Source organism: Saprospiraceae bacterium (assembly GCA_026129545.1).
Taxonomy (GTDB): Bacteria; Bacteroidota; Bacteroidia; order Chitinophagales; family Saprospiraceae; genus M3007.
This window is the reverse complement of record JAHCHX010000001.1, coordinates 1,515,768-1,573,438: the sequence shown is the minus strand read 5'-3', so window position 1 is coordinate 1,573,438 and position 57,671 is coordinate 1,515,768. Positions and strand designations below refer to the sequence as shown.

Below are 57,671 nucleotides of genomic sequence, written 5' to 3'. Positions count from 1 at the left end.
AAAAGCATCTGGTAAATGATCCGTTCCATGTTGTTGTATTTTTGTTATTGTGTAGAACGGTGGCACTCCCGCCCGTGCCGACGTTTAGGAGGCATGGACGTGAGTGCAAAGTTCAGCGCATTTTATTCCTTTACCATTTTGAATATACCCATATAAGCCCCATTTCGCTGTACTTTTAGCAGGTAAAACCCGGGATTCAAGTCGCCTACTTCAAATCTATTTGTTTGGCAGATTGAAGTCTTAGCCACCCTCCCTGAAATGTTAATCCATTGTACTACATCACCGCTTTCCAACCCCTCCAAAGTCACATACTGATTGGCTGGATTTGGGTATAGTTTCATCAATCCTTGAATAAAGAGGTTTGACTCTGTTGCACTTACCGTCACACAAGTATCACTTTCACTCCACTGCTTGTAATGCGGTATATTGGGCATTGTATTACTATTAGGGGCGACCAGTTCGATGGCATATTGTTGCAAGTCGCACTCCAGGCCGTAACAATTAGGGCGGTTGATGAGGTGTAGGTGCTTGTTCGATCCTCTCCCAGCAATGTAAATTTTCCCATCAGGAGCCAAACGTGACTGTATAAAATGTGTTTTATCCTGAATAGTTGAGGGCGTGTTTAATTCTCCAATTAAGACACTGCTTGCAGATATATCAGATGCCCAAGTGTCGAATTGCCATATTTTATCGTAACATGTAGTATAAATAAAGCGTGAACTTGGGGAAAAGGCAGCACCACTATAATAAAAGGTGTCTTGACCAAAACTAATATTTATGGGATTAGAAAACATACCCGTCGCTATGTCAAAATTAAAAATATTCAAACCATAAAAAAAATTAAAACGAATATATTTATTTGAATTAGGTGAAAAAACAGTTTGCCCTTGTGGGTCGCGGTCGCCCCATAATTGCCCGACACACTGCACGAATGTGGTATCAATACCGCTTTCAGTCAGCAAAAAAGTCCAATAGCAATTAGAATGGGATTTAGGCTGAATAATCCACCAATCTTTGCCATTAGCATGCCTTGTCGCCTGAATCATGCCTCTTGAAAACGTATCTTGCAAGACAATTACGTTTTTCTCAATAACCCTTCCCAATCCATTTTCCATTGCCATGTCAATGACGGAATAGTATAGCGTAACCGGAGCAAGAGGGAAAAACGGCTGCATAAAGTAGGGGTCGCCAATATCCGTATAGAACAAATAGTAAAGATGGTCGCTTCCCGGCTTGGACAAGGCTATCATACCCTGAATAAGAGGGTTCCCGCCCGTGTTGCAAAAACTGGTTTCCAACATGTCTTTCCCAATAGAATGGCCGTTTGCCATCATCTGGTGGGTGGCGTTGGCGATGTAGCAGCCGTTGGAGTAAAACAGCAACTTGCCCAAAGAATCGCACATTATGGCGCAGGAGCCTTCCAGTTCCATGGACTTGTCAACAGGCTCTATTTTCAGGGTATCATCATTGAAGTTCAGAATGGTACCCGACGGGCTGTAATTGGGGCTACTGAAACGCCCAAAAATCCATTGGTTGCCGTAGCCTTGTTGAGCATTTGCAAAAAATACTGACAAGAAAAAAAGCGAGAATAAAGGCAGTATAATACGCATGGCCTGAAACGATTTTGTAGTGAAAAATAAAGCGGGGCAAGCCATGTGCGGCTTGCCCCAAAGTGAACCTGCTTTATTTCGACACGACGAATTTCAGGCACTCGCGCTGCCCGTCGGAATAGAGGATTTCGAGGTAATAAATGCCCTGCGGCAACATAGCCACACCAACACTTGTCTGAGGAGACACAATCTGCTGCTCCGATACCAAACTGCCAAGGGCACTAAGGAGCCTAACACTCCCTTGCTTGCCGTTGGGAACGATCACAGTAGCCATCTCGAAGGCAGGGTTGGGGACTACCTGAGCGCGCTCAACATTTTTCAGGGAGGAGTACTCGGTCGAACGAGGCTCAACAGGCGTAAGCGGTTCGGGTGCAGGGTAGCAGTCTGCACGGTTGTCATCAACCAATCGAGCGCACTCGGGCAGGATGCTGCGTGCCCTGTACACGGCCATGCCTCCGATTTTGGGGCACAACTCCGCTATCGTTTCCAAGTTTCCCTGCTCTCCTTCTGCCAACGCACCGTTTTGGAGGTAGCCAATAAAAATCGAGTTCACGGTCTTTTCGTAACCCTCCCATTCGTTGGCGTTGCTGATGCTGTTGTTGGTTTGTTGTACGCCTGCAAGGGCACTTTGGAGATTTTGCTTGTAGGTGGCTTGGAAGTTAGCGACATTTTGCAAAAGCACCATCAACTCGGCCATTTTTTGTTGTTTGGCGGCTTTGGCGGCTTCTTGCTCGGCCGGCGTCGCAGCGTTCTGCCATGCCTGGTCGGCAGCCTCTATTTGAACCAGCATATCGTCAATTGATATGCGGTTGTTCGTTGCGTCATTCCGCAGCGTTGCGTCTCCGTTCCGCGCGGCATTCAAAGCAACGGCAACCTGATACAATTTGTCTATGTTGCCGCCCTCTTTTGCGGACTTGAAAGTTGAGTATGCCGGGTAGAGGCTTTCAAGCGAGGGATTTAGTTTTAGGGCGAAGTAAAGTGCGTGCTCAGCCTGCCAGTTCATGGACGGGTTGCTAAATTGCGCTGCCAGAGTCCCGTCGGCAACCGCTCTTTTTAGTTTGGTGTCGCCGTTGCCCGGCCCCACAATTTCGTCAATACAAGCGCCTGCCGGAGTACCGCTTTCTTGAAACCACCACTCGATATTGTTATCTGGGAACAAATCCCGAGGGTGGAATGGATTGAAACCGGGGCCAGTCAAGGCAGTAGATTGCGGTGTGTGGACACGGAATTCAGATATCTCAGCAAAATCCGGATTCATACACTCCGCCTGTGGCGTAATGACAAAAGGAAAGATGAACCCTTGGTATTCCGCCGTCCACTGGTTGCCCTTTTGGATTTGGTCTTCGATCCAGGACTGGTCAAAGAGGGTCAGGAGTTGTGACCCGTAAGCGATGTTTCCGGTCAAATCCGTTCCGTTGTTCTGGCCGCCAAAACAAAACATGCGGTTGGCGTTCAGCGATGTATTGGCGCAAAACTTGGTGTTTTTGAAATTCGATACCTGTATGCCGCAGAGGTAAGACTGCAAATACAGGCCTGGCTCAAAGTGGTTGTCGCTCACCTGATTTTCAGTGCCTTCTGACCCTTCCAGAATCATCCCAGTAGCCCAACCAAATTTTGGCAGGCCGTTGTAAAACCTGTTCCCGATGATGCCGAAGTCGTATTTGTTCCCAGAACTCCAAATGCAAGTGGGGCTGCCGGCATTGAGTTGGTCTTGAATGTCAAAATCATTGTTGTAGATGTCTATTTGGCTCTCGCTTGGAAAATCGCCGCCCAAGAGTATCCCTATCGCGGGGCCTCCATAAAAGTGGAGCGTGTTCTGCGCCATGCCAATGGCCGCCCCCCCACCGATATCGGAACCTTGGTGCCAGACTCCGATGACCCTTTTTTGTCCCGATGTCAGGTCGGCAGAAAAAAGGTTTCCAGAGATTTGGGTATTGCTTGCGACAGCGTATCCTTCTACATGAACCCCATAGTATAAATTCAGGCCTGAAATTAGCAATGGCAGGTTGTCGTCCCAACGAAAGTAGCAATTGCCGGAAATGGTGACGTTGTTTGCACTTTCGATGTGGATGCCTTTGTCGTACCCATTCAAAAATTGTGAGGCTCTCAGGTTGATGTTGCCCTTGTCCATAAAAATGCCATCGCGCCGGATACGCTGAAAGATAAGATTTTGGGTGCCGATATACGATGCGCTGCCTTCCGAGTATATGCCGTATTGGATGTCAGAAAAGGTATTTGCCCCAGGCTGAAAAGTGTAGAGGTAAGAATCTTTTAGTTTGACCCCGGCATAAGTGATCTCGTCTGTCGTGCCGTTCAGGGGCGCGTCGCAGGTGAACCGGTTGTTGGCAAACACCCAAACCAAGGGCCCCGGCACCCAGATGCTGGGGTATTGGGTGAAAAGTCCTATTCCTATCCGATTTCGGTTGAAGGTCGTCTGTTGTATGGACAGGGCACATAGCGCGAATGTCGAGATTGCTTTTTCGGCATCCTCTATCCTTGTGTTGTTGTAGGTCGAGATGCCGGACAGGAAGCCCAGCGTGATGCCTTTCCAAAGGCCGTTGCAGGCGAACAGCTTGGAATTGTCTATTCCGAGGGAGGCGCCGCCGTCATACAGATTGGGGCTGCCCGCGATGGCGATGGTCACTCCGGGATTGATTTTTACCACCGCGTTTTGGAAAACAAACGGCTCGTCCACCTCGAAGTCGCCGACGACGCACACGTTGCCGCTTAAAGACGCGCCGATAAGAGAAGATTTCGGGAACTGCGTGCCCGCGCCAATCTGGGTCTCGCAGTTGAAGTTGGGGTACTGCTCGCAGAGCGTCTGCTCGGGAGTCCCCGTAAACGTGTAGGTGCTTTCAGGGCATTTGAAGATTTCAGTGCCCTGTCCCCATGCAGCAATGCTCGAAAGCATCGGTAGCGTAACAAGTAGCAGAAATGTCCCAAGCGCGTTTGTCGGCATGTGGGGAAATCGGAAATGGAGAAAACCGTTCATAATGAAACTGTTTGGTGGGTGAAAAATTATGGTTTCAATTATGTTGAACGCATTGACAAGCAGGTGTTCGGTCCTGTTGTCTTTGCGCTGAACGGTTGGATGTGCGCAGTGCCGCCGTGCGTGGGCTTTTGCGGGTGGGCTTTCGGCGGCATTGGCGCACATCCGTTGTTATCCCATTTTTTATATTCCGCTGATGGTGATGCTTTATCAGTCCTTCGTTGCTCCCGGTGCGTTCTTGTTGCTGTACTTTTCCTTCTCCGTTTTGAGCGAGGTGAGCCACTCGACGTACATCTGTTCGGGCATCTGCCGATAGCCGAGTTTGTAGAGTTGCATGTAGAGGCTGTTCATTTCGTCCCATTTCGCCTTGCCTTCGGGCATTGCTGTTACTTCTTTCAGATAGGCATATTTCATTTCCTTCTGCATGGCTTGCAGTTGTTTCAGGCGGGTCTCTGCTTTCAGAAGGATTGCGTTCACATAATCGGGGAAGTGTTTCAGGGCGAGGTCGCAGCACTCAATGACGAATTTCCCGTCATTGTCTGGATATTTGTGGTTATATCCTTGTGCCAAATCGAGAACGCAGAGGGCGATGCTTTCCTTTTCGCTCAAAGTGTCAAGATAGATGCCGTTTTGTACTGCTTGGAGCGAAATGTAGCCTGATGCCATGAGCCAAGCATCAATTGGAAAGGATGCACTTGTGAGTTCGGTGTTGTACCAGCCGCCTTTTTCCGCTCTTTGCTTGATATAGGTATGATTCGGGGCGAGCGAAAGGTATGCCTTAACCCCAAGTTCATCCGCCAATATCTTGTACAGGTATGGCAAAGAATGACAATTCCCTTTCCTTGTTCGTAGGAGTTTGGTCACAAACATATTCGACCAATCTTTGCTGCCAAAAATATCATCAAAATCATACCTGTATGGCATGAAAACGTAGTATGCTGTATCGTAAAACAGGGCAATCGTCGTATCAGCCAACGTCCTGAACATTGCCGAATTGGTCTTAATTTTTGCCAAATCTTTGCCTTCGTAAATCAGACTATCGCTTTTTTCACGCATCATGACCAGTTGCACCAACAATTCCAGTTCGTCCTCAAATTCTTGTCTGTAAAGAAGGTTGTCGAAATAAGTATCTTCGGTCAAGAATACAGCATCTTTAAACGCAAGACCCCCATGTTCTAATCCACCTTTTAACGTCAATATTGCTTCCTGGTATTTTGATTGACTGGATAAGGGCATCCCCCATGCCATAAGAGCCATGAAAGCAAAAGTCCAAATATGACTGCCCAATATTTTTTTAATCAAAAGCATCTTTATCATAAATTTTTAATAATGGCTGTAAACTTGAATTGCACATCCCAATCACAATTTTGTTATCTGTGTTAATATAATTTGTATCAAATTTTGAAACAATAAAAATTCCATTATTGCACGCTTCAATACCTGATTTTGTTCTTATCGCTTTTTTAATGGTTGTTTCACTCTTAATTTGATAATACTTGTTTAGATTGTGAGAATATGTAAACCCCGTAATTTTGCCGCTTTTTGCTATAAAGATGATTGATGACAATGTTATGTTTACCTCCCCTTCAAAATAATGATGTATGAAATATATTTTGCTCCACTCTTTTACAGGGTTATTTGCTAATGAATAATCCAAAATTTCTTTTAACTTAACACTGTCAATATAAAAAATTTCTTTTCTAATCATTTCAATATTTGACAATCCTTTTTGGGCGATTTCTTGGTTTTTCTCAATTATATTGTCAAATTGGGTTAGTAAGTTTTTTTGCCAAACTTGATATTTAAAGTCAGACTTAGCCATGTAACTTTGACTTTTGCACGAGAGTACAAGCAAAATTAAGTATATGCAAGTAATGCTGTTTTTCATGTTTCAGTCAATTTTTCTTGGTTTAACTTTTTGTTCGTACCTAATGTCGTTTTCTTTTTTTCGAGTGTTTAGTTCTTCTCTTGAAAGTGTAGCACCTGTTTTGCTTTCTGGAGCAACAACCCCAGTGTCAGTTTTGTCATTTTTTCCGGCCATATTACTTTCCGCATGATACAACTCATGTGCTAAACCGATTTTTGCAGGTCGTCCTCTCGTACCGTCTTCATTTACCACATTATCACCTTTTTTGTTTGGATTAAATGAAACCACCGAACCAGTACCCGTACCATTTTGAGCGTCTGCTTTGGCAGCGTCTGTAATTTTTCCATTTGAATTTACGGGGTCGGTTGTATTGTTTTCACCTGCAACAATTGTAACTGTATAATTCTTCACACTTCCATCATCTGACTGAACACCTTCAATCAAGTTGCGTACTAACTCGGTTCCTGCACACAAAGACATATCTGATGTGTTGCCACTTGCCCGTTCACTGATGGTTACCTTGCCGCTCTTGTCCATTGTCAACTTATCATTCGTCAAACTTTGAAGATGAGAAAGATAAGTTCCACGTTGAGCATCTGCCGCATCGCCTCTCCCTTTGATTGAAATGATAATATCCATCCCATCCGGGTCAATGAAAAGTATCGGATTATCAATAGCGTAATTATACGGAGACCAATTCGGATACTTCGCCGCCAACGGGTCGGGCGAAAGCCACCTGCTCACCACTTCCGCCTTTAAGTTGTACTCCCCGTAAAGCGTATCGTTTTCGATGACGGTGACGACCTCGCCAGTCACCCGGTTGAACATCACCGAGCCAAAACGAAAGGTCGTGTCGTTCGGAAAACTCTCTTGGTACTTTCCGTTGCTCAAAGTCAAGACCTTGACCTTGATGCCCAGTTCCTCGAAAGGCTGTATCGGCTCGTGTTGAGCGAAAAGGCTGCCGCAAAAAGGATTGCAAAAACGAGTGTCAGATACTTTTGCATAGTTGATATGGATTTCAAAGTTATGGTCTGATGATTTCTTTCGGCTGTCTGCCCTTCTCCGTTTCAAAGGACTTCAACCAACGCTCGTAGGCATCCTGCGGCATTTCCTCGAACCCAATCCCGTCAATCTGCCCGTAAACCTCGTGCATTTTCAGAAACAGTTCGTAGGCTTTCGGAAATTCGGGGAGCCGCTCGACGGGCGGTCTGCCCAACTGGTCAATGACATAAAAGAACAGATAAGTCTGGTAGTCCGATTTCAGTTGAAGTGCATAGACGTTGTTCGGGCTGTATTCCAACGACTTTTCAAGGCAATTTAGCACGAAATTGTCAAATCCGTACTTGATGGCGTAGCCTTTCGCCATGTCAGCAAGGCAAGCGGCAATCACTTCACACTTTCCCATGGTATCCATGTAGATACCGCTCCGCAACGCCTCCGCCTTGATGTAGCCCGAACTCTGCACCCAAACGTCAGTCGTGTAATAACCGTTGGTCGCTTCGTAGTTCAAATATTGCCTTTCCCGTTGTCCACTTTGATGTAAGTATGCGAGGGCGAATAAGAAAGCCAAGCCTCCACGCCAATCTCCTCCGCCAAAATCAAGTATAAAGTGGCATGGAATGGCATTGACCTTTGCCACTGCCCATGAGTTTCGTCACAAACTGCTTTGACCAGTCCTGCTTGCCCCAAGGGTCTTCAAAATCGTAGCCGTAGGGCTTGTGCGTGAAAGTTACCTTCCCTGTTTCGTCCTTCAACTGCACCGTGTCCGCCAAAACTGCCGCAATCCCCATTTCTTGGCGGTCGGTTTATTGAAGTCGTAGCCGTTTTGCTCGATGTATGTTTTGATGATGTCGGCATTGCTTGAAATGTCCGACGAAAACCAGTCGTAGGTCATTCGGTTGTCGTAATAAGCGTTCTCTGTCAGGAAAACGGCTCGTTTCAGGTTACAAGGCTTTTCACCTTTCAGCATTTGGTTTATTTCATCGAAGGCTTGGCGATAAAACTCCGTTCCTGCGACTTGGCTTTGGTCGGGAAACTCGTATTTTACCTCTCTTGGGTTCATATCCCGCTCTATTTCCGCCAAAAGTTGCTGCTGTTGCATCCTTCTCTGCTCGTGCTGCTGCACCTCCTGCATTATCATCTTGTTTTGCCGCTGGATGTTGGCGTTCGGGGCAAACGGGTTTGCCGTTTGTGGCTGCGGGTTTGGGAAACTGATGACCACCTGCGGCGCAAGCGTGGCGGGTTGCGGCGGCTGCGGGATGGGTATTCCCGGGGCAGTCGGCATCTGCCCGATTGCCTTTATCGAGGCACAAATGAGTATCGCTGTGAGTGTTTTATATTTCATTTTTCATCTTTTTTATTTCATTGTCAAGTGCTTTTATATTATATTTTTATTGTTTTATTTTATTTTTTAGTTTGGGATAACTCTTCTTTCCCGTCACCCCTAATTGACGGTTAAATTCGCTTTGTCGCCCGCCGGGGTTGCGTGTATCCAACTCGAATCGGCTGGATACACGCAACCCCGGCCACAAAAAAACGCAGCGTGCCGGACTGGGCTTGTCTGCAATTGACATAAGTAGCATTTGTAAACAGCGACGTGTAGCTTGTATTCTGCTTGCGCGACGAATTCGCCCACAGAAGGGAAGCGGAAAGCAAAAAAGCGAGGCGGAGGGTGCGATGTTGCATGATGATTGCTTTGGACGAGGAGCTGGCTCCGAGCGGGCGAGAAGACCACGCTCGCCTTTGACGGACACAAAGTTGCGCCCCACCATTCTCACTCATTGAGAATGGCCAAAAAAAATTTTTGACTCATCGTGAATCAAGGTGGAGCGGTTTGTTGCCGTCGGCGGTTGTAGGCGAACCTCGCCTGCACAACTCGGCAGATGCCCTCAAAAAGAGAAATCGTTCGGATAGAACCCAAAGGCTGTCAATCCAATCAAGAAAAGCTATAAGCCCATGGAAAATATGAGCCAGGAAAGATGATAGTATAGTCAACGCAAATCAGCCCCGTCCGCTTCACTTGGCCGGGCAAGCCCCTGAGTGTAGGTTCTGACAAGATTGTTTTGAACGAACGGCGCTCGCAATCCTTTGAAAATCATACAAATCGATGAAGGAAATCCCTGTCTTGTCAACGGGCAGATTCAAATCCTCTTTAATCTGGGTATAACGTTCCCGCTTACCTGACTGAAAGAACACTCGCCAAACACATCACTCACAACCTGCTTTCAAATCGCGCAGTTCCGCTCGACTATTCACCGTCACCAAGGAGCCGTCCGCTGTCATTTTCACCGTGAGCGGGAACGTGATGTGTGGATGCCCCGCGCCGGGATTATCGTGGAGCCACACCCGAACGAGTTGGTGGAGTTGGAGCCGATTGTCAACCGATGCCGTAGTACCATCGGGAAACTGTACAGTGAGGGGAAAAGTGATTTCAAAACAAGACAACTGACGGCGTGTGTGCTGCCGTGGGTCTTGGTTGCCGAACTTGCCCCGACAATCCGCACGGAGCCTGCGAAACTCGTTATCATTGTTGAACGCGATAAGGTCGCCCTCTTCAGACAGCACTGAAATTGGGAACACCAAAGACGGCGCGAAACGAACCGGACCGTTGGCATGAAACCAAGCGCGAAGCGCCAGCTTCATGTCGTCGTAAGAGTTGGCTGCGGCAGTGCTACCGTCAGGAAGCGTGAATTCCACCGGGAACAGCAGCTCATAGCAGCCAAGCCTGCCCAAGCCGCCGCGCTCCTGAACGTTGTAGAGCGCCTCGGCAATAGCCTCTTCCTCCGTGAGTTGTTGTTCCTGCTTGTCGCAGGCGACAAACAATGCCAGTGCCCATACCGACAACATGAACATGGGATGCATCATTTTTTTCATCGAAAACAAAATTTTAGAGTGAAATGGTTGAGTTGTATTTTCCCATGTTAGGTCAACCGCAAATGCAAGGGTTGCATCGGTCTGAAAATTAGACTTGTTCCGGTGGAGGGCTTTGAGTGAAGGGGATTGTCATTTTTTCGGCTGGCGAAGCAAATTTTGCAGTCGAAATCGGGCATATTCGGCGAAAAATGTAACGAAGCCAGTCGGAAAAAGGGCTTTCCCTTCGCCAAAGGCATCCACCGCAACAAGTCTGTTGTCAGTCAAGGCAATCTCGCAAAATCATTTTCATCCGGGCATAACTGCGAACTCGCGTTCCGAACTTTCGTCACATGCTACTTTGCCTCGTAAATCAATTCGCCGCCAGCTTTCATTTCCACCTTCCATGCAGCAGAATGTGGCTCGTAGCCACCCAGTTTTGTGTTTTTCAGCGTGAAATGTGCCCCATTGTCGTCTGGCATCGGTAAAAGGAAAGGGTGGGTGTCTTTCAAAGCTTTTAAGTGGATTTTGGAGAGCCTTCCTTCTTTCAATGTGGCGCTGACGAGAATCGCCCCTTCCGCAAGCAAATTGTTGAATGAGACTTCTTGCCAGTCGTCCGGCAATGCGGGAAAAACCCGTATCGCGCCGTTTGGGCTTTGCAACAACATTTCCAGTACCCCGGCTGCAAAGGCAAAATTGCCTTCCAGCGTGAACGGGTCGCTGGCGTTGTTTGAGTAGCCTTTGCCTGTTTGGTCGCCATTCAGATGGAAAGAGTTTTGGGAGACGAAAGCTTCGGCAAAAATGCGCAGTGCATCGCGCGCGCCGTTGCCATCGCGTGCACAAGCCAGCAAATTGGCAAACCATGAGAACGAATAACCCGTCCAAGCGCCCGTCCCTGTGTCGTGGAGCTGCGTCAGCGATTGCTTGATGACACGGCGTTCGTCTTCTTTTCCCCAATCGAGCAATCGAAGCGGGTGAATGGAGAGCAGATGCGAAAAATGCCGATGGCTTTCGTGGTGCGTCAATTGTGGGGCGATTTTTAGGGCGCCATTCTGTTCCATGTAAAATGAGGGCAGTTGAGATAGGGCTTTGAGCCATTTTTCAGCCTCCTTGTCGTGACTCAAATCGCTGGCCACTTCGGCGGTTTTTTCAAAAAGAAAACGTGCGAGGGCGAGGTCGTGATTAGTCCATGAATTTGGAAACCAAGCGCTTGCATGGTTGTCGTTGACTTCAGGGCTGGAGCTGAGGGGCAATATCCGTTTGCCGTTTTCGTCGAAAAAAGAAAGTGCTTCGAGGTGAGTGGCCGCGTCGCGCAAAAACGGCCATGCGTGTTTTTTCAAAAAAGTACGGTCTTGCGAGTAGCGCCATTGCAGGTAAAAATGCTGAGCCAGCCAAGCCGAAGTTGTGGGAGAGCAGGCATATTGAATCCAGCCGCCGAGCGGTTCGCCGTTCAGCGATTCCACCCCCGGAACATTCAGCCCGGGCGTGCCGAAAAAACGGCGGGTGTAAGCGCGGTGTATTGAGCCGTTTTTTTCCAGATGATTGAGATAGCCTATAGCCAAGTCGAGGTGATTGGCGGTGTAGGCGGGCCAATAACTCAGTTGGGTGTTCAGGTCGTGGTGAAAATCGCTTTTCCACGGTGGCAGACGTCCGTTGTCTGCCGTCCACACGGATTGCAGGTTAATCATGGGCGCGCCTGCCCGGGCTGCGCAGCCAAATTTGTAAAGGTCGAGATAATACTGGCGCTCGATGACCGGGTCGGGCAGCGAGACGGAGGATTTTGCCCAGAAACCCGCCCACCATTTTTTTGATTCGGCAAAGGATTTTTCAAAGCCGCGTCGGAGTGCTTTTCGCACGGATTTTTTTGCGCCCGATTGCGCGGATACGCTCCAAACGCCTTCCACTGCGCCATCCGCTGAGGCACGCCACGCGATGGCAACTTCATAACTGGCCCCGCCGTAATAGGGTTGCGTGTAAGCCCGCAAGTGTTTGCCCTCGACAATGGCACCTTGCCGATAACCCAACCGAGACAGGTCTCCGGGGCCTGAGTAGGCCGGAGCAATGAGGCTAAAGAGAGGGTTCGACGCATCTTGAAAATGGGCGGGGGCACCTTCGATTCGGAACCAGCCTTCCTCGCGGCTTGCATGGACGAATGTCCTGATAACCAATTTTTTGGACAGATAAATAGAGGCCAGCCCCGTCGAAATATCCAATTCGGCGCGTTGCATTTCGACATCCGTTATCTGCCATTCCACAGCCGCTGCCGGCAATTTGGTTGGCCCTGCTTCCTGCTCGTAGGGCCTATCGAAGTATTCTTGCACGAGGTCGTAGTTGTCCTTTTTCACTTGCTCCGCGACCCACTGGTAAGAAAACTCGGGCCGAGCAAGTCCCTTCATGGGGCGAGTATCCCACAAGTCGGCACGGTCAAGCGCGAAGCGAAGGTTGTTTTCTTTTTGCCAGATGAGGCAGCCCAGCATTCCGTTGCCGAGGGGGAGGGCATTCTCCCAGCGAGTGGGCGTTTTGTCAAAAAGCAGGTTGTGTTCGGGTTTGGGTTGCGCCATCACGAATCGGGCAACACAGCAAGCAAACAATACAAAGAGTTTCTTTTTCATTGATGGTCAGATGCTTTCGTGAATAATGGAAACGCTCACCTCACTCCATTCCACTAAAAAAGGCTTGTTTTTCGTGTTGTAATTTTCGTCCAATACGGAAGCGTTCAGAAACAAAGTGCCGCCTACTTCGCGCCGTCCGTAGCCTTCGTGGATGTGGCCGAACACATGAATCTTCAATTGCCTCATCTCGCTGACTTTGTGCAGCAAATCGCGGCAGCCGACGGGACGTGGGTCGCGCGCCACCTCGTCGAGTATGCCGTAGGGTGGTCCGTGCGTGATGAGCAGTTCGGTATCTGCCGGAATCAAATCCCAGTGACGGCGAATGTCGGCCCCGCGCTGTCGGTTGAATGCCCAATCGAAAAACCACGGCTGAATGGGGCTGCCCCAGATTTTGATGCCTTCGACCTCGCGACCCGAATCGTTGAGATAAATCACGTTCTTGGGGAGCATGCTCTCGAACAAGGCGGGTTCGTTTTCAGCGATAAAATCATGATTGCCAGCCACAAGCACTTTGTGCCGATGCGGCTGTGCCGAAAACCAATCGAGAAATATCTGTGCCTCGTGCATCAGCCCGCGCCGCGAAAAATCGCCCGCATGGACAAGCATATCGCCTGGCGGCAATGGCAGGCTGTCATGTTTCAGGTGGGTGTCGGAGATGAATACGATACGCATTTTTCGCAAGGTCAAAAGGAAGAGGCATTTCAAATTGTGGCAAGTAAATCGGAACGCTGTCTCGGTATATGCCGGAGCAGCGTTTCGGCGTACAAAAGCGGCCTTTTGAAATGCGCCCGTTAAAAGATTTTTCGCAACGACTTAGGCAGGGCAGCGCCTCGAAACACATTTCCCGTCACGCTTGGTGCTCTCATCAGGCAGGGGAGAGATTTTAGGGCGCTGCGGTCCTGCCTAAGTCGTTGCGAAAGTTGGTAGTGAGACTTTTGTGCCTCGTGACTTTGTGGCAAAATTTATCACCTCAATTTCTCCTCCAGCAATCGCGTCGCGGTTTTTGGCTCGGCTTTTCCCTTGCTGGCTTTCATCATTTCGCCCATGAAAAAGCCGATAAGCCCTTTTTTGCCTTTTCGGTATTCGGCCACTTTTTCTGGGAAACGCGCCAGCACTTCGTCGGCTATTTTTTCCAAAAAATCGCCATCGGCATTTTGGAGCAGATTCATTTGGGTGGCCAAAAGGGTAGGGGAGTGTTCGGGTTTTTCCAATATTATCGGGAACAGCCGTTGATAAGCGGTGGAGGTGCTGACTTGCCCGCTTTCTATCAAATTCAGAAACTCGAGCCATGTCGCCGAGGGCACGGGGCACTCGTTCATGGGTGTTCCGGTCGAAGCAGACCACGGGAGCAATTTGTTGACAATCAGGTTGGCGATTTGTCGGGGTGGGATTGCTGGTTGTGGGTTGTTGCGGGTTGTGAGTTGCAGAAAATAGTCGGCGATTTCGCGTTCCTGCGTGAGTAGCGCCGCGTCGTGAGCGGGCAGGCCGTATTTTGTTTGAAATGATTGTTCCAACACCTGTGGCAAGGGCGGCATTTCGGATTCGATTTTTTCCAACATCACCGCTGAAACCACGACGGGCGGCAAGTCGGGTTCGGGAAAATAGCGGTAATCGTGTGCTTCCTCTTTTTCGCGGAGCGAGTAGGTGGTGCCGGATGCCGCATCAAAACCACGAGTTTCTTGCTCCACTTTTCCGCCCGATTCGAGGATGCCGATTTGTCTTTTCACCTCAAATTCGATGGCGCGGCGGGCAAATCGCATGGAGTTCACGTTTTTGATTTCGCATCGTTGGCCGAGCTTTTGCTCGCCCGACTTTCGCACCGACACGTTCACGTCGCAGCGCAAAGAGCCTTCTTCCATGTTCCCGTCGCTGATGCCGAGCCACCGCACGAGGCGGCGCATTTCGGACATGAAGGCCGCGACTTCCTCGGCGCTGCGCAGGTCTGGCTCGGTCACGATTTCGAGCAGGGGCACGCCCGCTCTATTGAGGTCAATGAGCGATTCGTGCGGCGCTTGTTCGTGCAGGCTTTTGCCCGCATCTTCTTCTAAGTGAATGTGATGCAAACGCACGGTGCGTCGTCCGCTGTCCACCGTGAGCTGCCCGCCAAGGCAAATGGGATTGTTCTGCTGGGTTGTTTGAAACCCCTTTGGCAGGTCGGCGTAGAAGTAGTTTTTTCGGTCGAACGTGCTGTGGCGGGCGATGTCGCAGCCGAGCGCGAGGCCAAGCCTGGCGGCGTATTCGATGGCCTTTTTGTTCAAGCGTGGCAGGGTGCCGGGGTGGGCGAGGCTGACGGCGCTGGTGTGCGTGTTAGGTGCGCCGCCGAACGAGGCGTCGTCGCCACAGAAAGCCTTGGAGCGGGTGGCGAGTTGGACGTGAATTTCGAGTCCGATGACGGTTTCGTACGACATTTTTTAAAAAATGAAAAACACAACGATGGAGCCTAAGATGAAAAGTACCACGAAGCCTGCCGTGTAGAGAACGCAGTATGTCAGCCACTTGGCGAGCGTCGTTAGCCAACCTTGACCGTAAAAACGCCACATGGCGAAATACATGGCCAACGCGGTGCCCACGACGAACACTCCAAGGGAGGCGTATGGGAGCAAGCCTTGCCAGATAGCTATGATGGCCAGCAACATGACCAACAGCGCGCCCGTGTGAAAATGCAGCAAGAAGATAAAATGCTCCACATAATAGCGTTTTTGCCTCAAGTAGAGCAGGCTCAACAGGCCCGCCATGACCGCCACTAGCGATAGTAGCGTCCATGTCAGACTGCCGATGATGGAGTGCGCCAACGTGTTGGGGTCGCGCAGACTTTTGATGCCCTGCCTGACGGCAACCTGGTCGAATCGTCCTGTTATTTGGTACCGCTGCATGATTTCATCGGGTGTGTAGCGCCCCACATCAAGGGCGGAGATGCGAATCTCACGGTTCACCAAGCCTATGGTGATTGTGTCAACGTCCAATGGCAGGGTATCGGAAAGGCCAACACCAAGTTTTGCCAGATACTTGCTTTGGTAAGATTTGAGCAGACTATCCATGCACTGTTCCGCTTCGGCGGTGCGCCAATCGGCGGGCAAGTGCCGATAGTCTTGTCTCAAATCCTCCAAGATGGCGCGGTATTCTATTCGCTGGAAAAAAGAACGGCTATCAAGTCTCACCGTGTCGCCTCGTGCGTTCACGGCAAGGGTACTGGTGTTGAAGAGATTGTTGGACTTTCGGGCTTGGGCATCTTTCAGCGCCCAATTGAGCATGAGCAGAAAGAAAAACATCGCCACGGCAAACAATCGGAAGGGATGCGGATAACGGGCTTGTTTGCCTTTGAAAAATTCCGACGTGACCATGCCCGGCACAAACAGTTGCCACGCGGTGCGCAAAAATTTGCCTTCCAAATGGAAAATCGTCCGCCCAAGCCGCGACAACAGCTCCCTCATGGTGTACTTGCCATCAGTGTCCTTTTGCCCGCAGTGGGCACAGAACTTGGCCTTGTATGGCAGCGGGTGGAAGCAATTGTGACAATACCTTTTCATGCAGGATTTATTTCAGCGCCAAATTACGCCCGATTTTTAACCCGCAAACAAACTCACCCTACCTTTGAGCGCCCAAAATGCCTGCCAACCAATCATACAACCGAACATAAGCCACTATCCATGCGTCAGCAAACCACTCCACACATTCTAATGGTGCGCCCGGCCAATTTCGCCTTCAACGAAGAAACCGCCGCCAACAATGCCTTTCAAAGCCGCGACGGCAAGCTCAGTGCCGAAGCCATGCGGCAAAACGCCATTCGAGAGTTTGATGAATTCGTGAGCAAATTGCGTGCGGCGGGCGTGGATGTCATTGTCGCCGACGATTCGGCCTCGCCTGCCAAGCCCGATGCGGTGTTTCCGAACAATTGGGTCACTTTCCATCAGGAAGGCTATGTCGTCACCTACCCCATGTTTGCGCCCACGCGACGGCGCGAGCGGCGCGAGGAAGTGATTGCGGAAATCCTGCAACGCGGTTTTTCCTCCAACCAGCGCATTCATCTCGAAAACGAGGAGGCCAATGACCGCTTCCTCGAAGGCACGGGCAGCATCATTTTCGACCACCCAAACCGACTCGCGTACGCCTGTCTCAGCCCGCGTACCGACGCGGACTTGCTCGAAAATCTTTGCCAGAAAATCGGGTATCGGAAAGTCGTGTTTCACGCACAGGACGCCAACGGGCAAGACATCTACCATACCAACGTGATGATGGCGCTGGGCGAAACTTTTGTGGTGATTTGCCTCGACTCGGTGCGCGACCCGCAGGAACGCCGTGCGCTGGAAGAAAAATTTGCCGCGACAAACAAAGAAATCGTGGACATCACGCTCGAACAAATGAACGCCTTCGCTGGGAATATGCTTCAAGTGCGCAACACCACTGGCGACACGATTCTCGTCATGTCCGAGCAGGCATATCGTTCGCTTTCGCCCTCGCAAATCAAAACCTTGGAGGCGCATACCAGACTGCTCCACAGCCCCATCGAGACCATTGAGACCTACGGCGGTGGCTCAGCGCGATGTATGATGGCAGAGGTGTTTTTGCCGCACACGGTTTGAAGGCTTTAGGGTTTGAGGTTTTTTTGCACTTCTGCCAATCCCAAACCCTTAAACCTTCAAACGGTGGCATTTCAAATTGTCGCAAGTAAATCAGAACGTTGTTTCGATATATGCCAGAACAGGGTTCCGGCGTACATAAGCGACAATTTGAAATGTCCCCCAAACCCAAAACCCTAAAACTTTCTCGTCCTCCCCTGTAACCTACCTTCCATCCATGCTGTCAGAGGCGGCATCAACAACGTTCAGAACCACCTTTCCTCACAACTAAAAAAATACAGAATATGGAAGAAGGTAAAATGGCCATCATGTTCCTCTTTGGCGTCGTGCCAGTCAGCACGTTTCTCATGATTTGGGGTATGCGCTATCTTGAAAACAAGGAAAACATGGCGATGATAGAGCGGGGGATGGACCCCAAAGCCAACAAAGAGCAGGAGCAGCGTCGTCTGAATCCCTCCAAGACCTTGAAAGACAGTCTTTTGTTTATCGGGGCAGGTCTTGGGTTGCTTCTGGCGATTGTGCTGTCCAAAGCACTCAGCATCAGTGGCCCCGGCCTCTACTTTGCGCTTATCGCCATTTTTGGCGGTCTTGGCATGTTGGGCGCTTATCTCTATGAGCGCAACAACCCGCCGACGGAACCGGGACAATGAATACACGGTGAACGGCACACGAAGAAGCGATTAAGGGGGTGCGCTCGGAAGTTTGAGGGGGTTCAATTGGTTGACAGGCCAATTGAACCCCTTGTTTTTGGGGCAATAAGCTTGCCTATTCGACAAAAAAGCAGGCACCCAGCTTGCGTCGGGTGCCTGCAAAACCTCCGTGTTATTGCTCTGCTATGGTTATGCTAAACTTGTTTTACAACTTGATTTGCCAAGATTTGTCAGATGAGCATGATTGTCGCTTTCGATTTTGAACGGATTGTGCCTTCAACCATGCGAAAAATTGACGGCGAGGCTCATAGTGTTTTATGAAGTCGTTGCGTGTCGCGTTGCGCGAGAAGTGAATTTGCTTCGTTTGGCGCTGATGATGACCTCGGGCAACTTTTGCTCGGTCGTGTCCGGCTCGGCGCTCGGTGCTTTTATCTCAACGGCTGGCAATGTTTGCTGCATGATAACTGACTGATTTTTATCGAGATAGTCAAGCACCAAAAAGAACGTGGCGACCGAAAAAATGATGGAGATGGCGATGCTTTTCATGGCTTCGAATGCTTTTTATCAAGTGATGCCACAAAACTATCCTCCATTGCCCGCGAAACGCCAACGCAATGACGTGAACACTGCCCTATATGCGACGAACTGGCAAAAACGCGCAGTGAGCCAGCATATTCTGACAGAACTCGCTATTGAAAAACACTAACGGAAAGATGATTTGGTAAGAATGCAAGGTGCTTTGGAGTTGTTTTCAAAAAGTTGCTCAATAGACTTGCAAGGCGGGGGCAAGGTTGCAGTTGGTGATTGTTTTTTTTCTGGAATATCAACGAACGCGACACCTCGGCCTGCGAACGACATTTTGGGCGGCTCCAATACTTGGGGCTGCGAATCCTTTGCCGCGTCACCCCCTTGCCCCCTGCGCCATTGATTTTTCCATTTTAAAATTAAAAAAATCCACGCCGCGTAGAGTCTTGCGTTGCTCGCCAGTCACATGAAAACCTTGTTTTTCAAAAAATCCCCTTGCGGTGATGCTCGCCTCGGCGCTAAGCACGGCGATGCCCTTTTTGCGAGCGACCCGCTCTACTTGTTTGAACAAAGCAGAGGCGATGCCTTTGTTCTGAAAATTTTTATGCACAAACAGGAAGTCAATCAGCCCTTCGGCAGTAAGACTGATGAACCCGACAATTTCTTTTTGACATTCCACCACAAAACAAAGCTGGCGGTCGAGCTGTGCCCAAGCCTCTCGGTCTGGCTCGACGGGAGCCCACGCCGTCAGCTGTTCAGGGGCATAGTCACGGGCATTGATGGTGTGCACCGTGTCGAAAAAGAGTTGCTGCAGATGTCTTTTGTCGTCGTGCCGATATGCTCTAAGGAACATGGGTTTACCGAAAATTAACTTCGGCACAAAGGAACGTTTACCTGTGTTACCGGATGTTTAAATTATCGTTACGTTTTGCCGCTCTTGCCCCAAAGCCGAAATCAAACGCACCCATTTCCCTTGATGTTGGTCGAAGCCCTTGTGAACAAAATCCTAAATTTTTACCCGCTGCGTCCAAAAAGATAATTTTGCCCTCGTTTTTTAAAGCCAATAGTTTTTTTGAAATACTTATGTCCTTGCTCGGAACGCTGATACGCAGAGGCGCGCAATTAGGCTCTTTGGCCGAACGCCCGCGCCTTTCTCCCCATGACCTTCAGTACAATCAACTGCTGACGCTGTTGCAAAAAGCCAAACGCACAGCCTTTGGGCGCTATCACGGGTTTCACGAAGCACTCCTCTCGCCCGACCCTCCCAAGGCGTTCGTCCGGCAGGTGCCCGCCACTGATTATCAAGGCATCTACGACCGCTGGTGGCACAAGGCGCATCTGGAAGACCAGCCCGATGTCTGCTGGCCGGGCGTGATTCCTTACTACGCCCTGTCGAGCGGAACAAGCCAGTCGTCCACCAAGTATATCCCCGTCACCGAGGATATGCTCCGCGACATGAAGCGTGGCTCGCGGCGGCTTTTTTTCGACATCACGAAATTTGGCCTTTCCTCCCGCCAGTTCACCAAACAGATGCTTATGGTCGGCTCTTGCACCATGCCCAAGCGGGAAGGCCTGCACTGGACGGGCGACTTGAGCGGCATCATCGGGCTGAACCGCCCGATATGGCTGGAGCGCTCGTATCGCCCGGGGCGCCACATCACGGATTTGCCCGAATGGAGCGAACGCATCGAGCGCATCGTGGCCGAAGCGCCCACATGGGATATCGGCTTTTCGGTGAGCAACCCCATGTGGTTGCAACTCATTTTGGAAAAAATAGTGGAGCGATACAAGCTTCGCAACATTCACGAACTGTGGCCCAATTACGAGGTGCTGGTACATGGTGGTGTCTTCTTCGAGCCATATCGCCCCACGCTGGAACAACTTTTTGGCCGTTCCATGCACTATGTGGATAGCTATATGGCTTCCGAAGGTTTTTTTGCATATCAAAATCGGCCCGACACCCGCGCCATGCGTATGCTGACGGATTGTGGGGTCTATTTTGAGTTTGTGCCTTTCAACGACGAGAATTTTGACGAGAACGGCGACCTGCGTTCCGCGTTCCCGCCCAGCCTCAGCCTTGAGGAGGTGAGCGAGGGAGCGCATTACGCGACGCTCATATCCACCAGCGCGGGCGCGTGGCGCTATTTGTTGGGCGACACGATTCAATTCACCAACCTTCGGCGTTGCGAGTTTCGGTTGACGGGCCGCACCAAGCAGTTCCTTTCGGTGTGCGGCGAGCATCTATCCATTGACAATTTGAACGCTGCCGTACACCGCGCCGATGAAATGCTGAACGCGGGTGTGCGCGAGTTTACGGTAGCGGGTGTACGGGAAGGCTCCTATTGGGCGCACCAGTGGTACGTCTCTGTGGAAAATCCGGCAGTCTCCCCCGAAGCATTTGCTCAGGTCGTTGATGCGGAGCTTCGCCGCCTCAACGACGACTACGCTGTCGAGCGTGATTATGTACTTAGAGACGTGCGCGTGCAATTGCTGCCCAATGAGATATTTTTGGAATGGCTCGGCAAGCGTGGTAAGTTCAATGGCCAAGCAAAAATCCCCCGTGTCATGAAGGGGGAGCAACTGGCGAATTTTATGACACACATAAATAATAAAGGTGTGGCCACTCGAATTGAAACGGCATGAAAAAACTCACCTTCCCCGATTTTGTCGCCAAATTTCCCCCCATCGCCATGCCCGTCACGCTTGGCGAGGATACCCACCATGCTTTTAGCACCGAAAACTCGCCCCTATCCGACGAGTTGATTGCCCAATTCATCCTCCCGACGGAGGCTACAACGCCCGACGATGAATTCACCGAGTATGTGCCCTGCTTCGCCATTGACGACACAAAAGATTTTGTCGCGCTGGTATGGTGGAAGGCTGAGCTGATGAATTACGAGTATGTGTTGGCCACCTTCAACATGAAGGGGCAGTTGATTGACCGCGAGGTAATCGCTTATACCCGGGTGGATGCTGGCAAAGTGTCTCGGGCTGTCGCCACCATTAGTGAAGGGTTGGAAATCAACATTGCCGCAGGTGCCTCATCGGAGGGCAGCGACGCTTACGACCCTGCTACTTCGCGGATGCTGGAGATGGAGATTTTGCCGACGGGAGAAATTGCGTGATGTTATGTATTGACTTACCCGATTGCATTGACATCTCTCAGGGACGTGCGGGCAACCACATTTTCACAATATTTTTTCCCTTTTGTGCGAGAAGTATTGGCCGAACAAGCCTATTTTTCTCTCTAAAAAATTCATTGTCAATGTTTTATGGCGAAAATAGAAAAGTTTTTCGTGTCGAAAAAAAAATCGCCTTTGGCATGATTTTTTCCGCTTCTACCAATACCTTTGCCATTGAATAATTCTTTTTAATCCTTTAATCCGTAAATCTCATGGAGAGAATATGGCGCGTAGGCGCATGAAAACCCGCCCTTTTTCATTCCCGGCTTTTCTCTTTCCTCTCCTCTTTTTTCCCATCCCGATTTTGCAGGTGCCCTTAGGGGGTATTCCTGTATTATTTATTTGTCACTGTGTTTAGCCGTGTGTTCCGACCGTATATCAAAAGCCGCCGTGAGTAGGCTTTGTGAATAAAACGTGTCGACTAGTTTAGTTCGGACTCAAGCAAATGACACTTAGTTGATAATTGGCACAGGTCGTCCCTGAATACCGGGATTGCTTATTGCATCTTATTTGGGCATAATCGTCTTTGTTTTTCAAAGCCTGAAATAAACTTTTAACATTAAAACAGTTTTTTTCTCATGACAAAGTTCTTTCCTAGTTTACGCAAATCGCTTGCGTGCGTGGTAGTCTTTGCATTGGCCGCTTTCTTTTTTGCTGAAAGCGCACATGCACAGGGAATCCCCAAACCCGCGGGCGAAAATTGGAAGCCTGAAAACGTGGCTGTTGCTGCACTCAATCAGCAGATTGTGGCGATGGACCAGCAGCTGCTCGGGCCGCCAAACGAACCACTGCTTTACAAGCGCAAATTCTATGGCATCATCGTCTTCAATCTGGAGCAAGGCCAATCAGTGTACAATGCTGTCAATGATTCTTACCTGAAGTTTGTTTCGCAAGGCAGCCATGGTGTCTCTGCATCGGGTCAGGTTGAAATCCCCAACCCACTTTCCGTCGCGGTGTGGCAAGGCTATTATCAGGAAGTGACTATTTTGCTACAGAATGACTAAGTCGCTCATTCTGAACGCTAATCAATCATCTTTCATCATTAAACAATAATTCTCATGATTAAGAAATTTACGCAAAGCATATCATCAAATGCTTCGCTATATGCCACCAAGTGGCTTTTGGTGCTTGGCCTGCCGTTTTTGGCTTGTCAAGTGGCCAATGCTCAATTGCCTTATGTGGCTACTGCTTGCGCCGACCCTTATGTGGTAGCGCAAGGGCAGGCAGGCACCACTCTTATTGGTACGGGCGACGACGTTCAGTTTACGGTCGCATTGCCATTCACATTTGCCTTTTATGGCATCAACTACACCCAAATCAGGGTCAGTACCAACGGCTTTATCGTATTCCAGCCGGGTACCGACCGCGGGTTGGGCAACGTCGCGCTTCCCACAGCAACTGCTGGTGCGGCACTGTATCCTTTCTGGGACGACCTCATCGCCAGCGCGGTGGCCGCGCCGCTTTCGGGTGTGTACCAACGTGTGGATGGCGTAGCCCCCAACCGTATTTTCACTATCGAATGGTTTGAAATTGGCCACTTTGCCGCTGTTGCGGGCCAACACATTACTTTCCAAACTCGCTTGTTTGAAAATGGCAACAGAATTCAATTCAAGTATCTGGACGTAGTGTTTGGTGGTTCTCAGTCAGGCTTCGACAATGGTCTGAGTGCCACTGTGGGTCTTGAGGGCGAATTGCCTGCTCCGCGCCCATTCACGCAAGTGGGCTTCAACTCAAACTTCTTGACCAACGGCCAGTGCATTGAATTTGTGCAGCCAGCGGCTTGTATCCCCATTGCTGGTCCGACTCAAAACGTAGGTACCACATTGGGCACTTGCGTAGGTTCGGCAACGGTTGCTATCCCGACTTTCAACCCTGCTGGCTGTGCCGACGGCACGTCGGTAGGCCTTCGTTATAGTGTGAATGGCGGTCCATTCATCGTCGTTCCGTTGCCAGCTGCTAACGTGACCATCACGGGCTTGCCAAAGGGCACCAATGTCATCACATGGCAGACGTTTGTCATCTCCAACAACGCGACCTCTGGCACGGCCACGCAAATTATCAACGTGGCTGACAACGAGCCACCAGTGATTGTGTGTCCCTCCAATGTCACAATCAATCTACCTCCCGGGGCTTGTACGGCACTGTTTAGCTACATTGTGCAAGCAACGGACAACTGCCCTGTGACTGCAGATGCCTCTGTTGCCAACCTAATCACCGCCGACCCCGGCTTTGGTCAGGCTGGTCACATGTTTACGGTGGAGAACCTTCAACCGTTCCCTATCACCATCAACAGCTTTGATTTCAATATCCGTCCAGGTTTGGCCTCCATCACGGTGGAGGTGTGGGCCACCACTACGGCTACCACCCACGTCGGTAACCAGACCAACCAAGCTGCATGGACGAAAATTGGTCCTAATCAGGTACTCAATGCTCCGTTCGTTCTGCTAAACCTCAGAAATGTTAGCGCAGCGCCAGGTATCGTGATTCCGGCCAACTCTTCGCGCGGTATTTATGTGACTTCCCAACAGTTCTTCGCGGGTGGCCCCTTGGTCGCTCAGATGGGACAGACTGGGTTCATTCAGGATGCCAATATTCGTATCAACAAGACAACGGGCAACTTGGTTAACTATCCATTTGGTACGCCCAACGTATTCCCGGACTTCATCTTTAGTGGCCGTGTCAACTACAGCTTCGCCGTTGACCCGCTTTCGCTGATTGCTGGCTTGCCTTCTGGCTCAGAGTTCCCGATTGGGACTACGACCAATATCTGGAAAGCAACTGACCTTGCTGGCAACATGAGCACATGCTCTTTCACGGTCACGGTGAACGAATTCCCGAACCCTATCACTTCGCTCGTTTGCAATGACTGGGTGAACGTGTCGCTGGATGCATCCTGCACCATGACACTCAATGCTGACCAAATCCTCGAAGGCGGTCCTTATGGCTGTTACAATGATTATATTGTTCAGTTGGACAAAGTACCGCCTTTCGGCAATGGCCCGTGGGTACCCGGCGTGTTGGGACCTCAAGACATCGGCAAAACCTACGCCGTGCGCGTGGTGGACCCCGAAACTGGCAACAGCTGCTGGGGCAACCTGCTCGTCGAAGACAAGTTGGCTCCAGTATTGGTTTGCACCAATAAAACGGTAGCATGCAACTCGGACTTGAATCCTGCCGCACCCTCCGTGCCCATTACTGCTTCGGGTAGCGCCAACTTTTCGATATTGGATGCCACCACCACCACCACTAACATCAATATCCCTGCAAGCGCAACTATCACGGATGTGAATGTGGTGTTCCGTACCAACCATACTTGGGTCGGTGACATCAGCGCCCGTTTGACTTCGCCTTCCGGAACGGTGGTTCAGTTATTCGACCGTCCGGGTGTGCCCGCGACGGCATTGGGCTGTGCCAATGATGGTATTGATGTCGTTTTTGATGACCAAGCTACACTTACTGCTGCTCAATTTGAAAACACTTGCAATGCTACACCTCCTGCTATCGGCCCGGGCACTTATCGCTCCATTGACCCGTTGGCAAACTTCAATGGTCAGAATGCAAGTGGTACTTGGGTGCTCACAGTAGTGGATGCTGTTGGTGGCGATGCTGGCCCAGTAAGCTTTGTTCAAATTAACATTGCTGGTGTTTCTCAAAGCCCCGGCTTCCCGAATAACTTGCAACTCAACGTGAACGTGTTCCCTGCTGGCGGCGGCAATTATGTTGTGCCTGCTGGGGCTGGTTCACCTGCTTTGGAGAACTGCTCCGATGTGACCTTGAGCTATCTCGACACAGAAGTGGCACAAGACTGCGCTTCTGGCTTGACGAAGAGAGTGAATCGCAAATGGACGGCTGTGGATGCTTCCGGCAACACAAAAACTTGCCTCCAAGTGATTAGCCTCCAGCGTCCTAATTTGAGCGACGTGGTGTTCCCGCCTGACTACGACGACGTTGATGCCCCGGCGCTTCCCTGTACTGCTGGCTACCCCACACCGCAGTACATCCAAGGCTTGGGCTTGCAAGGCTCCCCAACGGTGTTTGGTAGTTCTGATGGCTGCACCATCAACTGGACCTACATAGACACCCGCATAGACATCTGCGACGGCACTTACAAAGTCCTACGCGAATGGAAAGTGATTGACTGGTGCGTTGGTCAGTTCTTGCTGCACAACCAAATTATCAAGGTGCTCGACAAGACCGGCCCCGCCATCTCGTGCCCCGCCGACCTGACGGTCTCGACCGACCCGTTCTCGTGCTGCGCCATCGTGAACCTTCCCGACGTGATTATCCGCGACAACTGCTCGCGCATCAACAACATCGGCGGGATGATAATCGGCATAGACCCGTTCACGCTGGACACCATCGGGATGTTCCCCATCGGCGGCCAGCTGACCAACTTCCCGGGCAACAACCTGTGGGACCTCGACACGTTGGGCGCCTTTGGCCTGACGCCGTGCCTGCCCGCCGGCACGCACACGGTCATCTACCAGGCCGAGGACGACTGCGGCAACACCTCGACGTGCTCGTTCCGCCTGACGGTTCGCGACTACGTTCCGCCGGTGGCGGCCTGCACCGAGTTCACGGTGGTGAGCATCGGTGTTGACGACCCGTACGACTGCTACGGCCCCGGGGGCTTCCTGGGCGTGCCGCCCGCCCTGGGCGACTGCGAGTTTGGCGGCGTGACGTGGGTGAAGGCCTCGACGTTCGACCAAGGCTCGTACGACAACTGCAACAACATCAAGTTCACGATACAGCGGATGGCGCCGTACTCTGACTGCATCAACTCGCTGAACTCCATCAACGGCTTTTTGCCGTGCGACGACCAGTTCCCGGACTTCCCGAGCGAGTTCGAGCGCGCGGTGGCGGAACAGGACTCCATCAAGTTCTACTGCTGCGAGGTAGGCACGACGCAGACGGTGATACTGCGCGTGTACCAGTTGGACGCCTTCGGCAACTTCGCCATCGGCCCCGACGGCACTCCGATACACAACACCTGCATGATAGACGTGCTGGTTCAGGACAAAATCAAGCCCGTGTGCATCTCGCCGGCGAACGTGACGGTCTCGTGCGAGGCCTTCGACCCGAGCCTGTGGGCGTACGGCAAGCCGACGGTGCAGGACAACTGCTGCCTCGACGAGAACCGGGTGTACCAGGGCCAGTGCGGCCTTGAGCACTCGGCGAGCTACGCGCTGTTCGACACGCTGTGCAACCGGGGCACCATCACGCGGACGTTCCGCGTGTACGACTGCCACGGCCAGTCCACGCAGTGCACGCAGCGCATCGTGGTGACGTACGAGCAGGACTACTGGATACGGTTCCCCAACGACGTCATCGTGACGGTGTGCGACGGCACGGGCAACTACGGCGCGCCGACGTTCAACGGCGCCCAGGACTGCGAGCTGCTGGGCGTGTCGTTCGAGGATCAGGTGTTCACGGTGGTTCCGGACGCCTGCTTCAAGATAGAGCGGACGTGGACCATCATCAACTGGTGCACCTACAACCCGAACGCCAACTGCGTGACGGTTCCGAACCCGGAGCCGAACGCGACGGCGAACTCACCGCAGAACCTGACGGGCCCGACGGTGTCGCCGTGCGGCACGCCCGCCCCGTGGGCTCCGACGAACGTGGCCATCGCCCCCGGCCAGGCGCCGACGAACTTCTGCACGTTCTGGTCCGCGACGGCGAACTGCTACCGGTACAAGCAAATCATCAAGATAATAGACAACCAGAAGCCGACGGTTGACTGCCCGGCCTCCCCGGTGGAGTACTGCGACCTGTCGGCGAACGACCCGCTGCTGTGGAACCAGTCGTACTGGTGGGACGGCGTGTCGCACGACCTTTGCGAGGGCGACGCCCCGCTGAGCATCACGGCGACGGACGCCTGCTCCGGCGCGAACGTGAACATCACCTACCTGCTGTTCCTCGACTTGGACGGCGACGGCTCGATGGAGACGGTGGTGTCGAGCAACAACCCGCCGGCTCCCGGCACGGTGAACTACAACAACCTCGGCACGCCGAACTACTCTGGCGGCACGCCGCGGGTGTTCGACGGTCGCCCGGTTCCGGCCGCGCAGGTGTACCGCTGGGCGGTGCACTACACGACGAGCGGCACGTCCCGCACGGCTGCGGTGCAGTGGAAGACACAGGCGCAGCTGCCGACGCCGGCCAACCCGAACGGCACGTCCGGCGTGGTTCCGCAACTGCCCTACGGGACGCACAAAATCAAGTGGACCATCTCCGACGGCTGCGGCAACGAGGAGACTTGCGAGTACCACTTCGTGGTGAAGGACTGCAAGGCCCCGACGGTGGTGTGCCTGCACGGCCTGTCGGTGAACATCATGCCGACGAAGATGATAACGCTGTGGGCATCCGACTTTTTGCAGTACGGCGAGGACAACTGCACGCCGTCGAACCTGTTGAAGTACGGCATCCGCAAGGCTGGCCAGGGCACGGGCTTCCCGGTCGACGCGCAGGGCAACCCCATCACGTCGGTGACGTTCACCTGCGCGGAGCTGGGCCAGCAGCCGGTGGAACTGTGGGTGCAGGATTTGGCGGGCAACGCCGACTTCTGCCTGACGTACCTTGACGTGCAGGACAACGCGGGCAACTGCGGCAACAACAACATCAACGTGGCCGGCGCGCTGAAGACCGAGGACGCGCAAGGCCTCGAGGACGCGAACGTGAACCTGCAGAGCGGCGCGATGAGCCACTTCGCGATGACGGACGCCGACGGCAAGTACCAGTTCAACGGCCTGGTGGCGCAGAACGCGCCGTACACGGTGACGCCGACGAAGGACGACAACCCGCTCAACGGGGTCTCGACGTTCGACCTGGTGCTCATCTCGAAGCACATCCTGGGCCTCGAGCCGTTGAACAGCCCGTACAAGATGATAGCGGCGGACGCGAACAAGTCGAACTCCATCACGACGTTCGACATCGTGGAGCTGCGCAAGCTCATCCTCGGCATCTACACCGAGCTTCCGAACAACACCTCTTGGCGCTTCGTGGACAAGTCGTTCGCGTTCCCCAACCAGGCCAACCCGTTCCAGACGCAGTTCCCCGAAATCAAGACGGTGAGCGGCTCCGCGGTTGACCAGTTGAACGAGGACTTCGTGGCGGTGAAGGTTGGCGACGTGAACGGCACGGCGATACCGAGCTCGCTGCTGTCAGGCGACGACCGCACGGCCGGCACGCTGCTGTTCGACGTGGACGACCGCGAGTTGCGCGCGGGCGAGTTGGCGACGGTGACGTTCCGCGCCGCCGAGCGCGTGCAGGGCTGGCAGTTCACGCTGAACCTGTCGGGCCTCGAGGTCGCCTCCATCGAGGAGGGCGAGAAGGTGCGGGCGTCGAACTTCGGCGTGTTCGCCGACGCGCTGACCACTTCTGTTGACGGCGACGCGGCCGAGTTCTCGGTGACGTTCCGCGCCGTGAAGGCCGGCCGCTTGAGCGAGATGCTGGGCGTTTCGAGCCGCATCACGCGGGCGGAGGCCTACTCGCTGTCGAGCGACCGCATGGAGGTGGCGCTGCGCTTCAACGGCGCGGGCGGCGCGACCATCGCGGGTGTCGGCTTCGAGCTGTACCAGAACCAGCCCAACCCGTTCGTGAACAAGACGGTCATCGGCTTCCACCTGCCAGAGGCGGCGGATGCCACGCTGACGGTGTTCGACGAGAGCGGCCGCCTGCTGTTCGTGCAGAAAGGCTCGTTCGCCAAGGGTCACAACGCCATCGCCGTCGACCGCGCCCTGCTGGGCACCAGCGGCCTGATGTACTACAAACTGGAGACCTCCACCGACTCGGCAACCAAGAAAATGGTGCAGACGAAGTGAGTCTCTGACTGAGGCAAGAAGTGGGGGGGCAAGCGATTGCCTCCCCGCCTCTTCGCCTTGATAGAGAAAAAAGCATGAGGCGGTGGACGAGCCGACCGCCTGACGGATTGTCCGGGAAGCGATTTTCAAAGACACATACTTTAAAATCGGTTTTTGGGATGGCCTCTCTCCTAAAGTTGGAGGGGGGCTTTTTTTGTGGGAAAAAAGATGGATTAGAGAGGGTTGGGGTGTTTCAAATTATCGTAATTGTAGCCCGGAGATGTTCCGCTATACATTCCGCGACGATTTGCAGGGGGGGGAGGTGCACAAGGAGCCTAAGACGATAACAGTACTACCTCTGGTGGATGATGCTAATTTAAAAGGCCAAAAGAATGACTGATAAATTGCGCTACCTTCGCCACTGCTTTAAGCCAAATTCTTAACCATAACACGGCTGGCTGTTTGCTGGCAATGCTTTATGCGCGACGTTATTGATTTGATTGGAAGAATTTTTCTCGCCACGATTTTCATTTTTGAGGCGATTGATTCCATGCTTTATTTTGACAAAACAAAGCAGACAATGGCTGAAAATGGTATCAACTGGAGCCAAGATTTTTTACTGTACGGCGCTATTTTTTTGCTGGTAATGGGTGGATTGATGGTGTTGACGGGCTACCGCTCGACTCTTGGCGCTATTATGCTGCTCGTCTATTGGGTGCCTGTCACTTTTATTCTGCATGACTTTTGGAATGCCTCAAAGGCGGAGTTGAGAGAGGAGAGCATTTTGTTTATGAAGAATATCGCCATCATCGGTGGCCTACTGATGCTGGCGGGCAAGGGAAGTGGTAGATATAGCATCAAAAAGCTGTTGGCCACTACTCGTGTAAAGTGATTACATGACTTTTGCTCGTTTGATGAGGCGAGAAAAATAGGCTGGGAAAAAACGCTTAACATACACACCTAGCACTTCTTTCCCACCGAAATAGGCTTCTTCTTTGCCTCGCTCGATAGCTCGCAACACCTTGGCAGCCAACACTTCTGGAGCCATCCCTTTGTCCGTGGCCTCGTCCATTTTGTTTTGTTTGGAACCATCAGCGGTCAGGGCATTGATGCTGACATTGGTTCGGACAAAACCGGGGCAGATGAGCGTGACTTTGATGGGGGTGTCTGCAAGCTCGGCACGGAGGCTGTCGAAGAAACCATGTAGCGCGTGTTTGGAGGCTGCGTAGGAAGAGCGCATGGGAGAACCAAATTTGCCGGTCAGGCTGGTGATGGTGACTATGTGCCCAAGCCGGTGTGTCAACATATTGGGCAACAGGGCTTTGGTGAGCATGATAGTGCCGAAGTAGTTGATGTCCATTATTTTTTTGTCCACATCAAGCGCCGTGTCTTTTGCCAAAGACCGCTGCGATATACCCCCGTTGTTAATCAGGATGTCCACCTTGCCTACTTGTCGGACTACTTTTTCGACGATGCCCGAAATAGCATCATGTTGTGCCAAATCAAGTGGTACGACCATGATGGATGCGGCACCCGATTTGGCACATTCAGCCGCCACCCGATTGAGTTCCTTTTCATTGCGGGCAGAAATGATGAGGTGTGCGCTGTGCTCGGCAAAAGCAAGTGATAGAGCCTCCCCAATCCCAGAGGATGCGCCCGTGACCCACACACGTTTATTTTTGAAAAAGCTGGCCATGTGGTAGTGTAGTACTAATGTGAGAACGAGATGTTGACGGCATGGGGGGAGGCGTTTGCTCAGGGGTTTCTTTTTCGCTCGCAAAGATAGAAATGCCACAACATTCGCGTCCCTACGCTGCGCCATGGGCGCCAATGATGGGTGGCTGCTTCAAAGTCGTCGTGTTTGGGGCGTTTGGGGAGGCGGTTTAGCACGCGGAAGGCTTCTTGCATGGCGATGTCGCCTTTGGGCAAAATATCGGGGCGAAGCAGACATTCAGACAGGTAAATATCGGCGGTCCAGTCACCGATACCTTTTAAGCGTTTCATCTCTGCTCGGGCCTCGTCGTCGCGCAAAGTGGCGAGTAAATCAAAATCAAATGTTTGGGCTAAAACGGCTTCGGCAAGTGCGCGAGCATACATTGTTTTTTGACGACTAAATCCAATGTCGCGCAAGGCTGAATCGTCGAGCAGGAGAAATGCGTCGGGGGTGATGTCAACCAGTTTGTTTTTTAAACGTTGGAATGCGGCATTGGCAGAGGCGAGTGACACCTGTTGTTCCAAAATGATGTGAACCAAGGTGGAAAAACCCGGCTTCCGCGACCAAAGCGGCGGATATCCGTACTTTTCCAACACGAATGCCAGCGCCGCATCTCGTGCGGCCAGCCAGTGCGAAGCTTCTTTAAGGCTCGTTTCGTCAAGTTTGACTATCATTGCAAGCGACAAAAGAAACGCAGATTTCAAAAATTGTTTGAAAAAATACTCGAACCGTGAAAATTGTTACGCTTACCCTTAATCCGGCGCTCGATAAAAGTAGCAGCGTCGAGCGTCTTGTCCCTGAATCCAAACTGCGCTGCGGCCCGCTGCAGCTCGATGCGGGTGGTGGTGGCATCAATGTCTCCAAGGGCATCCACAAGCTCGGCGGGCGCAGCACGGCGGTGTTTCCTTCGGGCGGGGCCACCGGGCTTCGATTGCAGGCTATTTTGCAGGAAGCAGGTGTCGAGATGCGTGTACATGCCGTGCCGGGCGAGACGCGCGAGAATTTTTCGGTGACGGAGACTTCCACCAATCTTCAATATCGGTTCACCTTGCCCGGCCTTGACGTTGAGGAATCACAGGCGGACACGATGCTCAACATCGTCGCACAATTGCAACCTGATTACTTGGTGGCGAGTGGCAGCCTTCCGCCTGGGCTGCCTGTGACTTATTATGAGAAAGTGGCTGCGTTTGCGAAAAAAATCAACACTCGTTTTGTGCTCGACACTTCGGGGGCCGCTCTAAAGGCTGCTGCTGACGAGGGGCTGTATTTGTTGAAGCCCAATCTCGCCGAATTGAGCGCATTGGTTGGGGTGGAGAAGCTGGAAATGAATCAGGTGGACGACGCGGCGCTCGAAGTGATACAGCATGGCAGCTGCGAGGTGGTCGTAGTGTCGCTCGGGGCACAAGGTGCCTTGTTGGTCACTCGAGATGGCTTTGAGCACATCCCGGCACCGCCCGCGAGAAAACGGAGCACCGTGGGAGCGGGCGATAGCATGGTGGCTGGCATGGTGTGGGCGCTCAGCGAAGGCAAGACATTCCACGACATGGCGCAGATAGGCGTGGCTTGCGGCACAGCGGCCACTATGAATCCCGGCACGGAGCTGTTTCACAAGGCTGATGTGGAAAAATTGTTGGGTTGGATTAGGGAGTACGGCGAACGGTATCGTTTTCGTGATTTTTGAAATTAAAAGTTGCTTTCTAACTTTGCGCATCGAATCGGTTCCCGTCCTTGCCATTTTCCACCACCCAAAACTGCCCCATCTTCGACGTGAAGGGTTCAGTAGAACCCTCTGCGAAGCCTTGACGGAGCTAATACGCACTTCTTTTTTAAATCTTGATACCCCCGGAATCTTATGTATCGAATCCTCGAACACACTATGATCAACCTTGTACTCTTTGGCCCGCCCGGTTCTGGCAAGGGCACTCAAGCCCAAAAAATTATCGAGAAATACGGACTTGTCCATATTAGCACGGGCGATTTGTTTCGATATGAAATGAGTCACGACACCCCGCTCGGACAGCAAGCCAAGGCCTATATCGCCAAAGGCGAATTGGTGCCGGATTCCGTTACCATCGGAATGTTGCGCAACAAAGTAGAGGCGCACCCCGATGCAAAGGGCTTCATTTTTGATGGCTTCCCGCGCACGATTGCGCAAGCGGAGGCGCTTGATACGTTGCTTTTGGAGAAAGGCACCGCCGTCATGGCGCTCATCGCCTTGCAGGTGCACGACCAAGAAATCGTGAAACGCATCAAACTGCGCGGAGCCACGTCGGGTCGCACTGACGACTCGGACGAGGAGATTATTCGCAATCGTATCTCGGTCTATAAAAACGAGACCTCACCAGTGTTCGACTATTATGCTTCCAAGGGCAAAAGCCACAGCGTCAATGGGATAGGCAGCATTGACGAAATCTTCGGACGCTTGGTGGATGTGATTGACCAAACGGCCGTTGCCGCAAGAGCCTAAAAGTTTTGCGGGCGAATTGACCAAAACCCGCTACTTTTGGGCATCCCTCGACCCAATCGTTCACCCAACAGAATGAATATGGCGTTACCGACCAACCCTTTGCAAGCATTTTGGCAAAACCTGCCCGCGCCCCTGCAAAACCGCTATTATCTCACGCTGGTCATCTTTTTCTTCATCATGATTTTTCTCGATCGGCATAGCGTCTGGACGCAGTATCGCCTTTATCGCGCACAGCACCGCTTGGAGGCCGACAGGGCTTTTTATCAAGAAAAAATAAAGGAAGCAAAAGAAGAAGCCGACGATTTTGAGTTGACCAAAGAAAAATTTGCTCGCGAACACTATTACATGAAGCGCAGCAACGAAGATGTTTATATCATACAAGAAGCCAAATAACCTTTTGTCGCTAGCGACTTTAATAGAGTTGTTGCGGTGGAGGGGCCGTGATGAGGGGGAGGATGTGAAATATGGCACACCTCCACCTCAAACCACTCTGCTATCTCTTCGTATCGCTTTCGCGCCAAGCACTGCGCCTGCATATCCAGCCGCCGGTACGCCTGCAGGCCAAGAAAAAGATCTTCCAGCGTCCGCTGTTTCTCCTCGTGTTGGCCGTTGAGCCGCAGCAACTCGTATTCGGTAGCTAATGTTGCCTAATACCTGCCCATTTGGTGTGGGGTTTCGGAGCCCATTTCTAAGACATTATGCTTTGCATTGTCTTCATAAGATGTTCCAAGATATGGGCCGTCATTACCACAATCTGGGTCATACCATGTTGAATCGGCAGTCGCAGATTTATTTCTATCTCGCATCTCATGCCCACCATTTAGAAATGTTATGATGCTCGTGCAGGCAACCCATATCCTGCTTTTGAAAACTCGCAAGAGTTGCTGGTATCTTGGCCAATACCGTCGCCGACACAACCGCTCGAGTCACGGTCGTGCAGTATGAAATGTCTATTGAAGTTGTCTCGATATTGCCAATACTTGGCGGTCATGGCTTCAAACGGAGCAGAACAGTTGCCCTGCACGGCGAAACCCAAAGCGGCTATACCTCGTGCCGCCAAGTTTTCAGCATGGTTGGAAGGATGAGATCACGTTTACTAAACTTCAAAAGTTTAGTAAACGTTACCCTAGACGATGCTGAAAACTTGGCGGCGCGAGGTGTAGCGAGCCTTTTCATGTCCGCAAAATTTCTGACTTCTAAATCATTCGATTTTGTCATATAGTCAACGCAAAGTGGTTTTGAACGAACGGTGCTCGCAATCCTTTGAAAATCACACAAATCAATCAAGGAAATCTTCAAATCCTCTTTAATCTGGGTATAAATTTTCGCATAAAACGAATATTTATGCGCATAGGTAAAAATCTAATTCGCTATCGCTTCGCCAAAGGCTGGTCGCAGGAAGACCTCGCCCGCGAAGTGGGTATGTCGCAAAGCAACTACAGCAAAATCGAGTCGGACAGACAGGATTGCCTCGCAGGAGCAAATCGAGGCTTTTGCAAAGGCATTGGGAGTGGCTCCTGCCATGCTTATGGGTCTTGACAGCCCCATTTTTAACAGCGAAAATCAACAAGGCGGATATGCCAACAACTACCTTGTGCAGAACGGCGCGGAGGCTGTCGTCGCTGCTAAGGATGAGACCATTGAGGTGCTAAAAGGGCACCTTCAGGTATTGGAGGCGGATAACCAAGACCTTCGCGGGCAATTGCAGCGGTCGATGGAGAGGGTCTTAAAGCCATAGTGCGGTTCGTGTCTCCATCCTCATAAAGAGCACAGGCCAAACGGGCATCCCGTTTGGCCTGTGATTGTCTAGATGCTGCCCGATGGAAGCAGTCACCGCTCCACCACTATTTTTTTGCCGACCACATCGCTGCCAGCCAAAATTCTCAATTGGTACATTCCACTTGGCAAGTTGTTAAGGTCCAATGGAATATGCTGTTTCGTCACCTTGTCCACCGTCCACGCATGGAGCGTGCGGCCTGTCGCGTCGGTTAGCATGAGTTCCAGTTGTTGGGGTTGGGCAAAGGCGACCGCAAGGATAGCGCGTTCGTGGACGGGATTTGGAAACACTTCTGCGTAGAAGGCATCGTTGGCCTGATAGGTGCTGGTAGTTCCCGTCAAGTTATAGGTGAAAACCGCTTTGCAGCCATTGGCATCCGTCACCTCCAACCGATAGTCGCCTGCGGGGACGTTGATGAGGTCTTCCGTGCCGCTGGCAAACAGCGTGTTGTTTCTATACCATATAAAACTGTAAGCGCCCGTGCCGCCCGTTACTGTCACATGGATGGTGCCATTGCTCTGACCTTGAGTGGGTTGCACAATGTTTCCTTGCGCAATTTGAAGTGCCGGAGGTGCAAGGAGTGTGCGCGTGATGGTGGCGCTGCAGCCATTGGCATCCGTGACGGTGAGGGTGTATGGGCCTGCTGTCAGATTATTGAGGTTGGCTGTGGTTGCGTTGTTCGACCACTGATATTGGAACGGGGCTGTGCCTCCATCCACGTTTATGGAGATGGAGCCGTTTGCTTCTCCACTGCATTTGGGGTTTTGTGGGAATGCTGCGATAGCGATGGGGTCGGGCGCGGTAAGCGTTCGAGTGGTGGTGCCGGAACACCCGTTCACGTCGGTCACGGTGAGCAAATAAGTCCCCGATGCCAGATTGGTGATATTGGCTGTGGTCGCGTTGTTCGACCATTGATACTGATAGGGTTGTGTTCCGCCTGTGACTACTGTGGCGATGGCACCATTGGTTTGGCCAGAGCATAGTGGGTTCGTGACGGTAGGGGTGATAGTCACGGCAGCAGGGGCGCTCAAGTTTTGGCTAAGCGTGATGGTGCAGCCTGTCGCATCGGTGATTGTGACGGAATAGTTGCCAGCGACCAAGTTTGCAATGGAGGAAGTGGTGGCAGTATTGGACCACTTGAATAGATACGGAGCGGTGCCGCTGACCAATGAGGCGCTCAGTATCCCATCGGCATCGCCAAAACACTTGGGCTGCACTACTTCTATGGTGGCAGCCAGTGCACAGTTGCCTGATTGGCAGTCATCTACGATGCCAGTGACGCTTCGCTCGCAGCCATTGGCATCAGTGACTATGACAAGGAATGTATCGCCGCTGGGAAGCACTTCACCGTCTGTATTGGCTAAATAGGAATAGGGTTGCACGCCGCCATTCACCGTCACTTGCAATTCGGCAGTGCCCTGCCCGACGCAGTTTTCGTCCACCTCCAATGAAAGTGGCTGGAAATCGGGCGGGTTGGCGCCATTGATAATTTTCAGACAAACGTCGCCAGCGGCATTGGTGCGCGAGGCAATCTGGACGTAATACGTTTCTCCGGCCTCCAAACCTATGGCGGTCACAAACCCATCGCAGCGCCGAGGGTTGGAAGCGCAGAAGACCTGCGAAAGGTTGTTGCAAGTGCCTTTCCAGATGGCCAACGAATGTTCAAAATCGGCACCGCTGTTGAGGTGCACGGAGCCGGAAGGCGGCGCGGTGAAGGAGAACCAAATATCTCGCTGCACGGACTGGATGCAGGTCGGAAGGTAGCCCGAAGGGGTGGCGCTTTGGTTGTTGCCAACCGTGCATTGGCTGCCGAGGGAAATAGGGTTGGCTGTCAGGCAATTGTCGTTGGAAGGCGCATCTGCATCTTTTTTTATTAGTTGAGGGCAAAGACTGCCTTCAATAGTGGAAAAATTGCCTGCTATTTGAACCCAATAATTTTGCCCCACCGTCAAGGGCGGCAGTCGGAGCGAACGCCCATGATGATTGCTCGACAGTTCTTGCAAACTGTTGCATCCCCCTGTATAGAGCGTGATGATGTCAGAAAAAGACGCATTGCTTTGAATTTCCAAAATTTCATCGGCTGCGATGGCTTCGGCAGTGAATGTGTACCACAAATCGGCGCGGGCCAAACGGTTGAGCGACGGCAATGCCGACGACATCGTCGCATCGGAGTTGCTGGCTATGGTACAGTTGTGATTGGCCGTCAGCGGAATAGCGTCGGCACAGTTGTCGTTGGCGGGTGGATTGGGGGCGTTCCCTTGCGTTATTTCGACACAAAGCTCGCCACGAGGTGCCCCAAAGTCGCTCTCCACGCCACTGACCCGAATAAAGTATTGCGTGCCGGATTGCGCCTGAAAATAAGTTGTTTCACCTCCAAAACCGTGCTCGTCGCGATTGCCGCACACAATCAATTGGGGGCTGGCGCACCCACCAGAGAACACATCCACCACGTCGTTGAAAGCTGCACGGGTGGTTATTTTTGCTGACCCCGTGAAGTCAGCCTGCCACATGTACCACAAGCTGGCAACGCTTCTATTCCAACAATTGACGAGCGGGCCGTCAAAGGTGGCCGAGATGTTGTTCTCCAATGTGCAGGGGGCGCCAGTCGTCAGCTGTACAGCCTTGCTGCACAAGTCATGCGAAACGCCGGAGCCAGTCACTTTCACATTGTCAATACCGCCCCACCAACCCCAGTCTTTGCCATCATCGTACTCGAACACAATACGCATCTGTTGAGCCCGATAAGGCGAAATATCATACGATTCATGGACGAAATTGGGGAAATAAGGGCCGCCCACGTCGCCATTGGTTTCTCGGATGAGAAATTCCTCGCCTGAGGCGTGTTGCACGAAAACCCTCATTTTTTCCTTGTAAAACCGAAGCATCCAATCATAGCTCAATTGAAAGTTGGAGAACGGAGTGCCATCAATCCAAGGAGTCATCAACCGCACAATGGAGGGTGCGGCATTGCCGCCATTGTTGTCATCGTCGAAAAAGGCGAAGCAAGTGCCGTTCATCGAATTGGAATTGCCCCCTTGCAAGGCGTTCGAGCCAGTCGGGATGAGGCCAAATCGCCAATCCTTGTTGCCCGTCACCATTTCAGTTGTCCAGCCAGTGGGTTTGGCGCATTCGTTGAACGACTCTCGCACCACATTGACGCCCGTGCCAGAACCAACCACCATGATGTTGTCCACGCCAGCCCACCACGCCACCGCATTCCCATCGCTGTAACGGATGATGAGCCGTGCCGTAGCGGATTGAGTCAACAAGGCTAGGTCAGCCTTGAGTTTGAAATGGTCGGCGATGTTGGAGCCATTCTTGCGAAATCTATCAAAGCGAGAGACGAGTTTTTCCGTCGTGCCATCTGTCACGAGCACCTCTAAATAATCATTCGTCCCATCCAAGTCTCGATAGTGGACATCCATGGTGAGCTCCACAGTCGTATGTTGTGAGGCATTGAAGGGGGGAGAAGTGAAGCTGAGGGTGTAGCCTTGAGTATTGCTGCCCAAGCCCCGGTCGTCAATGAAAAGGAAACAGGAGCCGTCAATACTTTGCCCAAGGGAGCTGTTGTTTTGCGAAATGCCGACCGACCACTTGGGGTTCTGGTTGCCGACAGAATTGACCTGCCAACCGGGCGGCAAGGTGCAATTGTTGAAGTTTTCAGAGAAAAGCGTCACCTGAGCGTTCAAGCTGGTGAGCGCAAATAGCAGAATAGGGAGGAGTATCCGCAGGCGCATGACAAGTTAGTTGTCGAAAATTAAAGTGAAGGTACACCTTTCCACATTTCCCAGCAGAAAGATGTTTATGTTAAATGTTCTTTCGGGAAAATGTTTTGCGGGTTTGTAAGTTTAACAAGGGCAAGTGAACAAACTTTTTTAATCTTTGCTTTCTGAAAACGACCGTAAAGCATCGTCCTATGCCTGCCTCCCACACGGATTCTGCAAAATCCAACTCAACACTTCCTCCCGTGTTCGACCCGCTCGCGCCGTACGTCCCATCGGCCTCCAAGCCGTGGAACGCACGCCGGGTAGCGCACCTATACCGCCGGCTCGGTTTGGGGGCCACACACACCCAGATACAACAAGGCCTTCAAATTTCGCCCTCCGCGCTGGTGGACCAGTTGCTCGACAACGCCGCGGGCTTGGGCCCGCCCACGCCAACCAACTGGGCGAACTGGAATGCCAACCAATACGGCAACGACCTGCCGCTCGTCATATCGCACCAGCGAGAGCTGAAGCGCCGCTGGCTGCTTGACATGCTCAACGAAGGGGTGCGTTCCAAAATGGCCTTCTTCTGGCACGACCATTTCGTGGTACAACTCTCCGGTCACATGTGCAACGCATGGCTGTGGGACTACTACAATCTCCTACACAAACACGCGCTGGGCAATTTTAAAAATTTTGCCCTCGACATCGGCAAAAGCCCCGGTATGCTGCACTACTTGAACGGCAACCTGAACGTGGCGGGGCAACCTAACGAGAATTATGCCCGCGAACTCATGGAACTGTTCACCATGGGCGAAAGCAATGGATACACCCAAGCCGATATCGTGGGCATGGCCCGCGCACTCACTGGCTGGACCTCCGACGACGATGATTGCGACCCATCGTGGTTCAATGCCTCCAAACACGACAACGGGCAAAAAACGATATTCGGCCAAACCTCCAACTACAGCTTCGAGGCCGCCCACGACCTGATATTCACCGTTCGCTCAGAGCAAGTGTCTCATTATATCCCGGAAAAAATCTACAAGTGGTATGTGTATCAACACGCCGACTCTGTGGTGGTTGATGGGTTGGCAAACACATTCAAAAGCGCCAATTGGGAATTGCTGCCCATGCTCAAACGCCTCTTCAAGAGCGAGCACTTCTTCGAAGAGCAATTTATTTGTGCAAAAATCAAAAGCCCGTTGGAGGCATTTGCCTCACTGATGAAAATGGTGGGAGCCACCTATCCGGCCCAAATCACCGACCACTGGCTCAACGAGGTAAACTATTATGCTTACATACTCCACCAAGAACTCTTTGAACCGCCCAACGTGGCAGGCTGGAAAGAGCATCGCAATTGGATTAACGAAAGCACCCTCTCCCTGCGCTGGAAATATGCGGCGGCCATAGTCAACTCCATTGGCCAGAATTATGACATTCACAGCAACCTCCGAGCCATGGCGCTTGACCTCACCAATGGCAGCAACGACCCCAGCGTGATTGTGCCTGCCCTCATAGATTTCTTTCTGGGGCAGAGCCTGCAACCCATTCACCTTCAAGCTGCAATTGGCTACTTCAAGGCTGGCATCCCCGAAAATTATTTCCTCGATGGCTCTTGGAACCTCTATTGGGATGAGGCGCCCGAGCAAATCCTCAACTTGTTGCTCTACTTGACCAAACTCCCAGAGTACCAGCTGACTTAATCATTTCAAATCAACCATTTATCGCAATGTGCGAACAACATAAAAAACGCCTCGGCGCAGCCCTTGAACACGGGGAAGCCCACACCAACGACCATCGCAAATGGTCGCGCCGCGATTTCCTCACCGCTACGGGCCTTTTTGGAGCTGGCAGTTTTCTGTTGGGTAATTTGCCCGTCAAAACCTTCCAGCCCACGCCTTTGATGGCTGCCCTGTCTGCCGCAGGAGGCAATGACCGAATGCTTGTCCTCATTCGGCTTGATGGCGGAAACGACGGTTTGAACACCGTCATTCAGCGCGGCAATTCGCAGTACTACAATATCCGCCCGAACATCGGCATCAAGGAAAACAATATGTGGGCGCTCAGCCCTCAATATGGCATGCCCCTTTCTACCAATGCCCTGCAGCCCATGTGGAACAATGGTATGATGAAAGTAATCTTCAATGTCGGCTACCCGCAACCCAACCTGAGCCATTTCCGCTCCTACGACATCGTCGCGTCAGCAAGCGATGCCGATACCGTTTGGGAAACTGGCTGGCTGGGGCGCTTTCTCGACACGGAATATGCCGCCTTTGTCGAATCGCCGCCCATCGTGCCTCCCGCTTTGCAAATTGGTTTGCAAAATGACCTTGTGTTTCGGTCAGACCAAGCCAATATGTCGCTGGCCATCAGCAGCCCTCAGGAATTTTATCAAATCGCACAGAGCGGCCAACTTTACGAGACCGCCTCATTGGGCAACTCGCTTCGAGAAATCGAATTGGCCTTCATCCGAAATGCAGCCAACTCGGCCTTCCGTTACTCCGGCACAATACAGCAGGCATATTCGAAGGGCAAAAACGATGTGGCCTATCCAAATTCCGACGACAATCCCTTGGCCGAACAACTTGCCATTGTCGCACGACTCATCAAGGGGAATCTCGGAACCAAGATTTATATGGTGGAACTCAGTGGGTTCGACACACACGCCACCCAATACAACACCCACCTGCAATTGCTCAATCAGGTCGCAGTCGCCGTCAAAACATTCTTTGACGACCTCTCGCATGGGAACAGTGGGCTGGAGCAAAAAGTACTGGGCATGACATTCTCGGAATTTGGCCGCACCATCTTTGAAAATGGTTCGGGCGGCACCGACCATGGGTGGGGCACCCATTCGCTTTTGTTCGGTGGTGGCTTGGGCAATGGCTTCATGGGGCAATATCAAGACTTGAGCAACCCAGACCCATACTCCGACCCAGAGTTCAGCGTGGATTTCCGCTCTATTTATGCCACTATTCTGCAAGATTGGTTTGGCAACACACCCGAATTGGTCAACTTCGTAATGGGGCAACAACCATTCCCCATACTGAATGGCCTTGTGCCAGCGGCCACGCCTTCGCTCGGCGACAACGACAGATGCGCTCTGCTGGGACACAACCCCCACAAGACCATCGCTGGCACGCTGGAAATCAAGTACGCCATCATGAAAGAAGGGCCGCTGCGCCTACAAATTTTGGACAAAGCAGGCAACGTGCTCCGCACGCTGGTGGATGAATACAAAACACCGGGCAGTTACATTTTCAATTTTAAAGCAAGCGATTGGTTTTTGCCTCCCGGCGCATACCAGTATCGGTTGCAGTCGGGAGGACAGGCGTTCCAGCGTGAAATCCGATTCTGAAAAAACTATTTCACCACGTCATCTTTATCTTCCACAAACATCACGGATACCGCAGCACAAATTAGTAGCACACCCGCCATCACCAAGGCGTAAATAGCTTGATTGCCAAAGAGATATTTGACGATGGGGCGATTGGCCACCCCGCTGATGATTTGTGGAATCGTGATGAAAAAATTAAAAATGCCCATGTAAACGCCCATTTTGTGAGCAGGCAGCGCTCCCGCCAGCATAGCGTAGGGCATTGCTAGAATGCTTGCCCATGCGATGCCTACCCCCACCATCGAGAATAGGAGGAAGGACGGGGAATTTGCAAAATACATCGAAATCAGACCAAGCCCCCCGCACGCCAACGCAACAGCATGCGTTCTTTTGCGACCGATGCGCTTGGCCACAAGTGGCAATGTCAGCGCAATGACAGCAGAGACGGCGTTATAGACCCCAAAAATCACCCCCGTCCAGTTTTGAGCGTCGCTGTACAGTTGGGATTTAGTATCGTTGATGGCAGCCCCATACACGTGGTGCGCTATCGCGGGCGTGGTGAACACCCACATGGAGAAAAGAGCAAACCACGAGAAAAATTGGGTAAGTCCCAGCTGGCGCATCGCTTTGGGCATGGCTGCCAAATCTTTGAATATCACCCCTAATCCCCCTTTTTCAGGCTCCGATGTTTCTTCGCCCGAGTAACGCGCCTGCTCTTCCGGCGGATACTCTTTCGTCGTGAACACCGTCCAGAGTATCGCACCGAGAAAAATCATCGCGCCAATGTAGAACGACCATTTCACGTTGTCCGGCACCAAACCCTCCGGGGCGGTGTCTGTCACCCCCGCCCTGTTTGCCAAAAACCACGGTAGCCAAGATCCAAGCACCGCGCCAATGCCAATCAACGCCGTTTGCACTGAAAAGCCGAGTGTGCGTTGTTCAGAAGGTAGTTTGTCGGCCACTAAGGCTCGGAATGGTTCCATAGCCACATTGAAAGAAGCATCCATTATCATCAACATGCCAGCGCCCATGAGCACGGCGGGCAGTGCCGTGGTGAGCGCCCCCGCATTGGGCATGAGCATCATGCCAAAGCAGGCGGCGATGGCCCCCGCAAGGAAAAACGGCTTGCGCCGGCCCAAGCGGTTCCAAGTTCGGTCGGAATAGTGCCCGATGATAGGCTGCACAATCATGCCGACGATGGGAGCCACCAACCAAAAGTTGGGCAATTCGTGCACGTCAGCACCATATCTTTGAAGAATGCCGCTTGCATTGCCATTTTGCAGGGCAAACCCAGCCTGAATGCCAAGGAAGCCGAAACTCATGTTCCAGATGGCGCGGTTGGATAGTAGCGGTTTTTGTACGCCGCCGCTTTGGGTGTTTGTAGTGGAAGAAAAGGCCATGTTGAAGAATGGAGGTGTGTCTGTCAGTTTGAAATGCACCCGTTTGAAGAGAAGAAAATTTATGCCCTTGCACTGCTAACTTTTGAGCATGGCTAAAAGTGCAATCTGTTCAAAATCAGGGAAAGCAACCATGGCCATCTGGCAAATCCTAGCGAATCAGGGTATAAATTCTCATAACCGAGGGCAAAGATGAAAAAAAACGTAAACGCTGCGAAAAGCCCAAAAAAAAGAACCCAAAGTGGCTTTGCTCACTTCGGGTTCTTTTTTTAACGCCCCCCCTGTATTCTTCCTCTAGTATTCCGTATCATCGGCGATGTCATGTTCTTCATCGTCGCGGCGGCGGGTCACGATGATGTGGTCGTCCTCATCAGAGGTGCCATCGGCCATTTCATCATCATCTTCGCCTTCGCCGTCGAACTCATCATCTACCTCGACATCGGCAAAATCCTCACGCAACACACCTTCTTCGTCAAAATCTTCATCTTCCTTCACAATGCGTTTGGCTTCGAGGACGGTCATGCGAATGAGATAATAAGTGTCGTCCGTTTCAAATGGCAATGCGGAGACTTTTTTGCCTTCCTTGTCATTGTAGGAGACAAGGTGGTTGGCGTACCCGGTGGGGTACTTCATTTTTACGAGACGAACGATGTCTTCAGGGAGGGCATCGTAGTCTTTGACAACGCGTTTTTTACTCAATGTCTGGGTGTAATTTGGTTCTGATAATCAAGGCTATGCGGTGAAAGCCTAGTTTCTGCTTGCGGCAAATTTAAACGAATGGCATTTGAAACGGCAAAAATTTTTTTTGTCACAAATTTTTTTGCCGCATCGTTACGCTTGTTTTTCAGCGTTCCCTAATCTCTACAATCTCCACCCTCCTCTCTCGCGAAGCATCTGGGTGATATATCGAGTTTCGCTCATCGGCGAGGTCGTCGCTGATGTCGGAGCGAGCGGTAGTTTCGCCAAAGCTCACTTCGGTGATTTTCAACTGCCCCGACCGCAGATAAGGTGCAAAAGCACCATCCGAAAAAGCAGCAAAATGATTTTTCACGCTGCTGACTCGCCGTTTGCCCAGATTCAGGTTGTACTCGGTCCGTGCTCGGGGGCTGGTGTAGCCTTTTACCATGACCTCGATGGATTCTCCTTTTTGCAAACGGGCGAGCAACACATCGCAAAGCTGCCCCAAGCGGTCGTGTCCGCGTCGCACTTCGTTTTCAAAAAAAGCGTCAATCATGCTCTCCGCATCGTCAGCCCTCATAGGCGGGAGGCCCGCAGAAAAACGGTCGCGGTATTCACGTTGGCGTTCCAGATAGGATTGTACGGTTTCTTCGTAAGTCTTTTGTGTGGTGGTGCGTCGGGTGCGCTTGTCCGGCTCGTCATTGTCAAAATAGAGCGGCAAGCCCACAAAATCCTGTAATTGAGGCGCTTGGGGCAGTTGTGGCAGTGTTTCTGTTTCCACGGGTGGCGATTTGGCAGAGATGGTCGGCACGGAATCGGTGGCGGCCAAGTTGGGCGGTGTCACTGGTTTGGGCAATTTGAACGACCACAAGTCATTGCAACAAGCCTTGTTCGCCTCATCAAGATAGAGCGACCCCGGGCGATTACTGCTAAGATAACCGTGTTGTCCGTCCTCTTTTAGGAAAAAATACACATCGTTGTAACTCGTGTTCACGCCCGGCCCCGCATTTGTGGGTTTTGAGAAATCAGTTTTTTCTTTTTGCACCGAAAAAACGTCCCAGCCGCCCAAGCCTGGCCAACCTTCCGAACTGAAGTAAAGTTGTTGGGTTGGCGCAAAGAAGAAAGGCATCCCATCGTTTTCGGGCGTGTTCAACGCAGATGCGTTGAGTGGCTCTTGGAATCGAGGCAGCCGCGTGATGGTTTTGCCCGGCAAAGGCAAAGCGCAAGGGCAGAAAAAAACCGTATCAAGCGGCACATACCACAAATCGAGGTTGCCCTTGCCGCCGGGTCGGTCGCTTGCAAACCACAACACCGGGCCTTGATAGTACTCATCGTAGCCGATGTTGGGCTGGGTGGCGGTGTAGCCCGGCAAGTTGATGGGTTCGGGCAGACGAATGGCGGGTAGCCAACGATTGCGGCGGTCCACCACTGTGAGCCACAACTCGCAACGAATATCGTAAGCGTTCAGGTTCTTGCAGACACTGAACACCATATAGTGGCCATCCGGAGAAAAAGCCGTGTGCGCGATGTGTGCGGTGTCAGTAGTCGGGAATCCCCTGCCCGGTTCGCGGGCGCGGCCGCCCTTTGAGGAAATCATGACCCTCGTCAGTTTTGATTTGGGTTGGCTCCGGTCGCCTTTTTTGTCGAAACGATAGGAGGAAAAAAACAAGGTGTCGCCCATCACGACAGGCGCAAAATCGCTGTATGGGCTATTGATGCCCCTGCCCAAGTTTTTCACCTCCACTTGTTGGCTTTCGGCCATCATTACCTTGGCAGCGCGACACACCTCAATCTCGTCGAGGGCTTTTTCAAAAAATTCGGGCCCAGCTTTGATGGGTCTTTCTTTCAGGAATTTTTCAAAATAATCAATTGCCGCGTCATACTTGCCCTGACTTTTTTTGACCTCGCCCAAGCGAAAATTGAGCAGTGGGAAATCCTTGTTGGGGCGTTTGGAGACGGCGATTTTTTGGTACGACTTGTCGGCTTCGGCATAGGCAAAATACAAACGCGCACTTTCGGCATATTTCCATAAAACGGAAATATTGTCTTGGTCGCGCTTGAGAACGGTCGCATAGTGTTGCACCGCTGCGCCATAATCTTTTTTCTTGACGGCATCGTCGCCGGCGCGTTCGTAAGAGCGAAGTGACTGCCCAAAAATAGTGGGGAAAGAAAGGAAAAGACAGAAGATTGGGAGGAGAAGGCTGGATGTGGACTTCATAAAATATGGATTACGTTATCGGATTCGGGATTTTTTGATGGTCGGAGGTTTGAACGCACAATAAATGGGTTTCAGTCTGTGAGCATGACACGGCGGCAAAGAAATGACGAATTTTAACAAAATGAAATGATTCAAAAAATAGGACACGACTTGAAGGTTTTGACTGGCGGAACGGGCAAGGTGCGATACACAACGGCGATTTCGATGCCGCCGCGACCACGAGTGGCCACATCAAAATCGGAAATATTCAAATCGTAGCTCAGCCCCGCCGTCCAATTGAGCCAATCCACCTGAAAGGCAGGAATGATGGCGTCGCCTACGCGCGTGCCGAGCGTGAATTGTACCGCCACATCTTCCGATACCGCCCTGCGCACGCCTGCGCCTGCGAGTATTTCACGCGCTTTGCCCATTTGTTGGGTCGCGCCAAAGGCAACCACATCAGTGAATTCACCCGTTTGCAGGGCGCCATTGAACATCAATGCGAGGCGCATGGGCAACCGCTGGTCGGTGTCGTCGCGGAAATTGACCTTAGGCGCATTGAGGTGAAAGGCTCCTGCCCCGATGTCGAGGCGAGTGCGCGATTGTGCGGGTTCGTAGTGCCAGTTGAGGCCGGCCGATAGGGTAGGGGCGAAGCCAGAGCTTTTGCCAAAATCCTCGCCTGTTGGAAGGGAGGAGGAGAACTGGTCCCCTGCCCATTGGTTTTTGAAAGTCAGTTTGGAAATGTCGAAGGAGCGCTGGGCCACAGCCAATCCCACGCCTGCCGATAGGGCTTGCCGCTCGCCCAAAGCATGCGCCACGCTTGCCGTCGCGCCCACTTGTGTCCACGTCAGGCCTGCGTCGCCTGCCCCGTCGTGCTGAATTTGAAGACCGACAGAAAGAAGGTTTGCGTCGCGTTTAAGGGTTTTCCAGTCCACAGTGCCAGCAAAGGTTTGGTAAGAAACAGGCACACTTTTCCATTGGCTGCGGTAAGAAGCGGCTGCCCTGAGGTCGCCGCGAAAGATGCCAGTCAGTGCGGGGCTAAGGTGGAGCGGGTTGTGGTAGAATTGCGAGTAGTGCAGGTCTTGTCCGCGCAATACATTCATTGTCAGGGCACAAAAAAGCAGTAAAGTAAGTAGTCGAAGTGTAAGCATATTGGTGCTAAGAAGATGTTGCGGGTTGAAAGTACAACAGTTTTTGAAATTACTGCGACCTTTGGTGGGCAACGTGTTCACCAACTCGCTCCGCCCATGCAATTTGAAATATGCGCCGTCAACATCCAATCAGCCATCGCCGCCGAACGCGCCGGAGGACATCGCATCGAACTCTGTGTCGCACTCGACGTCGGCGGTCTCACACCTTCACACGGCCTCATTCGAGCCGCGGTGCATCAGCTCAATATCCCCGTCAATGTGCTTATCCGCCCGCGAGAAGGGCATTTCCACTATTCGGATTATGAATTGGACATCATGCTCGACGATATTCGATTTTGCCACGAAGCCGGGGTGCATGGTGTGGTCGTGGGCGCGCTGACTGCCGACCGGCAGCTGGATTTGCCCAAAATGGAGGCCATGAAAAAAATGGCTGGCGATATAGAGATTGTCTGCCATCGCGCTTTCGATTTCACAACCGCCCCTGCGACGGCCTTGGAACAGCTCATCTCCCTTGGCTTTCACCGGGTATTGAGCTCTGGCCAAGCGGCCTCTGCCTACGAGGGGCGTTTCATATTGCAACGCTTGGTGCAACAAGCAGCGGGGCGCATCATCATCATGCCGGGCGCTGGCATCACTGCCCAAAATATCAGGAGCATCGCAGAGACAACAGGGGCGCAGGAATTTCACTTCACCGGGAAAAAACGCATGAAGGGCGACACCGCGATACCGGGTTTGGAGGGAGACTACTGGGTGAGCGACGAGGAAGAGATTCGGCGCATTGTGGCACAACTGGAGTGAGCGGGTTCCGACTGTTCCAAAAATCCCGCACAGCCCGCCACGTTTTTTTTGACCTGTATTAAGTCGACGGCTTTGAGCATGATGGTGCTTTTAAATTGTCGTAAGTAAATCGGAACGCTGTTCCGATATTGCCGGAACAGCGTTCTAGCGTACAAGAGAGACAATTTGAAATGCGCCCGAGCATGATGGGGCTTTCGAGTTTTTCCTACATCCTAAAAAGGAGGTTTTGAAATGCCAACGGATTGAGCTGATACAAAGCCAGTCATAGAATATTCGAGCAAGATTTTTACCCGCCGCGAGAATACTGTGAATAACTTTTCCGCTCAACTGCCTCCTGTTTTTCCTTGAAAACAGAAATTTGCCGCCCCTAAAAAAACAACAACCAGCAACTACGATGTCCTACGCTCCCCGCATCGCCCCCCTCCTAAACATCTCCGCCCGCCGGGTGGAGGCCGTCATCGAACTGCTCGAAGGCGGTGCCACGATTCCCTTTATTGCTCGATACCGCAAAGAAGCAACTGGCGAACTCGACGAGGTGCAAATCGCCAACATCCAAGACACATGGAAAAAAATGCAGGAACTCGACAAACGCCGCGAGACCATCCTGCAAAGCATCGAAGAGCAGGGGAAACTGACACCCGAACTCCGAAGGGCTATCGAGGGAGCGGCGACCATGACCGAGTTGGAAGACCTATACCTGCCTTACCGCCCCAAGCGCAAAACCCGCGCATCCGTCGCCATCGAAAAAGGCCTGGAACCATTAGCGAAAAGAATTTTCGCACAAAAAGACAAAGAATTGGAAGCCATTGCTACTCAATACATTACTGAGCAAGTGCCGACGGTGGAAGAGGCGCTGCAAGGCGCGCGCGACATCATCGCCGAATGGGTGAGCGAGGACATAAAAGCCCGCGACAAGATGCGGCGGCATTTCGAGAGAGGCGCGGTCATCGCCTCCCGACTCGTGAAAGGCAAGGAAACAGAGGGGGCGAAATACCGCGACTACTTTGAGTGGAGCGAGCCGCTCAAATCCTGCCCCTCGCACCGCTTGCTCGCCATGCGTCGGGGCGAGGAAGAAGGTTTCTTGCGAGTCTCCATCGCGCCGGAGGAGGAACGCGCCGTGCAGAGCCTTGAAGAAATGTATGTGATTGGGTACGGCGAGTCGGCGGTACAGGTACGCACTGCCGTCAAGGACAGTTACAAACGGCTGTTGCAACCCTCTATCGAAACAGAATTTCGCAATTCGAGCAAGGAAAAAGCCGACACGGAGGCCATCCGCGTTTTTGCCGAAAACCTGCGCCAATTGCTTCTGTCGGCTCCGTTAGGGGAGAAACGAGTGTTGGGCATTGACCCCGGTTTCCGCACGGGCTGCAAGGTCGTTTGTCTCGACGCGAGCGGCAATCTGCTTCATAACTCGACCATTTACCCGCACGAGCCGCAGCGACAAGTATTTGAAAGCCAGTCAGAAATCGAGCATTTGATAGAAAAATTCGGCATCGAGGCCATCTCGGTCGGCAACGGTACTGCCGGGCGCGAGACGATGGATTTTTTGCGGAAAATCAAGTTCCAACACCCCGTCGAGGTCTTTCAGGTGAACGAGGCGGGGGCTTCCATTTATTCGGCTTCGGAAGTTGCCCGCGACGAATTTCCGACTCACGACGTGACGGTGCGCGGCGCAGTCAGCATCGGGCGACGATTGCTCGACCCGTTGGCGGAGTTGGTGAAAATTGACCCGAAAAGCATCGGGGTAGGGCAGTACCAGCACGATGTGCACCAGACCCAACTCAAAGAAAGCCTCGACCGCACGGTGGAAAGCTGCGTGAACGCCGTCGGCATCAACCTCAACACTGCAAGCAAACACCTACTCACCTACGTCTCCGGCCTCGGTCCCGTGCTGGCGCAAAACATCGTGAACTACCGGGCTGAAAACGGCGCGTTCAAAAAACGCAGCGACCTCAAAAAAGTCCCCCGCCTTGGCGACAAAGCCTTCGAACAATGCGCGGGGTTTCTCCGAATCCGCGAAGCCGCAAACCCTTTGGACAACACGGCTGTCCACCCAGAACGCTACGCGCTCGTGGAAGAAATGTCCGCCGACTTAGGCTGCAAAGTAACTGATTTAGTGCAGGATAAATCTCTGCGGGCGAAAATTGATTTGAAAAAATACGTTCGTGGCGACGTGGGTTTGCCAACGCTTCAAGACATCCTGAAAGAGCTCGAAAAACCCGGCCTCGACCCGCGCGGCGCGGCCAAACCCTTCGAGTTTGCCAATGTTCACTCGCTCGAAGACTTGCATCCCGGCATGGTGCTGCCCGGCATCGTGACCAACATCACCAACTTTGGCGCGTTCGTGGACATTGGCTTGAAAGACAGCGGTCTTGTCCATGTCTCGCAATTGGCCGACAAGTTTGTGCGCGACCCGATGGAGGTCGTTTCGCTCGGCCAGCAAGTGACGGTGCGCGTGGTGGAGGTAGATTTTGCGCGGAAACGGGTGGCGTTGAGCATGAAGGGGGTATAAGTCTGCGGGTGCGTGCAACGCGCCCGGCATCAAGTCGGAGCCTGCCCATCGTTATTTGAGCGCCGCCACGATGGCCGCAAAATCATCTGCTTTCAGCGATGCGCCGCCGATGAGTCCGCCGTCCACATCGGGCTGGGCAAAAAGTTCGGGCGCGTTTTGCGCGTTGCAAGAGCCGCCATAGAGAATGGTTGTGTCGTTGGCGATGGCTTTCCCATATTTTTTTGCCACCAACACCCGAATCGCATAATGCATCTCTTGCGCCTGTTCGCTCGTGGCCGTGCGACCCGTGCCGATGGCCCAGATGGGTTCGTAGGCGATGACCACTTTCCTGAAATCCTCTTCGCGGAGGTGAAACAGGCTGGCTTTCAACTGTTTGGCCACATAGCCGACGTGCGTGTCCACCTCCCGGATGTGAAGCGGCTCACCACAGCAAAAAATGGGGCGCATCCCCCGCGCCAGCACAATGTTGACTTTTTGTGCCAGCACGTCGTTTTTTTCCTTGAAGTATTGGCGACGTTCGGAGTGACCGATGATGACAAATTCAGCGCCCGCCGAAGCAACCATGTCCGCCGACACCTCGCCAGTAAAAGCGCCTTTCTCCTCGTGGTGACAATTTTGCGCCGCGAGGTGGAAGTGCTTTCTGACCTTCAGCATTTTGCCCACGTCGCGCAAGTGCGTGAGTGGTGGCGCCACCACCACCAAGCCTTTGGGCTTTTCTACTTTTTCGAGGATGTTTTTGGTCAATTCCAGCCCTTCATCGAGGGTCTTGTTCATTTTCCAGTTTCCGGCTACGATTTGCTGGCGCATTTTTTCGTTCGTTGTTCGGTAAAAGTTGTTCGTTTCGGAGAATCAATTTTTTGCGCCAAAAGTAGAAAAAACGACAAGGCACAGACTTCCTTTTTCAAAAAAACGCAGAACAAACAACGGACGGGAAGCAACGAGCCACGAACTTCCTACTTTTGCTCCGCAAATGGCCACCACTCAATACCAACGCATCATCTTCGGCCTGAAAATCAGGCAGTTCCGGCAGGAACGTGGCTGGAATTTTGAAGAGTTGAGCCGCCAGACGGGCATCTCGGTTTCGTACCTAAACGAAATCGAGAAGGGGAAAAAATATCCGCAACCCGAAAACCAGCGCCGTTTGGCGAAGGCGTTGGGTGTCACGCCCGCGTTTTTGACCTCATCGGAGTTGACCAAGCAATACGCACCGCTCAGCGACTTGCTCAAAAGCAATTTTCTCAACGAGCTTCCGCTCGACCTTTTTGGCATAGAGGTGCAGCAAGTGGTCGAAATCATCGCCCGTGCGCCCGACAGGGTGAACGCCTTCATCTCTGCATTGCTCGAAATTGCCCGCAACTATTCACTGCGCGACGAGAACTTTTTCTTCGCGGCATTGCGCGCATATCAAGAGTTGCGCAGCAACTATTTCGAGGAGATAGAAGGGGCTGCCGACGTGTTTGTTCAGAAATACAATTTGCCGGAAAACGGCGGGGTGCCTTCCTCGCTGTTGGCGGGGCTGCTGCGTGAGCAATTTGGCTATCAAATAGACGAGCGCGGGCTGGAGAAATATCCAGAGCTGCACAGCCTGCGCTCGGTGTTCAACCCGCACAAAAGGCGCTTGCTGCTCAATAGCCGCCTCAATGAGCGACAACGAGCATTTCAATTGGCCAAGGAATTGGGCTTCAATGTGCTCAACCTCAAAGAACGCCCCCTCGCGTCGAATTTCCTGCGGGTCAATTCTTTTGAGGAAACCCTGAACAACTACAAGGCGGCTTACTTCGCGGTGGCTATTTTGGTCAACCGCCGCGCTTTCGTGCGAGACATTGGCGATTTTTTTGCGAAAGAAAAATGGGACGGCGCGGCGCTTCTCGACATGATGGCGAAGTATCAAGCCAGCCCCGAAGTCTTGTTCCAACGATTCAATGTGCTTACCCACGATTTTTACCTCGACAAGGTGTTTTTCCTCCGCTTTATTCACGACCTCGACCGTGACATGTTTGACATTGATAAGGAACTGCACCTCAATCGCCGTCACCAACCTCATGCCTCCGGACTTAATGAGCACTATTGCCGTCGCTGGCTTTCAGTCACTTTGCTGCGCGATTTGCAACTGCAGCAGGCACAAGGGGGGGGAGGCTCGCGGTTTTTGAGCGGCGTGCAGCGAGCCGCCTTTCTCGACACGGGTGAGGAATACCTCTGCATCGCCGTCGCAAAACCCGGCTATCCGACAAAGGGCCGCAACGTGAGCGTCACCATCGGCGTGCTGCTAGATGACCACGCCAAGCAGACCATCCGATTCTGGAACGACCCTGCCATCTCCCGCGTCACCGTGAACGTCACTTGCGAGCGTTGCGCCTTGGCCGACTGTGCCGAACGCGCCGCGCCGCCCGTCACCGTCCAGAAACGGGAAGAGCGAAAACGAATGCAGGAATTGTTGAAAAAACTGACCGACAAATGATTATTGTTCAAGACAAACTCGTGTCTGACGACTTGGTGGAACAACAATTCGTCTGTAACCTAACCGCTTGCAAAGGTGCTTGCTGTTGGGAAGGCGACTATGGAGCGCCGTTGGAAGAGAGCGAGTTGCCTGTCTTGGAGACTATTTTTGAAAAAATAAAAGCATTTCTAAGCCCGGCAGGCATCACTGCCATTGAGGCGCAAGGCAAATACGTTCGGGTGCAGGAGACGGGAGAGTGGGCTACCTCCTTGGTGGACAATGGCCCTTGCGCTTACATGACGCTTGACGCGACGGGCATTGCCCAATGTGGAATAGAGCGGGCGTGGAAAGCGGGCATCATTGATTTTCAGAAGCCGATTTCTTGCCATCTGTACCCGGTGAGGGTTGCAAAGAACGTGGTGGCGGGATTCGAGGCGCTCAACTACGACGAGTGGCATATTTGTAGCGCCGCTTGCGAGTTGGGCCAAAAGGAGCAAGTGCTGGTGTATCAGTTTGTGAAGGATGCCATCGTACGCAAATACGGGCAAGCATTCTATGACGAGCTGGACGGCGCCGCGAAGTTTATGGCAGCCCAAGCCGAACAGACCTGACTCATTATCTCCACACCAACACGCGCAGCGACAAGCGGTCGCGCACCACCCGGCCGGTCACCCAATCGTACTTTGCGTTGGTCACGTTGTGCAGATTGTTGACGCAGTGCGAATAGACAAACTCTGGCTGCAATCGCCAGCTCTTCAATTTTATTTCCACCCCAAGCCCCACGTCCAAGCCGACCCTTTCGTTGAGAAGCCTTAGATTTTCAATATTTTGACGAGCAAAATTCCATCCCAGCCGAGCACCCAACAACAGCGAGCCATGCAAGGGTGCGTTTTTTTTTGTAGGGTTGGTCAGCACGAAATGCAAGGGCAACTCCGCGTCGGTGAACCGAAAATGCTGCAAGCCTTGCGGATGGAAATGAACCCCATTGCGCATAGTGGCGACCGACAAGGATGTTCGGATGGCCAAACCTTGTCTGAACCGCCACGAGCAAAAGGCACCTAGGCTCGCGCCGTGTGCCGGCCCCTTCGACTCTGCCCACATCCGGTCAGGCTCGCTATTGGGCAATGTCTCGATGCCGAGCAATTGGTGCTCATATCCTGCCATCATCCCCCAGAAAAACGACGATTCGTTTTCCTGTTGGGCATTCAATGAAAAAGCCAAGACGATAAGTGCCGTTAGCAATGAGATTTTTTCCATAAAATCGGGGGAAGTGTTGAAATTGCGCGGCTGATGATGATGACCTTGAACAACCGAAAAGACCCATCTCAATGACCAGCCATCATTCCATTTCGCTTTCCCCATTGGTGCTTATCCGGGTCGCAGGGTTGCCTTTGCGATGGCTCGAAACAATTTCTGCCGAATGGCCATCAGAAGAGGCGGCGGAAGATCAGGTGGCCGAGCGCGTGCGGGAGTGTTTCGACGCAGCCCTTGTCGCGCTTGGTGCTTCTCCCTTGCGCACGGCCATTTACAATGCGCGACGTGATTTTTTTGCAAAAAAGAAAATGCCAAGCGCGGCCTTTTTTCAACTGCTTCTCGAAAACCAGCACGAGCCAGCCATCGCTCAACTCCTTGAAAATCTGCTTCGTTGGGAAGAAAAAACGAAGGCGCTTGACACTTTCGACCAGCGATACGAACAGGTCGTGAAGGACAATTATCGCTTGATGCAGAAGGCAGCCAACGACGAAAACCTGCGCCGTGCCTTGCTTTTTGCCAGCCATGATTTGCTCCACTGTTTGCCAGAGTTTTCGCAATGCTCGCTCGACCGCTTGAATAAAAAGTCCCGACAGACGGCGCTTTCGCTCTATCAATATTTAACCCGCGCCGTGGTCAAAACCTCGCCCTTGAGCCGATTCACGACGGTGGCGCTTTGGCAACACGGCTCGCAAGCCGCAGTGACTTTTGGCAAATCACAGGCCACGCCCAATGTTGCGATGCTGCCGGCGCTCTACGAGATGTTGCTGCGCGAACCGGCTTTTTATGAGGCGCTCCAACTTACACTGAATCCAAGCATCGTTCGAGCGAACACGAACCCTCGCTGGACTTGGCTTTATTTTGATGGCGAACAGGAGTCTTTTCAAAAGTTGGAAGGCGACCCGATAGCAGGCCTTATCGTGGAATGGCTTTTGGAACAGGGCGGAAAAATGCTTTACTCGATTATTCTCTCACGATTGGAGGAAAAGGTGGATGCCGCGCGTGCTCAGGTGGCAGCAAGGGTTTTTGACCTGATAGATTATGGGCTCTTGGAGTGGGAGTTGCCCGAAAAAGGTTTGTCACCCGCATGGTGTGGCGCCCTCTACAACTTTCTCGGTTTTTTGCCCGCCCACACGCCTTTGCTCGTGGATGCCGCGGCGTTTTTGCAGTGGATGCGCGTGGCGGCCCGCACCCTGCCTCACCAGCCGCTGGAGGATGCGCGGGTCATGCAGCATGAGACACTTGAGATGGCGAGCGCTTTTTTTGAAAAACACGGCGGCTCGTTGCCAGCCATCCCACCCGAGCAAATTTTCTTCGAAGATGTGACTCAATCGGTGGAATCCAACGTCCCCTTGGAAACGATGGAAACATTCGCAAAAGACTTGGCAACCTGCTGGCAAGCAAACAAGGCATCAGCGATGCCGCCCTTCCGTGCGAGACTTGTCGCATTTGCCCAGCGCAATATGGCAGATGGGCAGCATCTAGGGTTCCTTGATTTTTGCGAACGTTTTTTTGCGTCTAACACAGCGACTTCGGAAAATAGAGCGGGGCGGTGCGCTCAGGATTTTGTGGGAAAGATGGGGGCGCTTTTGCAAGTCTTTCGCAACGAATCGGGTGGTTATTCCGCTGTCGTGAACGCGCTTTTTGCGGGGGGGGGCAAAATGTTCGCTCGCTGGTTGCATCTTTTCCCGGCGGAGGCCACATCGCAGTTGCAGCATTGGAACGTGGATGGGCCCCAAGGGACGGGCTTCGATGAAGAGGTGCTGACGGTGGCCTTCCCGTGGCAGGGGTGGTCGAACGCCAATTTTCAACCGGCTTTGTTTCACGATGCTCTTGCTGTTCCCGATGGGCGAACAAATCCGATGCGCGATGGTCGGATGGTGTTGCTTGGCAGTTTGGAGGTACGATGGAAGGCAGGTTGCCTGCAATTGATTGACCGTGAATCCAATAAGCCCATTGTTTTCTCTGACCTCGGCCTTGAGGCACCAAAAACCCGCCCGCCCGCCATGCAGGTGCTGTGGCACTTGGGGATGCCGCAAATATCGTTGGAACGGTTGCTGGCTCATCGTCGTTGGGCGGAAGGTGGGGCAGGTTGGCGCGTTGCGGAGCGGGTGGCGCATGGCTCTTTGTTTGTAGCGCGAAAAATGTGGAACATAGAAGACGTGCTATTGGAACGGTGGCGTTTTGAGCAGCGCGAGTCGCGTTTTTTTCGGCTGGTTCGGAAAGAACTGCCAGACATAGAAGTGCCTCAAAGATTCTTTGCCCGATTTTCACATGGGAAACCTCAATACTTTGATGTGAATAGTCCCTTGTCCATGCAGCTGTTTGCAAAAATGCTGCGCCAACAACGCGGGCCTTTGCTCGTGACCGAAATGTTGCCCACGCCTGAGCAATGCGTGGTGGAGCAAGATGGGTTGCGTGCCGCCGAATTTGTGGTTGAATTTCAGTAAAAATCGCCCCGAACCTCCACGTTCACGGATTACCACATTGCACTTATGAATACTGACGAGACCTATCAATTTCAATCTGTTTTGGAAGCCTCTGGCAACAACCTGTGGGGCTTTCATTTTGTCGTGCCCGATGCG

General features: G+C 52.3%; 47 protein-coding genes (2 of these 47 cut by a window edge). 21 read left to right on the top strand and 26 right to left on the bottom strand.

Going from position 1 to position 57,671, the window contains the following annotated elements; translation table 11 throughout:
• The 14 genes from KIS77_05875 to KIS77_05810 all read right to left on the bottom strand — a co-directional run.
• A protein-coding gene (locus tag KIS77_05875; GenBank protein ID MCW5921853.1) for a zinc-dependent metalloprotease crosses the window boundary here: on the bottom strand, positions 1-29 show its 5' end (the start). Its footprint begins 2,989 nt before the window's first position; 29 of the gene's 3,018 nt are visible here — the first part of the coding sequence; it begins with the start codon at positions 27-29; the stop codon falls past the left edge of the window.
• A 93-nt stretch (positions 30-122) separates the two neighbouring features.
• The gene (locus KIS77_05870) at positions 123-1,610 is read right to left on the bottom strand and encodes a T9SS type A sorting domain-containing protein (protein MCW5921852.1); all 1,488 of its coding nucleotides are present in this window, start codon (positions 1,608-1,610) and stop codon (positions 123-125) included.
• 73 nt (positions 1,611-1,683) lie between these two features.
• Complete coding sequence (locus KIS77_05865) at positions 1,684-4,602, bottom strand: T9SS type A sorting domain-containing protein (GenBank protein MCW5921851.1); 2,919 nt, start codon at positions 4,600-4,602, stop codon at positions 1,684-1,686.
• A gap of 207 nt (positions 4,603-4,809) precedes the next feature.
• Entirely contained in the window at positions 4,810-5,739 is a 930-nt protein-coding gene (locus tag KIS77_05860) for a hypothetical protein (protein MCW5921850.1), read from the bottom strand.
• Between the two features lie 154 nt (positions 5,740-5,893).
• Positions 5,894-6,421, bottom strand: a complete 528-nt coding sequence (locus KIS77_05855; GenBank protein MCW5921849.1) for a hypothetical protein — start codon at positions 6,419-6,421, stop codon at positions 5,894-5,896.
• Between the two features lie 69 nt (positions 6,422-6,490).
• Complete coding sequence (locus KIS77_05850; GenBank protein ID MCW5921848.1) at positions 6,491-7,537, bottom strand: hypothetical protein; 1,047 nt, start codon at positions 7,535-7,537, stop codon at positions 6,491-6,493.
• Positions 7,491-7,976: a hypothetical protein gene (locus KIS77_05845; protein ID MCW5921847.1), complete on the bottom strand. Its 486-nt coding sequence runs from the start codon at positions 7,974-7,976 to the stop codon at positions 7,491-7,493. The genes KIS77_05850 and KIS77_05845 overlap by 47 nt, the downstream gene beginning before the upstream one ends.
• A gap of 88 nt (positions 7,977-8,064) precedes the next feature.
• On the bottom strand, positions 8,065-8,256 hold the full coding sequence (locus tag KIS77_05840; protein ID MCW5921846.1) for a hypothetical protein: 192 nt from the start codon (positions 8,254-8,256) through the stop codon (positions 8,065-8,067).
• Positions 8,217-8,810, bottom strand: a complete 594-nt coding sequence (locus KIS77_05835) for a hypothetical protein (protein MCW5921845.1) — start codon at positions 8,808-8,810, stop codon at positions 8,217-8,219. The genes KIS77_05840 and KIS77_05835 overlap by 40 nt, the downstream gene beginning before the upstream one ends.
• Before the next feature lie 863 nt (positions 8,811-9,673).
• On the bottom strand, positions 9,674-10,330 hold the full coding sequence (locus KIS77_05830) for a hypothetical protein (protein MCW5921844.1): 657 nt from the start codon (positions 10,328-10,330) through the stop codon (positions 9,674-9,676).
• Between the two features lie 341 nt (positions 10,331-10,671).
• Complete coding sequence (locus KIS77_05825; protein MCW5921843.1) at positions 10,672-12,927, bottom strand: hypothetical protein; 2,256 nt, start codon at positions 12,925-12,927, stop codon at positions 10,672-10,674.
• A gap of 6 nt (positions 12,928-12,933) precedes the next feature.
• Positions 12,934-13,599: a metallophosphatase domain-containing protein gene (locus tag KIS77_05820; protein MCW5921842.1), complete on the bottom strand. Its 666-nt coding sequence runs from the start codon at positions 13,597-13,599 to the stop codon at positions 12,934-12,936.
• Positions 13,600-13,892: 293 nt separating this feature from the next.
• A complete protein-coding gene (gene gatB, locus KIS77_05815) occupies positions 13,893-15,335 on the bottom strand; it encodes an Asp-tRNA(Asn)/Glu-tRNA(Gln) amidotransferase subunit GatB (GenBank protein ID MCW5921841.1) in 1,443 nt (480 codons plus the stop codon).
• 3 nt (positions 15,336-15,338) lie between these two features.
• Positions 15,339-16,454, bottom strand: a complete 1,116-nt coding sequence (locus KIS77_05810; GenBank protein MCW5921840.1) for a DUF3667 domain-containing protein — start codon at positions 16,452-16,454, stop codon at positions 15,339-15,341.
• A gap of 120 nt (positions 16,455-16,574) precedes the next feature.
• On the opposite strand from KIS77_05810, the gene KIS77_05805 reads away from it, so the two are divergent.
• Positions 16,575-17,507: an amidinotransferase gene (locus KIS77_05805; protein ID MCW5921839.1), complete on the top strand. Its 933-nt coding sequence runs from the start codon at positions 16,575-16,577 to the stop codon at positions 17,505-17,507.
• A gap of 281 nt (positions 17,508-17,788) precedes the next feature.
• Positions 17,789-18,154 (top strand): hypothetical protein, encoded by a 366-nt coding sequence (locus KIS77_05800; GenBank protein ID MCW5921838.1) that lies wholly within the window; start codon positions 17,789-17,791, stop codon positions 18,152-18,154.
• 315 nt (positions 18,155-18,469) lie between these two features.
• On the opposite strand, the gene KIS77_05795 is transcribed toward KIS77_05800, so the two are convergent.
• Positions 18,470-18,700, bottom strand: coding sequence for a hypothetical protein (locus tag KIS77_05795; protein ID MCW5921837.1), 231 nt, complete (start codon positions 18,698-18,700; stop codon positions 18,470-18,472).
• A 355-nt stretch (positions 18,701-19,055) separates the two neighbouring features.
• Entirely contained in the window at positions 19,056-19,532 is a 477-nt protein-coding gene (locus KIS77_05790; GenBank protein MCW5921836.1) for a GNAT family N-acetyltransferase, read from the bottom strand.
• Positions 19,533-19,762: 230 nt separating this feature from the next.
• On the opposite strand from KIS77_05790, the gene KIS77_05785 reads away from it, so the two are divergent.
• The 5 genes from KIS77_05785 to KIS77_05765 all read left to right on the top strand — a co-directional run bounded on the left by KIS77_05785 (position 19,763) and on the right by KIS77_05765 (position 30,555).
• The gene (locus KIS77_05785) at positions 19,763-21,322 is read left to right on the top strand and encodes a GH3 auxin-responsive promoter family protein (protein ID MCW5921835.1); all 1,560 of its coding nucleotides are present in this window, start codon (positions 19,763-19,765) and stop codon (positions 21,320-21,322) included.
• The gene (locus KIS77_05780) at positions 21,319-21,804 is read left to right on the top strand and encodes a hypothetical protein (protein MCW5921834.1); all 486 of its coding nucleotides are present in this window, start codon (positions 21,319-21,321) and stop codon (positions 21,802-21,804) included. The genes KIS77_05785 and KIS77_05780 overlap by 4 nt, the downstream gene beginning before the upstream one ends.
• A gap of 773 nt (positions 21,805-22,577) precedes the next feature.
• A complete protein-coding gene (locus tag KIS77_05775; protein ID MCW5921833.1) occupies positions 22,578-22,865 on the top strand; it encodes a hypothetical protein in 288 nt (95 codons plus the stop codon).
• Between the two features lie 54 nt (positions 22,866-22,919).
• The gene (locus KIS77_05770) at positions 22,920-29,684 is read left to right on the top strand and encodes an HYR domain-containing protein (GenBank protein ID MCW5921832.1); all 6,765 of its coding nucleotides are present in this window, start codon (positions 22,920-22,922) and stop codon (positions 29,682-29,684) included.
• A gap of 457 nt (positions 29,685-30,141) precedes the next feature.
• Positions 30,142-30,555, top strand: a complete 414-nt coding sequence (locus KIS77_05765) for a DoxX family protein (GenBank protein ID MCW5921831.1) — start codon at positions 30,142-30,144, stop codon at positions 30,553-30,555.
• On the opposite strand, the gene KIS77_05760 is transcribed toward KIS77_05765, so the two are convergent.
• A complete protein-coding gene (locus KIS77_05760) occupies positions 30,556-31,359 on the bottom strand; it encodes an SDR family oxidoreductase (protein ID MCW5921830.1) in 804 nt (267 codons plus the stop codon). It lies immediately after the preceding gene.
• A 59-nt stretch (positions 31,360-31,418) separates the two neighbouring features.
• A complete protein-coding gene (locus tag KIS77_05755) occupies positions 31,419-32,051 on the bottom strand; it encodes a DNA-3-methyladenine glycosylase 2 family protein (GenBank protein MCW5921829.1) in 633 nt (210 codons plus the stop codon).
• A gap of 56 nt (positions 32,052-32,107) precedes the next feature.
• On the opposite strand from KIS77_05755, the gene KIS77_05750 reads away from it, so the two are divergent.
• From KIS77_05750 to KIS77_05735, 4 genes are all read left to right on the top strand, one after another.
• A complete protein-coding gene (locus KIS77_05750; protein MCW5921828.1) occupies positions 32,108-33,058 on the top strand; it encodes a 1-phosphofructokinase family hexose kinase in 951 nt (316 codons plus the stop codon).
• A 195-nt stretch (positions 33,059-33,253) separates the two neighbouring features.
• The gene (locus KIS77_05745; protein ID MCW5921827.1) at positions 33,254-33,844 is read left to right on the top strand and encodes an adenylate kinase; all 591 of its coding nucleotides are present in this window, start codon (positions 33,254-33,256) and stop codon (positions 33,842-33,844) included.
• A gap of 78 nt (positions 33,845-33,922) precedes the next feature.
• Positions 33,923-34,237, top strand: a complete 315-nt coding sequence (locus tag KIS77_05740; GenBank protein MCW5921826.1) for a hypothetical protein — start codon at positions 33,923-33,925, stop codon at positions 34,235-34,237.
• 71 nt (positions 34,238-34,308) lie between these two features.
• Complete coding sequence (locus KIS77_05735; GenBank protein ID MCW5921825.1) at positions 34,309-34,485, top strand: hypothetical protein; 177 nt, start codon at positions 34,309-34,311, stop codon at positions 34,483-34,485.
• 188 nt (positions 34,486-34,673) lie between these two features.
• Here KIS77_05735 and KIS77_05730 read toward each other — a convergent pair whose 3' ends face one another.
• The gene (locus KIS77_05730) at positions 34,674-34,904 is read right to left on the bottom strand and encodes a hypothetical protein (protein MCW5921824.1); all 231 of its coding nucleotides are present in this window, start codon (positions 34,902-34,904) and stop codon (positions 34,674-34,676) included.
• Between the two features lie 284 nt (positions 34,905-35,188).
• Between KIS77_05730 and KIS77_05725 the strand changes: the two genes are divergently transcribed.
• Complete coding sequence (locus KIS77_05725; GenBank protein ID MCW5921823.1) at positions 35,189-35,383, top strand: helix-turn-helix transcriptional regulator; 195 nt, start codon at positions 35,189-35,191, stop codon at positions 35,381-35,383.
• On the top strand, positions 35,367-35,582 hold the full coding sequence (locus KIS77_05720) for a hypothetical protein (protein ID MCW5921822.1): 216 nt from the start codon (positions 35,367-35,369) through the stop codon (positions 35,580-35,582). Before KIS77_05725 ends, KIS77_05720 begins: the two co-directional genes overlap by 17 nt.
• A gap of 92 nt (positions 35,583-35,674) precedes the next feature.
• On the opposite strand, the gene KIS77_05715 is transcribed toward KIS77_05720, so the two are convergent.
• On the bottom strand, positions 35,675-39,358 hold the full coding sequence (locus KIS77_05715) for a T9SS type A sorting domain-containing protein (protein ID MCW5921821.1): 3,684 nt from the start codon (positions 39,356-39,358) through the stop codon (positions 35,675-35,677).
• A 179-nt stretch (positions 39,359-39,537) separates the two neighbouring features.
• Between KIS77_05715 and KIS77_05710 the strand changes: the two genes are divergently transcribed.
• Both KIS77_05710 and KIS77_05705 read left to right on the top strand, forming a co-directional pair.
• The gene (locus tag KIS77_05710) at positions 39,538-41,031 is read left to right on the top strand and encodes a DUF1800 domain-containing protein (GenBank protein ID MCW5921820.1); all 1,494 of its coding nucleotides are present in this window, start codon (positions 39,538-39,540) and stop codon (positions 41,029-41,031) included.
• Between the two features lie 26 nt (positions 41,032-41,057).
• Positions 41,058-42,686 (top strand): DUF1501 domain-containing protein, encoded by a 1,629-nt coding sequence (locus tag KIS77_05705; GenBank protein ID MCW5921819.1) that lies wholly within the window; start codon positions 41,058-41,060, stop codon positions 42,684-42,686.
• 5 nt (positions 42,687-42,691) lie between these two features.
• On the opposite strand, the gene KIS77_05700 is transcribed toward KIS77_05705, so the two are convergent.
• The 4 genes from KIS77_05700 to KIS77_05685 all read right to left on the bottom strand — a co-directional run bounded on the left by KIS77_05700 (position 42,692) and on the right by KIS77_05685 (position 48,088).
• Positions 42,692-44,065 carry an MFS transporter gene (locus tag KIS77_05700; protein ID MCW5921818.1) on the bottom strand — a complete coding sequence of 458 codons (1,374 nt, stop codon included), beginning with the start codon at positions 44,063-44,065 and terminating at the stop codon, positions 42,692-42,694.
• A gap of 291 nt (positions 44,066-44,356) precedes the next feature.
• Complete coding sequence (locus tag KIS77_05695) at positions 44,357-44,761, bottom strand: hypothetical protein (protein MCW5921817.1); 405 nt, start codon at positions 44,759-44,761, stop codon at positions 44,357-44,359.
• Positions 44,762-44,906: 145 nt separating this feature from the next.
• Positions 44,907-46,958, bottom strand: a complete 2,052-nt coding sequence (locus tag KIS77_05690) for a PD40 domain-containing protein (GenBank protein MCW5921816.1) — start codon at positions 46,956-46,958, stop codon at positions 44,907-44,909.
• Between the two features lie 131 nt (positions 46,959-47,089).
• Complete coding sequence (locus KIS77_05685; GenBank protein MCW5921815.1) at positions 47,090-48,088, bottom strand: PorP/SprF family type IX secretion system membrane protein; 999 nt, start codon at positions 48,086-48,088, stop codon at positions 47,090-47,092.
• A 96-nt stretch (positions 48,089-48,184) separates the two neighbouring features.
• On the opposite strand from KIS77_05685, the gene KIS77_05680 reads away from it, so the two are divergent.
• Together KIS77_05680 and KIS77_05675 are read left to right on the top strand one after the other, a co-directional pair.
• Positions 48,185-48,886 carry a copper homeostasis protein CutC gene (locus tag KIS77_05680; protein MCW5921814.1) on the top strand — a complete coding sequence of 234 codons (702 nt, stop codon included), beginning with the start codon at positions 48,185-48,187 and terminating at the stop codon, positions 48,884-48,886.
• A 394-nt stretch (positions 48,887-49,280) separates the two neighbouring features.
• Complete coding sequence (locus KIS77_05675) at positions 49,281-51,398, top strand: RNA-binding transcriptional accessory protein (GenBank protein MCW5921813.1); 2,118 nt, start codon at positions 49,281-49,283, stop codon at positions 51,396-51,398.
• A gap of 51 nt (positions 51,399-51,449) precedes the next feature.
• Here KIS77_05675 and tpiA read toward each other — a convergent pair whose 3' ends face one another.
• Complete coding sequence (tpiA, locus tag KIS77_05670) at positions 51,450-52,205, bottom strand: triose-phosphate isomerase (protein MCW5921812.1); 756 nt, start codon at positions 52,203-52,205, stop codon at positions 51,450-51,452.
• A gap of 163 nt (positions 52,206-52,368) precedes the next feature.
• Between tpiA and KIS77_05665 the strand changes: the two genes are divergently transcribed.
• Positions 52,369-53,856, top strand: coding sequence for a helix-turn-helix domain-containing protein (locus tag KIS77_05665; protein MCW5921811.1), 1,488 nt, complete (start codon positions 52,369-52,371; stop codon positions 53,854-53,856).
• Positions 53,853-54,446, top strand: coding sequence for a DUF3109 family protein (locus tag KIS77_05660; GenBank protein ID MCW5921810.1), 594 nt, complete (start codon positions 53,853-53,855; stop codon positions 54,444-54,446). Before KIS77_05665 ends, KIS77_05660 begins: the two co-directional genes overlap by 4 nt.
• A gap of 4 nt (positions 54,447-54,450) precedes the next feature.
• Here the strand turns inward: KIS77_05660 and KIS77_05655 are convergent, their stop codons facing one another.
• On the bottom strand, positions 54,451-55,092 hold the full coding sequence (locus KIS77_05655) for a hypothetical protein (GenBank protein ID MCW5921809.1): 642 nt from the start codon (positions 55,090-55,092) through the stop codon (positions 54,451-54,453).
• Positions 55,093-55,163: 71 nt separating this feature from the next.
• Between KIS77_05655 and KIS77_05650 the strand changes: the two genes are divergently transcribed.
• Together KIS77_05650 and KIS77_05645 are read left to right on the top strand one after the other, a co-directional pair.
• Complete coding sequence (locus KIS77_05650; GenBank protein MCW5921808.1) at positions 55,164-57,536, top strand: lantibiotic dehydratase; 2,373 nt, start codon at positions 55,164-55,166, stop codon at positions 57,534-57,536.
• A gap of 45 nt (positions 57,537-57,581) precedes the next feature.
• Positions 57,582-57,671, top strand: partial view of a DUF1905 domain-containing protein gene (locus KIS77_05645; GenBank protein MCW5921807.1) — the 5' end (the start) only. 429 nt of this gene lie beyond the right edge of the window; the window shows 90 of its 519 coding nt (coding positions 1-90); its start codon is at positions 57,582-57,584; its stop codon lies off the right edge, out of view.

Excerpts from the sequence above, each read along its gene's own strand:
- KIS77_05870 (MCW5921852.1), bottom strand. The coding sequence starts at position 1,610 with ATGCGTATTATACTGCCTTTATTCTCGCTTTTTTTCTTGTCAGTATTT.
- KIS77_05865 (MCW5921851.1), bottom strand. The coding sequence starts at position 4,602 with ATGAACGGTTTTCTCCATTTCCGATTTCCCCACATGCCGACAAACGCG.
- KIS77_05855 (MCW5921849.1), bottom strand. The coding sequence starts at position 6,421 with ATGGCTAAGTCTGACTTTAAATATCAAGTTTGGCAAAAAAACTTACTA.
- KIS77_05840 (MCW5921846.1), bottom strand. The coding sequence starts at position 8,256 with ATGGGGATTGCGGCAGTTTTGGCGGACACGGTGCAGTTGAAGGACGAA.
- KIS77_05835 (MCW5921845.1), bottom strand. The coding sequence starts at position 8,810 with ATGAAATATAAAACACTCACAGCGATACTCATTTGTGCCTCGATAAAG.
- KIS77_05830 (MCW5921844.1), bottom strand. The coding sequence starts at position 10,330 with ATGATGCATCCCATGTTCATGTTGTCGGTATGGGCACTGGCATTGTTT.
- KIS77_05825 (MCW5921843.1), bottom strand. The coding sequence starts at position 12,927 with ATGAAAAAGAAACTCTTTGTATTGTTTGCTTGCTGTGTTGCCCGATTC.
- KIS77_05820 (MCW5921842.1), bottom strand. The coding sequence starts at position 13,599 with ATGCGTATCGTATTCATCTCCGACACCCACCTGAAACATGACAGCCTG.
- gatB (MCW5921841.1), bottom strand. The coding sequence starts at position 15,335 with ATGTCGTACGAAACCGTCATCGGACTCGAAATTCACGTCCAACTCGCC.
- KIS77_05810 (MCW5921840.1), bottom strand. The coding sequence starts at position 16,454 with ATGAAAAGGTATTGTCACAATTGCTTCCACCCGCTGCCATACAAGGCC.
- KIS77_05805 (MCW5921839.1), top strand. The coding sequence starts at position 16,575 with ATGCGTCAGCAAACCACTCCACACATTCTAATGGTGCGCCCGGCCAAT.
- KIS77_05800 (MCW5921838.1), top strand. The coding sequence starts at position 17,789 with ATGGAAGAAGGTAAAATGGCCATCATGTTCCTCTTTGGCGTCGTGCCA.
- KIS77_05795 (MCW5921837.1), bottom strand. The coding sequence starts at position 18,700 with ATGAAAAGCATCGCCATCTCCATCATTTTTTCGGTCGCCACGTTCTTT.
- KIS77_05790 (MCW5921836.1), bottom strand. The coding sequence starts at position 19,532 with ATGTTCCTTAGAGCATATCGGCACGACGACAAAAGACATCTGCAGCAA.
- KIS77_05785 (MCW5921835.1), top strand. The coding sequence starts at position 19,763 with ATGTCCTTGCTCGGAACGCTGATACGCAGAGGCGCGCAATTAGGCTCT.
- KIS77_05780 (MCW5921834.1), top strand. The coding sequence starts at position 21,319 with ATGAAAAAACTCACCTTCCCCGATTTTGTCGCCAAATTTCCCCCCATC.
- KIS77_05770 (MCW5921832.1), top strand. The coding sequence starts at position 22,920 with ATGATTAAGAAATTTACGCAAAGCATATCATCAAATGCTTCGCTATAT.
- KIS77_05765 (MCW5921831.1), top strand. The coding sequence starts at position 30,142 with ATGCGCGACGTTATTGATTTGATTGGAAGAATTTTTCTCGCCACGATT.
- KIS77_05760 (MCW5921830.1), bottom strand. The coding sequence starts at position 31,359 with ATGGCCAGCTTTTTCAAAAATAAACGTGTGTGGGTCACGGGCGCATCC.
- KIS77_05755 (MCW5921829.1), bottom strand. The coding sequence starts at position 32,051 with ATGATAGTCAAACTTGACGAAACGAGCCTTAAAGAAGCTTCGCACTGG.
- KIS77_05745 (MCW5921827.1), top strand. The coding sequence starts at position 33,254 with ATGATCAACCTTGTACTCTTTGGCCCGCCCGGTTCTGGCAAGGGCACT.
- KIS77_05740 (MCW5921826.1), top strand. The coding sequence starts at position 33,923 with ATGGCGTTACCGACCAACCCTTTGCAAGCATTTTGGCAAAACCTGCCC.
- KIS77_05735 (MCW5921825.1), top strand. The coding sequence starts at position 34,309 with ATGGCACACCTCCACCTCAAACCACTCTGCTATCTCTTCGTATCGCTT.
- KIS77_05725 (MCW5921823.1), top strand. The coding sequence starts at position 35,189 with ATGCGCATAGGTAAAAATCTAATTCGCTATCGCTTCGCCAAAGGCTGG.
- KIS77_05720 (MCW5921822.1), top strand. The coding sequence starts at position 35,367 with ATGCTTATGGGTCTTGACAGCCCCATTTTTAACAGCGAAAATCAACAA.
- KIS77_05715 (MCW5921821.1), bottom strand. The coding sequence starts at position 39,358 with ATGCGCCTGCGGATACTCCTCCCTATTCTGCTATTTGCGCTCACCAGC.
- KIS77_05710 (MCW5921820.1), top strand. The coding sequence starts at position 39,538 with ATGCCTGCCTCCCACACGGATTCTGCAAAATCCAACTCAACACTTCCT.
- KIS77_05705 (MCW5921819.1), top strand. The coding sequence starts at position 41,058 with ATGTGCGAACAACATAAAAAACGCCTCGGCGCAGCCCTTGAACACGGG.
- KIS77_05700 (MCW5921818.1), bottom strand. The coding sequence starts at position 44,065 with ATGGCCTTTTCTTCCACTACAAACACCCAAAGCGGCGGCGTACAAAAA.
- KIS77_05690 (MCW5921816.1), bottom strand. The coding sequence starts at position 46,958 with ATGAAGTCCACATCCAGCCTTCTCCTCCCAATCTTCTGTCTTTTCCTT.
- KIS77_05685 (MCW5921815.1), bottom strand. The coding sequence starts at position 48,088 with ATGCTTACACTTCGACTACTTACTTTACTGCTTTTTTGTGCCCTGACA.
- KIS77_05680 (MCW5921814.1), top strand. The coding sequence starts at position 48,185 with ATGCAATTTGAAATATGCGCCGTCAACATCCAATCAGCCATCGCCGCC.
- KIS77_05675 (MCW5921813.1), top strand. The coding sequence starts at position 49,281 with ATGTCCTACGCTCCCCGCATCGCCCCCCTCCTAAACATCTCCGCCCGC.
- tpiA (MCW5921812.1), bottom strand. The coding sequence starts at position 52,205 with ATGCGCCAGCAAATCGTAGCCGGAAACTGGAAAATGAACAAGACCCTC.
- KIS77_05665 (MCW5921811.1), top strand. The coding sequence starts at position 52,369 with ATGGCCACCACTCAATACCAACGCATCATCTTCGGCCTGAAAATCAGG.
- KIS77_05660 (MCW5921810.1), top strand. The coding sequence starts at position 53,853 with ATGATTATTGTTCAAGACAAACTCGTGTCTGACGACTTGGTGGAACAA.
- KIS77_05655 (MCW5921809.1), bottom strand. The coding sequence starts at position 55,092 with ATGGAAAAAATCTCATTGCTAACGGCACTTATCGTCTTGGCTTTTTCA.
- KIS77_05650 (MCW5921808.1), top strand. The coding sequence starts at position 55,164 with ATGACCAGCCATCATTCCATTTCGCTTTCCCCATTGGTGCTTATCCGG.